54 protein-coding genes (2 of these 54 cut by a window edge) are annotated in these 54,933 nt (G+C 65.6%); 18 read left to right on the top strand and 36 right to left on the bottom strand.

Features of this window, described 5'->3' with window-relative positions; genetic code table 11:
- From EPO55_RS10410 to EPO55_RS10395, 4 genes are all read left to right on the top strand, one after another.
- On the top strand, nucleotides 1-195 hold the 3' portion of the coding sequence (locus EPO55_RS10410; RefSeq protein WP_296336672.1) for a J domain-containing protein. 360 nt of this gene lie to the left of the window's left edge; 195 of the gene's 555 nt are visible here — the last part of the coding sequence; the start codon falls outside the window, past its left edge; it ends in the stop codon at nucleotides 193-195.
- 112 nt (nucleotides 196-307) lie between these two features.
- Nucleotides 308-1,312, top strand: coding sequence for a cobaltochelatase subunit CobS (gene cobS, locus EPO55_RS10405; protein WP_296336671.1), 1,005 nt, complete (start codon nucleotides 308-310; stop codon nucleotides 1,310-1,312).
- A 12-nt stretch (nucleotides 1,313-1,324) separates the two neighbouring features.
- A complete protein-coding gene (cobT, locus tag EPO55_RS10400; protein ID WP_296336670.1) occupies nucleotides 1,325-3,286 on the top strand; it encodes a cobaltochelatase subunit CobT in 1,962 nt (653 codons plus the stop codon).
- A 51-nt stretch (nucleotides 3,287-3,337) separates the two neighbouring features.
- A complete protein-coding gene (locus tag EPO55_RS10395) occupies nucleotides 3,338-4,354 on the top strand; it encodes an esterase-like activity of phytase family protein (RefSeq protein ID WP_296336669.1) in 1,017 nt (338 codons plus the stop codon).
- Between the two features lie 24 nt (nucleotides 4,355-4,378).
- On the opposite strand, the gene rpmB is transcribed toward EPO55_RS10395, so the two are convergent.
- The 5 genes from rpmB to EPO55_RS10370 form a co-directional block, all read right to left on the bottom strand.
- Nucleotides 4,379-4,684 (bottom strand): 50S ribosomal protein L28, encoded by a 306-nt coding sequence (rpmB, locus tag EPO55_RS10390; RefSeq protein WP_296336668.1) that lies wholly within the window; start codon nucleotides 4,682-4,684, stop codon nucleotides 4,379-4,381.
- A gap of 75 nt (nucleotides 4,685-4,759) precedes the next feature.
- Complete coding sequence (locus EPO55_RS10385; protein WP_296336667.1) at nucleotides 4,760-5,242, bottom strand: YcgN family cysteine cluster protein; 483 nt, start codon at nucleotides 5,240-5,242, stop codon at nucleotides 4,760-4,762.
- On the bottom strand, nucleotides 5,232-6,230 hold the full coding sequence (gene meaB, locus EPO55_RS10380; RefSeq protein WP_296336666.1) for a methylmalonyl Co-A mutase-associated GTPase MeaB: 999 nt from the start codon (nucleotides 6,228-6,230) through the stop codon (nucleotides 5,232-5,234). Before meaB ends, EPO55_RS10385 begins: the two co-directional genes overlap by 11 nt.
- Nucleotides 6,231-6,244: 14 nt before the next feature.
- Nucleotides 6,245-7,399: an MFS transporter gene (locus EPO55_RS10375; protein WP_296336665.1), complete on the bottom strand. Its 1,155-nt coding sequence runs from the start codon at nucleotides 7,397-7,399 to the stop codon at nucleotides 6,245-6,247.
- The gene (locus EPO55_RS10370) at nucleotides 7,386-9,185 is read right to left on the bottom strand and encodes an ABC transporter ATP-binding protein/permease (RefSeq protein WP_296336664.1); all 1,800 of its coding nucleotides are present in this window, start codon (nucleotides 9,183-9,185) and stop codon (nucleotides 7,386-7,388) included. Before EPO55_RS10370 ends, EPO55_RS10375 begins: the two co-directional genes overlap by 14 nt.
- A 174-nt stretch (nucleotides 9,186-9,359) precedes the next feature.
- Between EPO55_RS10370 and EPO55_RS10365 the strand changes: the two genes are divergently transcribed.
- Nucleotides 9,360-10,184, top strand: coding sequence for a hypothetical protein (locus EPO55_RS10365; protein WP_296336663.1), 825 nt, complete (start codon nucleotides 9,360-9,362; stop codon nucleotides 10,182-10,184).
- A 1-nt stretch (nucleotide 10,185) separates the two neighbouring features.
- Here the strand turns inward: EPO55_RS10365 and scpA are convergent, their stop codons facing one another.
- Both scpA and phaZ read right to left on the bottom strand, forming a co-directional pair.
- Nucleotides 10,186-12,342, bottom strand: a complete 2,157-nt coding sequence (gene scpA, locus EPO55_RS10360; protein ID WP_296336662.1) for a methylmalonyl-CoA mutase — start codon at nucleotides 12,340-12,342, stop codon at nucleotides 10,186-10,188.
- A gap of 38 nt (nucleotides 12,343-12,380) precedes the next feature.
- Nucleotides 12,381-13,592 (bottom strand): polyhydroxyalkanoate depolymerase, encoded by a 1,212-nt coding sequence (gene phaZ / locus EPO55_RS10355; RefSeq protein WP_296336660.1) that lies wholly within the window; start codon nucleotides 13,590-13,592, stop codon nucleotides 12,381-12,383.
- 82 nt (nucleotides 13,593-13,674) lie between these two features.
- Between phaZ and EPO55_RS10350 the strand changes: the two genes are divergently transcribed.
- A complete protein-coding gene (locus EPO55_RS10350) occupies nucleotides 13,675-14,331 on the top strand; it encodes a glutathione S-transferase family protein (protein ID WP_296336654.1) in 657 nt (218 codons plus the stop codon).
- Here the strand turns inward: EPO55_RS10350 and EPO55_RS10345 are convergent.
- Nucleotides 14,328-14,855, bottom strand: coding sequence for a DUF3833 family protein (locus EPO55_RS10345; RefSeq protein WP_296336653.1), 528 nt, complete (start codon nucleotides 14,853-14,855; stop codon nucleotides 14,328-14,330). The genes EPO55_RS10350 and EPO55_RS10345 overlap by 4 nt on opposite strands.
- Nucleotides 14,856-14,945: 90 nt before the next feature.
- Between EPO55_RS10345 and EPO55_RS10340 the strand changes: the two genes are divergently transcribed.
- The 3 genes from EPO55_RS10340 to EPO55_RS10330 are packed head-to-tail and all read left to right on the top strand — an operon-like array spanning nucleotide 14,946 to nucleotide 17,690.
- On the top strand, nucleotides 14,946-15,917 hold the full coding sequence (locus EPO55_RS10340; RefSeq protein WP_296336652.1) for a tripartite tricarboxylate transporter substrate-binding protein: 972 nt from the start codon (nucleotides 14,946-14,948) through the stop codon (nucleotides 15,915-15,917).
- 3 nt (nucleotides 15,918-15,920) lie between these two features.
- Complete coding sequence (locus EPO55_RS10335; RefSeq protein ID WP_296336651.1) at nucleotides 15,921-16,724, top strand: alpha/beta hydrolase; 804 nt, start codon at nucleotides 15,921-15,923, stop codon at nucleotides 16,722-16,724.
- A gap of 15 nt (nucleotides 16,725-16,739) precedes the next feature.
- Entirely contained in the window at nucleotides 16,740-17,690 is a 951-nt protein-coding gene (locus EPO55_RS10330; protein WP_296336650.1) for an alpha/beta hydrolase, read from the top strand.
- On the opposite strand, the gene EPO55_RS10325 is transcribed toward EPO55_RS10330, so the two are convergent.
- The 8 genes from EPO55_RS10325 to EPO55_RS10290 all read right to left on the bottom strand — a co-directional run bounded on the left by EPO55_RS10325 (nucleotide 17,687) and on the right by EPO55_RS10290 (nucleotide 28,130).
- The gene (locus EPO55_RS10325) at nucleotides 17,687-19,477 is read right to left on the bottom strand and encodes an adenylate/guanylate cyclase domain-containing protein (protein ID WP_296336649.1); all 1,791 of its coding nucleotides are present in this window, start codon (nucleotides 19,475-19,477) and stop codon (nucleotides 17,687-17,689) included. The genes EPO55_RS10330 and EPO55_RS10325 overlap by 4 nt on opposite strands.
- A 1,065-nt stretch (nucleotides 19,478-20,542) precedes the next feature.
- Complete coding sequence (locus tag EPO55_RS10320) at nucleotides 20,543-20,863, bottom strand: hypothetical protein (RefSeq protein WP_296336647.1); 321 nt, start codon at nucleotides 20,861-20,863, stop codon at nucleotides 20,543-20,545.
- 6 nt (nucleotides 20,864-20,869) lie between these two features.
- Entirely contained in the window at nucleotides 20,870-21,277 is a 408-nt protein-coding gene (locus EPO55_RS10315; protein ID WP_296336731.1) for a very short patch repair endonuclease, read from the bottom strand.
- Between the two features lie 28 nt (nucleotides 21,278-21,305).
- Nucleotides 21,306-22,976 carry a response regulator receiver domain gene (locus tag EPO55_RS10310; RefSeq protein ID WP_296336646.1) on the bottom strand — a complete coding sequence of 557 codons (1,671 nt, stop codon included), beginning with the start codon at nucleotides 22,974-22,976 and terminating at the stop codon, nucleotides 21,306-21,308.
- The gene (locus EPO55_RS10305) at nucleotides 22,973-25,960 is read right to left on the bottom strand and encodes an ATP-binding protein (protein WP_296336645.1); all 2,988 of its coding nucleotides are present in this window, start codon (nucleotides 25,958-25,960) and stop codon (nucleotides 22,973-22,975) included. Before EPO55_RS10305 ends, EPO55_RS10310 begins: the two co-directional genes overlap by 4 nt.
- On the bottom strand, nucleotides 25,960-27,021 hold the full coding sequence (locus EPO55_RS10300; RefSeq protein ID WP_296336644.1) for a DNA cytosine methyltransferase: 1,062 nt from the start codon (nucleotides 27,019-27,021) through the stop codon (nucleotides 25,960-25,962). Before EPO55_RS10300 ends, EPO55_RS10305 begins: the two co-directional genes overlap by 1 nt.
- Before the next feature lie 243 nt (nucleotides 27,022-27,264).
- Complete coding sequence (locus tag EPO55_RS10295; protein ID WP_296336642.1) at nucleotides 27,265-27,780, bottom strand: cupin domain-containing protein; 516 nt, start codon at nucleotides 27,778-27,780, stop codon at nucleotides 27,265-27,267.
- The gene (locus EPO55_RS10290) at nucleotides 27,774-28,130 is read right to left on the bottom strand and encodes a hypothetical protein (RefSeq protein WP_296336641.1); all 357 of its coding nucleotides are present in this window, start codon (nucleotides 28,128-28,130) and stop codon (nucleotides 27,774-27,776) included. Before EPO55_RS10290 ends, EPO55_RS10295 begins: the two co-directional genes overlap by 7 nt.
- 345 nt (nucleotides 28,131-28,475) lie before the next feature.
- Between EPO55_RS10290 and EPO55_RS10285 the strand changes: the two genes are divergently transcribed.
- Nucleotides 28,476-29,045 carry a hypothetical protein gene (locus EPO55_RS10285; protein WP_296336640.1) on the top strand — a complete coding sequence of 190 codons (570 nt, stop codon included), beginning with the start codon at nucleotides 28,476-28,478 and terminating at the stop codon, nucleotides 29,043-29,045.
- A gap of 17 nt (nucleotides 29,046-29,062) precedes the next feature.
- Here EPO55_RS10285 and EPO55_RS10280 read toward each other — a convergent pair whose 3' ends face one another.
- Nucleotides 29,063-30,052 (bottom strand): tripartite tricarboxylate transporter substrate binding protein, encoded by a 990-nt coding sequence (locus EPO55_RS10280; RefSeq protein ID WP_296336639.1) that lies wholly within the window; start codon nucleotides 30,050-30,052, stop codon nucleotides 29,063-29,065.
- Between the two features lie 221 nt (nucleotides 30,053-30,273).
- Here EPO55_RS10280 and EPO55_RS10275 point away from each other — a divergent pair, with 221 nt between their 5' ends.
- Nucleotides 30,274-30,693: a RidA family protein gene (locus tag EPO55_RS10275; RefSeq protein WP_296336637.1), complete on the top strand. Its 420-nt coding sequence runs from the start codon at nucleotides 30,274-30,276 to the stop codon at nucleotides 30,691-30,693.
- Nucleotides 30,694-30,754: 61 nt separating this feature from the next.
- Complete coding sequence (locus EPO55_RS10270; protein ID WP_296336635.1) at nucleotides 30,755-31,078, top strand: hypothetical protein; 324 nt, start codon at nucleotides 30,755-30,757, stop codon at nucleotides 31,076-31,078.
- Nucleotides 31,079-31,185: 107 nt separating this feature from the next.
- Here the strand turns inward: EPO55_RS10270 and EPO55_RS10265 are convergent, their stop codons facing one another.
- Together EPO55_RS10265 and EPO55_RS26140 are read right to left on the bottom strand one after the other, a co-directional pair.
- Nucleotides 31,186-31,728, bottom strand: a complete 543-nt coding sequence (locus EPO55_RS10265; protein ID WP_296336633.1) for a hypothetical protein — start codon at nucleotides 31,726-31,728, stop codon at nucleotides 31,186-31,188.
- Between the two features lie 215 nt (nucleotides 31,729-31,943).
- Entirely contained in the window at nucleotides 31,944-32,483 is a 540-nt protein-coding gene (locus EPO55_RS26140; protein WP_363718867.1) for a hypothetical protein, read from the bottom strand.
- A gap of 177 nt (nucleotides 32,484-32,660) precedes the next feature.
- On the opposite strand from EPO55_RS26140, the gene EPO55_RS10255 reads away from it, so the two are divergent.
- Entirely contained in the window at nucleotides 32,661-33,407 is a 747-nt protein-coding gene (locus EPO55_RS10255; RefSeq protein ID WP_296336632.1) for an SDR family NAD(P)-dependent oxidoreductase, read from the top strand.
- Here the strand turns inward: EPO55_RS10255 and EPO55_RS10250 are convergent.
- The 11 genes from EPO55_RS10250 to EPO55_RS10200 form a co-directional block, all read right to left on the bottom strand.
- Nucleotides 33,404-34,225: a class II glutamine amidotransferase gene (locus tag EPO55_RS10250; protein WP_296336631.1), complete on the bottom strand. Its 822-nt coding sequence runs from the start codon at nucleotides 34,223-34,225 to the stop codon at nucleotides 33,404-33,406. The genes EPO55_RS10255 and EPO55_RS10250 overlap by 4 nt on opposite strands.
- A 66-nt stretch (nucleotides 34,226-34,291) precedes the next feature.
- The gene (locus EPO55_RS10245) at nucleotides 34,292-36,889 is read right to left on the bottom strand and encodes an AMP-binding protein (RefSeq protein WP_296336629.1); all 2,598 of its coding nucleotides are present in this window, start codon (nucleotides 36,887-36,889) and stop codon (nucleotides 34,292-34,294) included.
- Between the two features lie 518 nt (nucleotides 36,890-37,407).
- A complete protein-coding gene (locus EPO55_RS10240; protein ID WP_296336628.1) occupies nucleotides 37,408-38,397 on the bottom strand; it encodes a tripartite tricarboxylate transporter substrate binding protein in 990 nt (329 codons plus the stop codon).
- 150 nt (nucleotides 38,398-38,547) lie between these two features.
- The gene (locus tag EPO55_RS10235; protein ID WP_296336627.1) at nucleotides 38,548-39,186 is read right to left on the bottom strand and encodes a hypothetical protein; all 639 of its coding nucleotides are present in this window, start codon (nucleotides 39,184-39,186) and stop codon (nucleotides 38,548-38,550) included.
- Nucleotides 39,187-39,404: 218 nt separating this feature from the next.
- Nucleotides 39,405-40,316, bottom strand: coding sequence for an energy transducer TonB (locus tag EPO55_RS10230; RefSeq protein ID WP_296336626.1), 912 nt, complete (start codon nucleotides 40,314-40,316; stop codon nucleotides 39,405-39,407).
- Nucleotides 40,317-40,420: 104 nt separating this feature from the next.
- Nucleotides 40,421-41,653, bottom strand: a complete 1,233-nt coding sequence (locus tag EPO55_RS10225; protein WP_296336624.1) for a CaiB/BaiF CoA-transferase family protein — start codon at nucleotides 41,651-41,653, stop codon at nucleotides 40,421-40,423.
- A 12-nt stretch (nucleotides 41,654-41,665) separates the two neighbouring features.
- The gene (locus tag EPO55_RS10220; protein WP_296336623.1) at nucleotides 41,666-42,670 is read right to left on the bottom strand and encodes an oligopeptide/dipeptide ABC transporter ATP-binding protein; all 1,005 of its coding nucleotides are present in this window, start codon (nucleotides 42,668-42,670) and stop codon (nucleotides 41,666-41,668) included.
- Nucleotides 42,667-43,656 carry an ABC transporter ATP-binding protein gene (locus tag EPO55_RS10215; RefSeq protein WP_296336622.1) on the bottom strand — a complete coding sequence of 330 codons (990 nt, stop codon included), beginning with the start codon at nucleotides 43,654-43,656 and terminating at the stop codon, nucleotides 42,667-42,669. Before EPO55_RS10215 ends, EPO55_RS10220 begins: the two co-directional genes overlap by 4 nt.
- Nucleotides 43,653-44,468 carry an ABC transporter permease gene (locus tag EPO55_RS10210; RefSeq protein ID WP_296336621.1) on the bottom strand — a complete coding sequence of 272 codons (816 nt, stop codon included), beginning with the start codon at nucleotides 44,466-44,468 and terminating at the stop codon, nucleotides 43,653-43,655. Before EPO55_RS10210 ends, EPO55_RS10215 begins: the two co-directional genes overlap by 4 nt.
- A 113-nt stretch (nucleotides 44,469-44,581) precedes the next feature.
- On the bottom strand, nucleotides 44,582-45,499 hold the full coding sequence (locus EPO55_RS10205; RefSeq protein WP_296336620.1) for an ABC transporter permease: 918 nt from the start codon (nucleotides 45,497-45,499) through the stop codon (nucleotides 44,582-44,584).
- A gap of 25 nt (nucleotides 45,500-45,524) precedes the next feature.
- Nucleotides 45,525-47,165, bottom strand: coding sequence for an ABC transporter substrate-binding protein (locus tag EPO55_RS10200; RefSeq protein WP_296336619.1), 1,641 nt, complete (start codon nucleotides 47,163-47,165; stop codon nucleotides 45,525-45,527).
- A 392-nt stretch (nucleotides 47,166-47,557) separates the two neighbouring features.
- Between EPO55_RS10200 and EPO55_RS10195 the strand changes: the two genes are divergently transcribed.
- The gene (locus EPO55_RS10195; RefSeq protein WP_296336618.1) at nucleotides 47,558-47,716 is read left to right on the top strand and encodes a hypothetical protein; all 159 of its coding nucleotides are present in this window, start codon (nucleotides 47,558-47,560) and stop codon (nucleotides 47,714-47,716) included.
- A 7-nt stretch (nucleotides 47,717-47,723) separates the two neighbouring features.
- Here EPO55_RS10195 and EPO55_RS10190 read toward each other — a convergent pair whose 3' ends face one another.
- Together EPO55_RS10190 and EPO55_RS10185 are read right to left on the bottom strand one after the other, a co-directional pair.
- Nucleotides 47,724-48,704 (bottom strand): Tim44 domain-containing protein, encoded by a 981-nt coding sequence (locus EPO55_RS10190; protein ID WP_296336617.1) that lies wholly within the window; start codon nucleotides 48,702-48,704, stop codon nucleotides 47,724-47,726.
- 124 nt (nucleotides 48,705-48,828) lie between these two features.
- Nucleotides 48,829-49,698, bottom strand: coding sequence for a TauD/TfdA family dioxygenase (locus EPO55_RS10185; RefSeq protein ID WP_296336616.1), 870 nt, complete (start codon nucleotides 49,696-49,698; stop codon nucleotides 48,829-48,831).
- A gap of 50 nt (nucleotides 49,699-49,748) precedes the next feature.
- Between EPO55_RS10185 and EPO55_RS10180 the strand changes: the two genes are divergently transcribed.
- Genes EPO55_RS10180 through EPO55_RS10170 form a run of 3 tightly spaced genes read left to right on the top strand, consistent with a single transcriptional unit; the run spans nucleotide 49,749 to nucleotide 52,147 of the window.
- Nucleotides 49,749-50,552, top strand: coding sequence for a glucose 1-dehydrogenase (locus EPO55_RS10180; RefSeq protein WP_296336615.1), 804 nt, complete (start codon nucleotides 49,749-49,751; stop codon nucleotides 50,550-50,552).
- A gap of 52 nt (nucleotides 50,553-50,604) precedes the next feature.
- Nucleotides 50,605-51,129 carry a hypothetical protein gene (locus tag EPO55_RS10175; protein ID WP_296336614.1) on the top strand — a complete coding sequence of 175 codons (525 nt, stop codon included), beginning with the start codon at nucleotides 50,605-50,607 and terminating at the stop codon, nucleotides 51,127-51,129.
- Between the two features lie 34 nt (nucleotides 51,130-51,163).
- The gene (locus EPO55_RS10170) at nucleotides 51,164-52,147 is read left to right on the top strand and encodes an ABC transporter substrate-binding protein (RefSeq protein ID WP_296336613.1); all 984 of its coding nucleotides are present in this window, start codon (nucleotides 51,164-51,166) and stop codon (nucleotides 52,145-52,147) included.
- A gap of 70 nt (nucleotides 52,148-52,217) precedes the next feature.
- On the opposite strand, the gene EPO55_RS10165 is transcribed toward EPO55_RS10170, so the two are convergent.
- Entirely contained in the window at nucleotides 52,218-52,667 is a 450-nt protein-coding gene (locus tag EPO55_RS10165; RefSeq protein WP_296336729.1) for an ester cyclase, read from the bottom strand.
- Between the two features lie 134 nt (nucleotides 52,668-52,801).
- On the opposite strand from EPO55_RS10165, the gene EPO55_RS10160 reads away from it, so the two are divergent.
- Nucleotides 52,802-53,263: an OsmC family protein gene (locus tag EPO55_RS10160; protein WP_296336612.1), complete on the top strand. Its 462-nt coding sequence runs from the start codon at nucleotides 52,802-52,804 to the stop codon at nucleotides 53,261-53,263.
- Nucleotides 53,264-53,275: 12 nt separating this feature from the next.
- On the opposite strand, the gene EPO55_RS10155 is transcribed toward EPO55_RS10160, so the two are convergent.
- The 3 genes in view from EPO55_RS10155 to EPO55_RS10145 are tightly spaced (at most 8 nt apart) and all read right to left on the bottom strand, a layout consistent with a single transcriptional unit that may run on beyond the window.
- Entirely contained in the window at nucleotides 53,276-54,136 is an 861-nt protein-coding gene (locus EPO55_RS10155) for an SDR family oxidoreductase (RefSeq protein ID WP_296336611.1), read from the bottom strand.
- 8 nt (nucleotides 54,137-54,144) lie between these two features.
- Entirely contained in the window at nucleotides 54,145-54,783 is a 639-nt protein-coding gene (locus EPO55_RS10150) for a hypothetical protein (RefSeq protein ID WP_296336609.1), read from the bottom strand.
- Nucleotides 54,780-54,933, bottom strand: the 3' end of a protein-coding gene (locus tag EPO55_RS10145; protein ID WP_296336608.1) for a transporter substrate-binding domain-containing protein. The gene runs 1,523 nt beyond the window's last position; only the last 154 of its 1,677 coding nucleotides appear in the window; its start codon lies beyond the right edge, outside the window — the gene reads right to left on this strand; the stop codon is at nucleotides 54,780-54,782. Before EPO55_RS10145 ends, EPO55_RS10150 begins: the two co-directional genes overlap by 4 nt.

Below are 54,933 nucleotides of genomic sequence, written 5' to 3'. Positions count from 1 at the left end.
GAGCGCAACGCCCTGGGGGTTCTTGAACTTTCATGGCCGGTAACCCCGGCAGAAGTGAAATCTCGTTACAAGGAACTGGTGAAATTGCATCATCCCGATGCCAATGGCGGCGCCCGCGAGGCCGAGGAGAGGCTGAAGGAAATCAACGCCGCCTATTCCACTCTGCGGGCTTCGGAAAACCTTCCGGCATCGTGATTCGGGCCGCTTGCGGCCCCTCTGCCAATTGGCCGCTTGCGGTGCACAAAATGGCCTGCGAGACTGAGTTTGCCCGCACTTTGGCGGGTTTTGTTTTGTAGGAACTCGTGTGATGGCCTCTACGACGACCGCGGCCCAGCAGAATGTGTCGGGCGTGCCGGATATCAAGGTTTCCGCCCGCCAGCTCTTTGGCATCGACACCGACATGGAAGTGCCGGCGTTCAGCGTCCAGACCGAACACGTCCCCCAAGTCGATGATTCCTACCTGTTCGACCATGACACGACGATGGCGATCCTCGCCGGATTCGCCCACAACCGGCGCGTCATGGTCCAGGGCTATCACGGCACCGGCAAGTCGACCCACATCGAGCAGGTCGCGGCACGCCTCAACTGGCCGTGCATCCGCGTCAATCTCGACAGCCACATTTCCCGTATCGATCTGATCGGCAAGGATGCCATCGTGCTGCGCGACGGCAAGCAGGTCACCGAATTCCGCGAAGGCATCCTGCCGTGGGCGCTGCAGAACCCGACGGCGCTGGTGTTCGACGAATACGACGCCGGCCGCGCCGACGTGATGTTCGTGATCCAGCGCGTGCTCGAGGTCGAGGGCAAGCTCACCCTGCTCGACCAGAACAAGGTGATCCGGCCGCATCCGTCGTTCCGCCTGTTCTCGACCGCCAACACGGTCGGCCTCGGCGACACGACCGGCCTCTATCACGGCACCCAGCAGATCAACCAGGGCCAGATGGACCGCTGGTCGATCGTGACGACGCTGAACTACCTGGCGCACGATCAGGAAGTGAACATCGTCGTCGCCAAGACGCCGATGTACGACAACGACGAGGGCCGCAAGGTCGTTTCCGCCATGGTGGCGCTGGCCGACCTCACGCGTGCCGGCTTCATCGCCGGCGATATCTCGACCGTGATGTCGCCGCGTACGGTGATCACCTGGGCCGAGAATGCCCGCATCTTCGGCGGCGACATCGGCTTTGCCTTCCGTCTCACCTTCCTCAACAAGTGCGACGAGGTCGAGCGCACGACCTTGGCCGAGTACTACCAGCGCTGCTTCGGCAAGGAATTGCCGGCCAGCAGCGGCAAGGGCGGCAAGCTGCACTAGGAAGAGGGCCGGATGGCCAAGGATTCGACGCCAATCGAGGAATTCCGGCGCGTCACCGCCACCACCATGCGGGCGGTGTCGCGCAAGGAAGTGAACGTCTCGTTCGTGCCCGACGGCGGTTCGTTGCTGGGCAGCGAGGCGCGCATCACCGTGCCGGCACGCGACCTGCCGGTCGAGGATGTGAGCCGCGTCCGCGGCGAAGCCGACTCGATGGCGCTGAAGCTGCGCCACCACGACCGCAAGACGCATCTGCGCCGCGTGCCCCGCGGCGAAACCGCGCGCGCGATCTTCGAGGCGGTCGAGCAGGTTCGCGTCGAGGCCTTGGGCGCCCGCCGCATGGCCGGCGTCGCCGACAATCTCTCGGCGCTGTGGCGCCAGCGCTCCGATCAGCGCGGCCACGCTCGCATCAAGTCCAAGGAAGACGCCCCGATCGCCGACGTGATCGGCCTGATCGCCCGCGAGCAGCTGCTGGGCGCCCAGCCGCCCGAGTCGGCCAAGGCGATGGTCGATCTGTGGCGTGCCGACGTCGAATCCGCCGCCGGCCGCGACTTCCAGAAGCTCAAGGATCTGCTGGGCAACCAGGAAGCCTTCGCTCGCGCCGCGCGCCAGCTGATTCGCGACCTCAAGCTCGGCGACGAATCGGCCGACCTTCAGGACGACGATCCCGAGGACTCGCAGGACCAGGAGAACGCCGACGGTCAGTCGAACGAGACCGGCGATGACAACAGCGATTCGAGCGAGACCCAGGGCTACGGCGCCCAGGGCGAGGAGACCGAGGACGCTTCCGAGCAGGAGGACGCCTCCGAGACGGCGGCCGACCAGGCGCAGACCGAGATGCAGATGGGCTCGGGCGACGAGGAGGAGCCGGGCCGCGCCGAGCGTCCGTGGCTGCCCCCGGGCGCCCTCTCGAACGAGCCGCTGGGCCAGCAGTATCACGCCTATTCGACCAAGTTCGACGAGATCGTAGATGCCGATCAGCTGTGCGACGCCGAGGAACTGGGCCGCCTGCGCAACCATCTCGACCAGCAGCTCGCGCACCTTCAGGGCGTGATCGGCAAGCTCGCCAACCGCCTGCAGCGCCGTCTGATGGCGCAGCAGAACCGGTCGTGGGAGTTCGACCTCGACGAGGGCACGCTCGACGCGGCGCGACTGGCGCGCATCGTGGCCAACCCGATGCACTCGCTGTCCTTCAAGATGGAGAAGGACACCAATTTCCGCGACACCGTGGTGTCGCTGCTGATCGACAATTCGGGTTCCATGCGCGGACGCCCCATCACGGTCGCCGCGATGAGCGCCGACATTCTTGCCCGCACGCTCGAGCGCTGCGGCGTCAAGGTCGAAATCCTGGGATTCACGACACGCGCCTGGAAGGGCGGCCAGAGCCGCGAGCAGTGGCTCGCCGCCGGCAAGTCCGCCAATCCGGGCCGCCTCAACGACCTGCGCCACATCGTCTACAAACCGGCCGACGCCCCGTGGCGCCGGGCGCGCAAGAACCTCGGCCTGATGCTGCGCGAAGGCATCCTCAAGGAAAACATCGACGGCGAAGCGCTGCTGTGGGCGCACAACCGCCTGCTGCCGCGCCCCGAAGAACGCAAGATCATGATGGTGATCTCCGACGGCGCGCCGGTTGACGATTCGACCCTCTCGGTCAATCCCGGCAACTATCTCGAGCGTCACCTGCGCGACGTCATCGACTGGATCGAGACGCGCTCGCCGGTCGAGCTCGTCGCCATCGGTATCGGCCACGACGTCACGCGCTACTACCGCAAAGCCGTCACCATCGTCGACGCCGACCAGCTCGGCGGCACGATGATGGAACAGCTCGCCTCGCTGTTCGACGAGGACGACAAGAAGGACGTCAGGGCCAGCCGCGATCGCGGGCGCGGGGGCAAGGGATCCGGTGGCGCCGCCGCCAGCGGCAAGGCCAGTGGCGGCAAGACCGGCGGCGGCAAGACGGGTCGGCGCGCCGCCTGATCCGTCTCGGGTTCACACGTCCGCGGCCCCGGCCGTGCTAAAGGGGCCCGCATGCATCCCGTGATCCGTTCCCTCGCCGTCCGTTCCCTGGCCGGCCTCTGCCTGTTTGCCGCCGCCTGCGCCAGCGTGCCGCCACCGCCCGCCGGTGCCCAGGACCAGGCGATCGAGATCCGCAGTTCGTCGCTGCCGCTCAAGATCGACGAACCGGACGCCACCACAGTCGGCCGCCTGATCTGGCGCGGCGGTATCGCGATGACGGCCAACACCCCCCATTTCGGCAGCTGGTCGGATCTCCATGTAACGGCCGACGGCCGCAGCCTCACGTCGATCTCCGACGAGGGCGCCTGGCTCACCGCGACCATCGACTACGATTCGAGGGGCCATCTGGCGGGCCTCAGCGCCGGCCGGCTCGGCCAGCTGCGCGGCCTCGACGGCAAGCCGATCGCGGCCAAGGCCGACGCCGATGCCGAGGCCTTGGCGCGCCTGGCCGACGGCTCATGGCTGGTGGCCTTCGAGCGCCGCCACCGGCTGTGGCGCTACCCGACGCTCACCGACACGCCGGCGCCGGTCGAGGGGCCGGCCGAAATCGGCCGCCAGCCCGCCAACGGCGGCATCGAGGCGCTGACCGCACTGGCCGATGGCCGCGTCATCGCCATCAGCGAGGAATATGGCCAGCGGCCGAACACGGCGATGGGCTGGATCGGCGAGCCGACGGCGGGCGGCCGCTACCTCTGGCGCTCGTTCGACTACCCCACCATCGCCGATTTCCGGCCGACCGCGATCACGATGCTGCCGGACGGCTCGTTCGCCACGATCGAGCGGGCCTTCGACATGGTGCGTGGCGTGCGCTGCCGTGTCATGCGATTCGACGCCGGCCAGCTCAAGCCCGGCGCCACCGTGCGGGCCGAGGAGCTGGCGCGACTTGCCGCGCCCTATGCGGTCGACAATCTCGAGGGAATGGCCGCTACCAAGGGCGCGCGCGGCGAGACGCTGCTGTGGCTGATCTCCGACGACAACTTCAATCGGCTTCAGCGCAACATTCTGCTGCTGTTCGAACTGGCGCCGTAGCGCCAGGCGTGGACCCGGAGGCGGCTAGGCCGCCTTCTTCGCGTCCTTCTTGGCCTTGGCCGAAACGACGCGGCGCTTCAGCACCGTCATCTCCGGGCTGAGCTTGCTGTTGTTGGTGCCGAGCAGGTAGGCGTCGATGCCGCCGTTGTGCTCGATGGTCTTGACGCCACGCGGGGTCAGCCGCAGCCGCACCGTATGGCCCAGCACATCGGACAGGACCGAGGCGACCTGCAGGTTGGACATGAACCGGCGCCGGGTCTTGTTGTTGGCGTGGCTCACATTGTTGCCGTACTGCACGGACTTGCCCGAAAGGGCGCAACGACGGGGCATGGTGACTTCCGCTAAAAAACGATCCCGCCGGATGGGCGGGAAGGCCGGCTTTTTACGGGCCGGGAGGGCCCCCCGTCAAGCGAACCAATCGACCACCCGGTCGCTGATATCCTCGACCAAATCCTCCGAAATCACCCGTCCCCGGGCCGAAATCCCGGCCTGATGCACGGTTTCGGGGTCACCCGAGATCAGCGGGTGCCACCAATAGAGGTCCTGGCCCAGGTGAACCAGCCGGTAGCCACAGGTCTTGGGCAGCCAATCCATCTTGGCCACCACCTTTGGGGTGAGCTGGATGCAGTCCGGGACGATCTTCTTGCGGTTCTTGTAGTCCTTGCAGCGCGCCGTCTTGGGATCGAGCAGCTTGCAGCAGGTGTCGGTCTGGGCGAGTTCGCCCGTGCCCTCGTATTCGAGCTTGTTGACGCAGCACATGCCGCATCCGTCGCAGAGGGATTCCCACTCCTGCTTCGTCATCTGGGCCAACGATTTGCGCTTCCAGAACGGCAATTCGCTGGCGGCGGTGGCCCGCCGGGCCTGCTTGAGGAACGATTTAGCGCCCATGAAAGGCTTCTAGCATCCGCCGGGCCGCCACGGCAGGTGTCGCCCGGCCGGCCTCGACCTCGCGCTCCAGGCCCCCCACCAGGCGCCTCACCTCGGGGTGGCGGCGCAGTTCGGCCAGCAGGGTCTCTCCGACCTCGCTCCACATCCAGGCGCGCGCCTGTTCGGCACGGCGGCGGGCGATGCCCTTCTCGCCAACCGCCGCGACGAAGCGCTCGACGGTCTGCCAGATCTCGATCACGCCCTCGCCGGTCTGCGCCGAGCAGATTTGGACTTCAGGGGTCCAGCCGATGGTCGGCGAGCGCAACATGCGCAGCGCGTGCTGATAGTCGGCGGCCGACCGCTTCGCCGTCGTCTTGAGGTCGCCGTCGGCTTTGTTGACCACGATCAGGTCGGCCAGTTCGATGACGCCGCGCTTGATGCCCTGCAGGTCGTCACCGCCGCCCGGCAGCAGCAGGACGACGAACATGTCGACCATGTCGGACACGGCCGTCTCGGACTGGCCCACGCCCACCGTCTCGACGATCACGGTATCGAAGCCCGCCGCCTCGACCAGCAGCATCGCCTCGCGCGTGCGCCGCGCGACGCCGCCCAGGGTGGCGCCCGCCGGCGAGGGCCGGATGAAGGCCGAGGACCGACGCGACAGTTCTTCCATGCGTGTCTTGTCGCCCAGGATCGAACCGCCACCGCGCTTCGAAGACGGATCGATCGCCAGCACCGCCAGCGACCGGCCGCGCTCCAGCAGGGAAAGCCCGAAGCGCTCGATCAGGGTCGACTTGCCGACGCCTGGAACACCCGTGATGCCGAGCCGCACCGACTTGCCGCTGTGCGGCAGCACCGCCGCCAGGAGCGCGTCGGCACGCTCGCGATGGTCGCCGCGCGTCGATTCGATGAGGGTGATCGCCTGGGCCAGCGCGCGCCGGTCCCCGGCCAGCAGGGGCGCGAGGAGCGGATCGACTGACTTTTCCGTCTTGGCGGCCGTGGCGCTCATTGTCCGCAGAATTATCAGCCGCCGCGGCGGAGCGCCAGCAAGGCGGCCACGGTCGCGGCGAAATAGAAGACGGCGAGCGTCCAGCCGAGGCCGGGATCGCCGACCGCATCCATCGCCGCCCCCGCGAGCGGACGGCCGACGAGGCCGCCCAGGATATAGAGCATGCTGAAGGCGGTGTTGGCACGGGCGATGTCGCCGCCATTGAAGCGCTGACCGAGCAACGCCAACCCGACCGGATAGATGGCAAAGGAAATGCCGCCCCACAGCAGCACGACGCCGATCACCGCCGGCGACTGCGCCGGCACCATCGGCAGCAACCCGACGAGAACGGCACTGGCCAGGGTGCAGCCGGCCAGCACGGAGCGGCGGTCATAGTGGTCGGCCATCCAGCCGATCGGCCACTGCAGGATCACGTTGCCCAGCACGAAGGCCGAGAGCCAGAGCGCGCCGGTCTCGGCTGAAACGCCGGCGCCGACCGCGTAGACCGGCAGGAAGCTGAACGCGACCTGCTCGCCCAGGCCGCAGACGAAACCCGCGAACATGGCAAGCGGAACCGCCTTCACGACGATTGCGAATCCGCTGTCGGCCGTGTGCTCGATCACCGGTGCGGTCTTCCAGTAGGGCAGCAACGGCACCGCCACCAGCAAGGCCAGCGCCGCGCAGGTCAGGAACGGCGCCGGGCCATAAACGCCCGTCACCTGCAGCACCAATGGGCCCAGCGCCAGGCCGAGCGCCACCAGCATCGCGTAGAGGCCCATGACGCGGCCACGCCGTTTCTCCTCGACGACGACGTTCATCCAGATCTCGCTCACCACCCACGGCACGCCGCCGGTTATGCCGTGCAGGAGGCTGAGCACGAACCACACCACCGGGCTGCTGGTGAGCGTGTAGGCGACCGTGACGGCCGAGCCCGCCACGACGGAAACGACAATGAGCGGGACAGCACCGAAGCGCGCCGCCATCTGCGGAATGCGCGTGCCGAAGGCCAGCATGCCGATGCCCCAGGCGGCGGCAATGACCCCGATGGTGAACTTGTCCGCGCCCTGCTGTTCCAGCGCCAGCGGCACCAGCGGCAGGGCGACGCCCGCCTGCAGTCCGATGGCGGCACAGGCGAGGAAGACCGGCAGCAGCGCGCGCCAGGGATTTTCCGCGGCGCTACTCGGCGACACGCAGATGGCCCTCGGCGCGGAAGGACGGCGGCTCCTCGACCTTGTGCTCGGCCTCGGCTGCGGCTTCCTGCTGCCGGCTCCACATGTCGGCATAGAGGCCGCCCAGGGCCAGCAGATCGCCATGACGGCCACGTTCGACGACGCGGCCACGGTCGAGGACCACGATCTCGTCGGCATTGATGACAGTCGACAGCCGATGGGCGATCACCACCGTGGTGCGTCCCCGGCTCACCTCTTCCAGCGAGCGCTGGATCTCCTGCTCGGTGCGGGTGTCGAGCGCGCTGGTCGCCTCGTCGAACAGCAGGATCCGCGGGTTCTTGAGGATGGTGCGGGCGATCGCCACACGCTGCTTCTCGCCACCCGAGAGCTTGAGACCGCGCTCGCCGACGGTGGCTTCGTAGCCTTGCGGCAACGCCACGATGAAGTCATGGATCCGCGCCAGGCGGGCAGCCTGCTCGACCTCCTCGCGGCTGGCATCCGGACGGCCGTAGGCGATGTTGTAGTAGATGGTGTCGTTGAACAGGACGGTATCCTGCGGCACCACGCCGATCGCCGCCCGCAGACTGGCCTGCTGCACCTCGCGGATGTCCTGGCCGTCGATCTTCACGCTGCCGGATGCCACGTCGTAGAAGCGGAAGAGGATGCGCGAGACCGTCGATTTTCCGGCGCCGCTCGAGCCCACGATCGCCACGGTCTTGCCGGCCGGCACACGGAAACTCACGTCGTGCAGGATCGGCCGGGCCTTCTCGTAGTGAAAGTTGACATGGTCGAACACGATCTCGCCACCCGCAACGGCAAGCGCGGGCGCACCGGGCCGGTCGGCAATCTCGGCATCGACATCGAGCAGGCCGAACATCTTCTCCATGTTCACCAGCGCGCTCCTGATCTCGCGATAGGCGAAGCCCAGCATGTTGAGCGGCACATAGAGCTGGATCAGGAAGGCGTTCACCGCGACGAAATCGCCGAGTGTCATCGTCCCGTGAACCACGCCATGCCCGGCCATCGACATCACCGAAACGAGTCCGAGCGCGATGATGGTGCCCTGGCCGACGTTGAGCAGCGACAGGGTGCGGCTGGAGCGGATCGCCGCCGTCTCATAGCGCCGACGGCCGACGTCGAAGCGGTGCCCTTCGTGATCCTCGTTGCCGAAGTACTTCACGGTCTCGTAGTTCAGCAGGCTGTCGATCGCCTTGGCGTTGGCGTCGGTGTCGGCGGCGTTCATGCGGCGCACGAACTTGATGCGCCATTCCGAAAGCACGACGGAGAACACGATGTAGGCCGTGACGGCGCCCAGCGTGACGGCCATGAAGCGCCAGTCGTAGAGGCTCCACAGGATGCCGCCGACCAGGACGATCTCGAACAGGGTCGGCAGGATGTTGAAGGTGGTGAAGCGGATCAGGAACTCCATGCCCTGGGTGCCGCGCTCGATGACGCGGCTGAGCCCGCCGGTCTGGCGTTCGAGATGGTATCGCAGAGACAGTGCATGGAGATGCCGGAACACCTCCAGGGCGAGATTGCGAATCGCTCGCTGCGACACCGGCGCGAAAATGGCGTCGCGGACCTCACCGAAGGCCTGGGCGAGTACGCGGGCGGCGCCGTAGGCCACGATCAGGGCGATCGGCACCGCGACGGCCTGGGCTGCGGGTTCCCCCAGCGCGTCCACGGCGTGCTTGTAGAGGATCGGCACATAGACGTTGGTGACTTTGGCCAGGACAAGCAGCACCATGGCCACGACGACGCGGCTGCGCAGGCCAATTTCACCCTTTGGCCACAAATGCCGGGCCATGATGCCAACCACCGCCCAGGAGCGCGAGGCGCCTATCTTTGGAACGCGGTCGGAGTCGGGAGGTGACATTGAGGAAAAGTGCCTTTTCTGGCGCACGAGTTGTCTGGCGGAGAGGGCGTCGGCCTTCTATCGTGCCGGTGACCTTGAAGTAAGCCCCTTGTCGAGAGGGATTTCATGAGTTTTCGTAGGGCCTTGATCGCGTTTGCCTTGAGCGTGGGCGTACCGACGGCAGCATTCTCCCAGGAAGCGCGTCAGGTCGACATCGGCTACGAGATCACGTTCGCCGGCTTCGCCGGCTTTCGCATCGACGTCACCGCGCGCTTCGATGGTGCGAGCTACGATGTCGAGAGCCGGACCTTCAAGGAAGGGATGCTGCGGGCCGTCACGATGCACTACGACGGGCGCAACCGGGCATGGGGTGGCTTCTCACCCCAGGGCGCACAGCCGACGGCTGGTTCGCTGTCGATTGTCGTGGGTGACAAGCCGCGCACCTGGGTCGCGCAATACGGTAGCGGCGGCACCATGAGCGAGCAGCACAATCCGGCGTGGAAGCCGCCGCCGCAGCACGTGATCCCCGACGACCAGCGCACCGGCTCGCTCGACCCGCTGTCGGCAGCGCTCACTGTCGGCTTCGCCGGCGATGCCGCGTGCGACCGCACGGTGCCGACCAACGACGGCAAACGACGGATCGACATCCTGATTCACAAGGTCGGCACTACCTCTCCTGCCGCGGCAGGCGTGCCGAATGCGATAGGTGATCTGCTGGTGTGCGAGCTCTACACCAAGCGTGTTGCCGGCGAGTTCGAGGACGCGCCGAAGGAGGCCGAGACCAAGCGAGAGCAGCCGATGAAGGTATGGTTTGCGCGGTTCGACAATTCGCAGGTGCGCTACCCGGCGAGGCTCGAAGCTCATACCGGCTTCGGCACCATCCGCGGCAAGGTGCTGTGGTTCCGCGAGCGCCCACTAACGCCGCAGGAAAGCCAGGCGATGCGGCGCTAGGTCAGGCGGCCCGCTTCTGGCTGCGCTGGCGCAGGATGCCGAGGATTTCGGCGGCGGCCGCGGGAATGTTGGTGCCAGGACCGTAGATCGCCGCCACGCCGATCTTCTTCAGGAAGTCGTAGTCCTGGGCCGGGATGACGCCGCCCACAATCACCATCACTTCCGGGCCGCCCTGCTTGGCGAGCTCCTCGATCAGCTGAGGCACCAGCGTCTTGTGGCCCGCCGCCTGGCTCGAGACGCCGATGACATGGACGTCGTTCTCGATCGCCGCGCGCGCCGCTTCCTGCGGCGTCTGGAACAACGGGCCGATGTCGACGTCGAAGCCCAGATCGGCAAAGGCCGTGGCGATCACCTTGGCGCCGCGGTCGTGGCCATCCTGGCCCATCTTCACCACCATCAGACGCGGCCGGCGGCCTTCCTCCTCGGCGAATGCCGTAATGTCGGTGCGGATGCGGTCGAGTCCCTGATCGCCCTCCCATTCGCCGACATAGACGCCGGAGATCGAGCGCACCGTGGCCTGGTAGCGGCCATAGACGCCTTCGAGCGCCGACGAGATCTCGCCCACCGTGGCGCGCGCGCGCGTCGCTTCGATCGCCAGGCTGAGCAGATTGCCGGTGCCGGTGCGCGCCGCATCGCCCAATGCCTTGAGAGCCGCCACGCATTTGGCCTCATCGCGGCTCTTGCGGATATTGTCGAGCCGTGTGACCTGCGATTCGCGGACCACGTCGTTGTCGATGTCCATGACCTCGACCGTCGTGCCGTCCTTGGGCTGGAACTTGTTCACGCCCACGATCACTTCCTCGCCGCGGTCGATGCGGGCCTGGCGACGCGCCGAGGCTTCCTCGATGCGCATCTTGGGCATGCCGGCCTCGACCGCCTTGGTCATGCCGCCCAGCGCCTCGACCTCGGCGATCAGCTTGCGCGCCTCGGCGATCAGGCTCGCCGTCAGCGATTCGACGTAATAGCTGCCGGCCAGCGGGTCGATGACATTGGTGACGCCGGTCTCGTGCTGGAGGATGAGCTGGGTGTTGCGCGCGATGCGCGACGACGTCGGCGTCGGCAGCGCGATCGCCTCGTCGAAGGAATTGGTGTGCAGCGACTGCGTGCCGCCCAGCACCGCCGCCATCGCCTCATAGGCGGTGCGGATCACGTTGTTGTAGGGGTCCTGCTCGGTGAGCGACACGCCCGAGGTCTGGCAGTGGGTGCGCAGCGACAGCGAATCGGCCTTCTTGGGATCGAACGGTTTTACCAGCTCGGCCCACAGGAAGCGCGCGGCCCGGAGCTTGGCCACTTCCATGAAGAAGTTCATACCGATGCAAAAGAAGAACGAGAGCCGGGGCGCGAAGGCGTCGATGTCGAGACCCTTGGCCTTGGCGGCACGGACGTACTCGAGCCCATCGGCCAGCGTGAACGCCAGCTCCTGGACCAGCGTCGAGCCCGCCTCCTGCATGTGATAGCCGGAGATCGAGATCGAGTTGAACTTCGGCATGTACTTGGCCGTGTGCTCAATGATGTCGGCCACGATCCGCATCGAAGGTCCGGGCGGGTAGATGTAGGTGTTCCGGACCATAAACTCCTTGAGGATGTCGTTCTGGATCGTGCCGGAGAGCTTGTCCTGCGGCACGCCCTGCTCCTCGGCCGCCACGATGTAGCCCGCCAGCACCGGCAGAACGGCGCCGTTCATGGTCATCGACACGCTCATCTTGTCGAGCGGAATGCCGTCGAACAGGATCTTCATGTCCTCGACGGAATCGATTGCGACGCCCGCCTTGCCGACGTCGCCGACCACGCGCGGATGGTCCGAATCGTAGCCGCGGTGCGTCGCGAGATCGAACGCCACCGAGAGACCCATCTGGCCGGCCGCGAGATTGGCGCGATAGAACTTGTTGCTCTCCTCGGCGGTCGAGAAGCCGGCGTACTGGCGGACCGTCCACGGACGGCCGGCATACATCGTGGCCTTCGGGCCCCGGGTGAAGGGGGGGAAGCCCGGCAGCGAGCCCAGCGTCTCAAGCTGCTCCAGGTCGGCGGCCGTATAGAGCGGCTTCACCGGAATGCCTTCGGGCGTCATCCACGTGAGGTCGCTCAAGGGGCGGTCGCGCAGTTCCTTGGCAGCGAGCTTTTCCCACTCGGCGAGGGTCTTCTTCGGAAAGTCAGCCATACCCACAATGTACTGCGGATTTTGGTCGAGAAAAGACGCTATTCGTTGGCCAGGATCGTGTTTCGCACCAAGGGATAGATCTGGCTGGCCCAGCGCCGGCCGCTGAACACGCCGTAATGGCCGACGCCGGCCTGCATATAGTGCTTCTTGCGGTAGGGTCGCAGGCTGGAGCAGAGGTCGTGGGCGGCCACGGTCTGGCCGATGGCGCAGATGTCGTCGCGCTCGCCCTCGATCGTGAACAGGGCAGTGCGCCGGATCGCCTTGGGATTGACCCGCCGTCCCTTCCAGTCGAGTTCGCCCTTGGCCAGCCGGTGCTCCTGGAACACCCACTGCACGGTCTCAAGGTAGAACTCCGCCGCCATATCGAGCACCGCGAAGTATTCATCGTAGAAGGCTTTTATCGAGGCGGCCTGTTCGACCTCGCCCTTGGCCAGGTGCTTGTAGAGGTCGACCTGCGCCTTAATGTGCCGCTCGGCATTCATGCTCATGAAGGCGGTAAGCTGGACGAAGCCGGGATAGACGCGCCGCATCGCGCCGGGATAGCGCAGCGGCACGCGCGCGATCAGGTTCTGCTCGAACCAGCTGATCGGCTTGCCCATCGCCAGCTCGTTCACCTTGGTCGGGCTGACGCGGGTGTCGATCGGTCCCGCCATCAGGGTCATGCTGCGCGGCTGGGCCGGATTGTCGTCTTCGGCCATGATCGCCGCAGCCGCCAGCGTCTGCACGCAGGGCTGGCACACGGCGATGACATGGGCGCCCGGCCCCATCGCCTCGAGGAACTTGATCAGGTGCTCGACATATTCGTCGAAGCCGAAGCGGCCGTTCCACAGGCCGACGTCGCGGGCATTGGCCCAGTCGGTGATGTGAACGTCATGCTCGGGCAGCAGGACCCGCACCGTGTCGCGCAGAAGGGTCGCGAAATGGCCGGAAAGCGGTGCCACCAGCAGCACGCGCGGCTGCGGCGGGACGCCCGGCTTGGCGAAGCGCAGCAGGGTGCCGAAGGGAGTGGCGAGCACCTCTTCCTCCTGCACCGGCACGACTTTGTTGCCGACGGTGACTTCGTCGATGCCGAAGGAGGGGCGGCGGTGGCTGAGGGTGGCCCGGCTCACCATCTCGCAGAGCGCACCGGCGGCTCGCCAGCTTTCGCGGGCTCCCTCTCCGCCCCCCGCCAGAGTCTGCCCGGTGGCCGTGGCCCAGGCACGCATCGGCAGCATCATGTCGGCGGCAGACTGGTAGAGCGCATACAACATGGGCGACCGGCTCGGAAATTGCATTCCAACGAAACGCCTGTAGACACCGACAGAACCCGCCGAATCGAGAGGGTCAGCGCCAATGGCCGAGGCTTCGCTCACCGTCAGTAGCAAGAACTATTCCTCTTGGTCGCTGCGCGGATTTCTTCTCTGCCGGATGGCCGGCCTCGACTTCGCAGAGCGGCTGGCGCCGATCGACGATCCGGCGACCCGGGCCGAGCTTTTGCTGCTGTCGCCGTCCTTTCTGGTGCCCTGCCTAGAACATGGGCAGGTCAAGGTCTGGGATACTCTGGCGATCGGCGAATATCTGAACGAGATCAAACCCCAAGCCAACCTGCTGCCGGCCGATCCGGTGGCGCGCGCCCATTGCCGGGCAATCTGCGGCGAAATGCATTCAGGCTTCGCCAACCTCCGCTCGGCGTTGCCGATGAACCTCAAGGCGCGCCACGACGGCTTCAAGGTGTGGGCCGGCGCCCAGGCCGACATCGAGCGGGTCACCGCGATCTGGCGGGAGTGCCTGAAAACCTACGGCGGCCCCTATCTCTTCGGCACCAAGCCCACGACCGCCGACGCCATGTACGCCCCGGTCTGTTCGCGCTTCGCCACCTACGACGTGAAGCTCGACCCCGTCTCGGCCGCCTACCGTGACCTGATGCTCAGGTTTCCGGCCATGCTCGAATGGACGGCGGCGGCCAAGGCCGAACCGGAGGAAATGGAAGAGCTCGACGTCGAGTTCTAGGATCCAGCCACGCGACGCAGGACGAGTTCGACGCGGCCGACGCGGAGGCCCCACTTGCCGACGGTCGCGCGATTGATCAGCGAGCCGTCGTCGTTGAGCGCCAGCGCGTCGGAAAAATCGACGGTCCAGCCGCCCAGCATGACGGAATATTCCAGCCGCACGACCTTGCCCTCAGTCCAGGCCCGCGCCTTGCCGACGACGTCCTCGCGCGTGCCGGCGTAGAGGCCCGGGCTTGTGCGCTCCAGCCGCCAGGTCTTGCGGTCCGTTTCGCCGTCCGCATAAGCGAAATCCTCGGCCAGCGTCAGCGTGCGGCCGTCCCAGGAGCCCTCGATCACGACGCTGAAGCGCCGTTCCGAACCGGTCCAGCTATTGGTGAACACGCCCTCGCCGACCGTGCGGCCGGGAAAGAACTGTTCCAGCACCAGCGCTGGCGCCGCGGCGGCGGCCGGGACGTCGGGTGGTACTGCGCAGGCACCGAGCTGGGAAGCGAGAAGACCGAGGGCGGCGACATGTGATGTAGACATACGCCTTGTACGCAAGCGGCGGCGTCCGGATCATCCCTTGTCGCCAGCGCAAGCACCGCGCAAACTTCGGCAAAAGATCCGGAGGAAACAATGTCGATCACCCGCCGCGGCGCCGTCGCTGGCCTCGCAGCACTTCCAGCATTCAATGCCTGGGCACAGCCGGCCTTTCCCAGCAAGCCGCTCACCCTCGTCGTGCCGTTCCCGGCCGGCGGGCCGGCCGACATCTTCGGCCGCAATCTCGCACAGGCCATGTCGCCCCACCTCGGCCAACCGGTGCTGGTCGAGAACAAGAGCGGCGCCGCCGGCGTCACCGGTATCGACTTCGTTGCCAAGGCCGGCAGCGACGCCCATGTCATGGGCCTGATGAGCGCCAGCGCCGGCGCCATCATGCAGAGCCTGATGCCCAAGATGCCCTACGACCCGGCCAAGGACCTCGCGCCCATCGTCCTGGTGGTGCGGGTGCAGGAAGTGCTGGTGGTCAACGCCAAGACCGGCATCACCGACCTCAAGGGCCTGATCGCCTACGCCAAGGCCAACCCCGGGAAAGTCACCTGCGCCTCGGCCGGCACCGGCGGCATCACCCATCTCGCCATCGAACTCTTCAAGCGCGAGACCGGCACCGACATCCTGCATGTGCCCTACCGCGGCGCGGCGCCGGCGGTGAACGACCTGCTGGCCGGCACGGTGCAGATGACGATCCTCGACGTGCCCGCGCTGCTGTCGCACATCCGCTCCGGCGCGCTGACGGCGTTGGCCGTCACCTCCGACAGCCGCGCGCCGCTCCTGCCCGGTGTGCCGTCGATGAAGGAACTGGGCTTTCCCAAGGTCAATTCCGACAACTGGTACGCGCTCGTCTCGCCCGGGGCTGCGAGCCCGGAACACCGCAAGCGCATCTTTGACGCGGCGAGTGCGGCGCTCAAATCCAAGGAAGTGATCGAGGCCTATGCCAAGGTCGGTGGCATCGCAGGCGGCGGCACCTCGGCCGAGCTCGCGACCTTCCTGCAGGCCGAAGCCGTGAAATGGGCCGCCGTGATCAAGGCCGCCAACGTCAAGCTCGAGTAGCGCGTGGCCTTTCCGATCGAACGCGGCCTGGCGAAGACCTTCGCCGGGCATATTCACTGGCGGGCCTGCGGCAGCGGTCCTGTCGTGATGGTGAGCCACATCAACCAGCAGAGCTCGGCGGTGATGGTCGAACTCTTGCAGGCGCTCGCGCCCAATTTCAGGGCCATCGCCATCGACTATCCGAGCCACGGCAACTCCGACCACATCGACTGGCAGCCCACCATCGAGGACTACGCCCGCGCCGTGGTGGACACCATGAACGACCTCGGCGTTACCACCGCTTTTGCCCTGGGCGAGGCCGTGGGTGCCGCCGTCTCGATCGCGCTGGCCAAAGGCTGGCCCGACCGCATCAGGAAGGTGGTGGCGATCAACACGCCCTACTTCACGGACGCGGCGAACGCCAAGAACGACATCGCCGATATCGCCAAGGTGCGGCCCGCCGACCCCACCGGCTTTCCGCTGCCCAGGACCATCGAGTTCCTGCTGAAGAACGATCCCGAGCATGCGCCGATGCGGCCCACACAATCCTGGATGGACCGCATCAACACCGCCCAGCTGGAAATCGGCCGCGACCGCTGGCAGGCGATGCAGGCGCTGGCCAAATTCGATCCGCTCGCGGGACTGAGGGCCGTGAAATGCCCGGTCCTGATGCTCTATGGCGAGAACTTCATCTACGGCAGGCACCGCCCCTTGATGCAGGCCGCCTGCCCCGCGGCCCGGATCGAAACGATTCCCGGCGGGCGCTTCTGCATGACGTGGGAGCGCGCTACAGATATCGCCGCCCACGCCCGCGCCTTCCTGACCTGAGCGAGAGGACAAGAGATGCTGCTGCCCGAGACCCGCAACCTGCTCGACCTGATGGAGATGGCCACCAAGGGCGGCCGGCCCAAGCTGGAAACGCTGCCGCACGTCGTTGGCCGCAAGGCGGTCGACAAGATGTCGGAGGATGGCGAGGCCGATCCGCCACAGGTGGCGGAAGTAGCCGACGGCGGCTTTGCCGGCCCGGCGAGCGAGATCCGTTTTAGGCGCTATCGCCCGATGGGCGTGGCGGCCGGGCTGCTGCCGACCCTGATCTACTATCACGGCGGCGGGTTCGTGATCGGCAATATCGAAACGCATGATTCGACCTGTCGTCGGTTGGCCAACAAGAGCCGCTGCCAGGTGATCTCGATCGACTATCGCCTGGCGCCCGAGCATCCGTTCCCGGCGCCGATCGACGATGGCGTGGCGGCGTTCCGGCATATCCGGGACAACGCCGAGTCGTTCGGCGTCGATGCAGCCCGCATCGCGGTGGGCGGCGACTCGGCGGGCGGCGCGATGGCCGCCGTCGTGTGCCAGCTTTGCCGCGATGCCGGTGAAGTCGGGCCGGCGTTCCAGATGCTGATCTATCCCGCCACGGACTCCAGCAAGGAGAGCGCCTCGCGCAAGGAATTCGCCGAGGGCTATTTCCTCTCCGGGGCGCTGATGACGTGGTTCTGGGAGGCCTATGTACCGGACGAGGACACCGACCTCACCGACCTCAGGCTGTCGCCGCTGCTGGCCAAGGACTTCACCGGCCTGCCGCCGGCGTTCGTGCTGACGGCCGGCTACGATCCGTTGCGCGACGAGGGCCGGGCCTATGCCGACAAGCTCATCGATGCCGGCATCAAGACGACCTATGTGAATTATCCCGGCACCATCCACGGCTTCTTCTCGCTGACGCGATTCCTGAGCCAGGGGCTCAAGGCGAACGATGAGGCGGCCGCCGTGATGGCGGCGTTCTTCGGAACTTAAGGCCGAAGCCGCACGAAGCTGACGGGGCGGTCGAAGCCTTTTAGTTCCACGGACTCGTCTCGCCTGGGCAGGCCGGCCAGGACGGACTGGACCGCCGGGTCGTCGGCCACGGCGCGGGAGAGCACGATGTCGCCGCCGGCGCTCTGGCCCTGCAGGCGGGCGGCCATGTTCACGGTGGAGCCGAAATAGTCGAGGCGGTCGTTGAGCGTCACGACCACGCTGGGGCCGGCATGGACGCCGAGCTTCAGCACAAGATCGTGGTCGGCGATCCGGGTCTGCATGGCGAGCGCCGCCCGGACCGCGTGGGCGGGATCGGCGAACGAGGCCATGACGGCGTCGCCGATGGTTTTCACCACCGCGCCATCGTGGTCGCGCACGATGCCGGCCAGCAGGGCGAAGTGGTCGCGCACCATGTTGTAGGCCTGGGCATCGCCCACCCGCTCGTAGAGCGCGGTAGAACCCTGCAGGTCGGAGAAGAGCAGCGCCACCTGGCTCACCCCCGCCTCGTCGCCCGGCCGCAGGGTCGCGGCGGCAAAGAGATCGCGGAACACTTGTAGCGAGATCACCTCCGGCGCGGTCAAGGCCTCGCGCGTCCAGGTCCGGTCTTCTATGAGCGCCGCCAGCTCGAAGCCGGCATCGTTCACGAACTCCTGTCCGCCCACGCTCTCGACGCCCGACGCCGTGATGCGCGCGCCGGGGAAGACGCCGCCTTTATGCTCCACGTCCACGAAGGCGCCGGGATGGAGCGTGCGGACGCGATAGCTGCCGGCCGGCAGATCCACATCCACGCTCCGCCGCTCCCCCGCCTGAAGCAGCAACTGCACCGCCACATGCGGCGTCGCCATCGGGCCGGAGAGGCAAAAGCCGCCGGCCAGGATCGGCCGCACCTGAGGTGCCGGCGCAAACGAGAGCTCGACGTTCTTCTCGAAGTCGCGGTCGTAGTCGATGTTGCACGAGGGGCAATGGGCGCCGCGCGGCAGCTCGGCGAGCGACGCGGCACTCGCCTTGGCGCCGCGGCAGTTGGTGCAGAGCAGGTCCCATTTCATGGTCAAGAGCCCCGCCCGGACGGAGGCGAGGCAGGCTTCGACGGCGGCGCGCTGCGGCACACCGAGATCGCGCGCCAGCTTCTTGGGCTTGAGCGGCGCCAGATCGGACGCCATGCCGGTCAGCACCAGATCGGCGAGGCGGGCGCCCAGGCCATTGCCGTAGGGGCTGCGATCGACCTCGCCCGCCAGCGCGCCGGCCCGCTCGCGGGCCCCCTCGGGCAGCTCCGGCGCCGGCAGCTCGAAGAAGGTCGGGCGCTCGCCCTTGGCGAAGGCCACCGCCTCCAGGATGCGCTTGCCGACGGCGGCGCCCGCCTGCTCGGCCAGGCGCTTGCCGAACAGCCGGCCCATCAGGGTCAAAGGCTCCCATTCGAGGGCGTAGCTGACGCGCGACCCGCCCGCACCATCCGGCTCGAGATCGAACACCGGCCCGAAGCGGCGGAACGGCCCCTTGGTGAAGACGCGGGCCTGGCGGAAGTGGCGGCCATGGATCCACTCGTAGGGCTTCTCCTCCCATTCGAGGGTGAAGCCCGCGGCCTTGCCCTTGCCGCGGCGCAGCACCGTGCCGTTGGGCTGCGGCGTCTCCTCCAGCGCATAGGGCGGCAGCCCCATCGCCTCGTTGAACCGGCTGGTGTCGGCCAGCACCGGCCAGAGCTGGTCCGGCGGCAGGTCGAAGGTCCAGGACCAGGTGCGGCGCATGACCTTGGTACAGTAGCACCGGGCCGCGCGGATGAGGGCCTTCACGCTTGAGTGAAGGCCCGTGAGCGACAGGACTTTGCGTAGCAAAGTCCGAGAGCGTCGAAGGCTGCTGCAACGAACACCGGCACACGAAGTGTGCCACAACCAGGTGGCCAGCTGTGCCGGTGCGTGTGCCCGGCGCGCCGGATTTCCCAAGGACTGGAACGGCTTGCGCCAAACGGCCGGCACAGCGCCGCGGACGCCGGCGACATGGCTCCGAATCGCGGAGCTGTTCGCTATTCGAAGACTGGGCGCGGGCCGGTGGGGCGAGTGCCGGCAGCTCCTGCACGAGCAGCGCGGCCGCGCAGGCGGCCAGAAGCGCCCGCAGGAGAGCGAGTTGGAGAGGCATGAAATCTCCTTGAAAGTCCCCAGGGGGAAGACGTGTCCGCGACGCGCCGCAAAGCCACCACCAGCAGGCTTTCCGGCCGCTTCCCGGGAGACACCAAGACGTTACGCTTTTGTCTCCCGACCTCTGTCACACACCTGGCCCCTGGGTGCGTTCAGCCGCCCTTCTCTGGCGGAGGCCTTGTCGTTGGCGCAGGACATTGCCTGCAATGCTGTCATCGACAGCGGTCGGCCGGGATCGATCGGGCCAGCGGGGAGCTTGTGTGTCCCTCGTTCGATGCCGCGCTTTCAGCCGTTGGCGCGGCGGCCTCTGTGGTTGTGAGCGGCAGGTCAGGACCTGCCCTAGCCGATGAAGCCCGGCCTCCTGGGTGGATGGAGCGGCGGGGCGAACTGGTTTCAGGCTAGCGGATTTACCCTATCATTTCCTGCGGAACCTGCAACTTTTCCTATGCATGACGGGAATGCCGGGACGGAGGGGCTGCTGGCAGTGCTCGCACGGGGAGGGTGGCGACGCAGGCTGCCAGCAGCGCTTACAGGAGGGCGAGGTCGGAGGGCATGGAGGGACCCGGGGCTTGGACATGAAAAAGCCGGCGCGGCGGCCACCAAGCTATAGGAAATATAGGATGAAACCTGCGAAACTTGCAAGTTCAGGACTGCATACCTGCCGAGTTGTTAGTCTGTACCTTCCCGCCCCACGCAAGATACCTCGATCAAGTCGATTCCTCCCTATGGAGGAGGCGGCCGCGCAACATCGTCGCGAGCCCGGCGCCCCTTCGCCAATTCGGAACCTTCCTGCGTCAAAAAAACAACTCTGATGTCTTCCAAGTGTTCAATCGTCACGAAACCGCCGTTCGAAAGCCCTTCGAGGAGTTCGCGCAAGTGACCAATAGTTAGTTGATGGCCCGTAGAAGCGAGAAGATCGAGGAGAATCCGATCGTTTAATGCACCAGTACTTCGATCGAGAAAGCGAAGCGTCCACAAGCGAGCATGTCGATCGACTTCGCGAGTCAGCATCGCTTCTAGTGTTCTGTCATTCGGGTTCGACATATCGGCCTAAATGCTACTGCGTATGAAGTGCTTCTCTAATAATCCAATAGCGCCAGAGCGATGGAGGTCGCATTCCCATATGACAACGACGCGCCAGCCCTGTTCCTCTAGCAGCCTGTAGTTACGACGATCTCGCTCAACGTTTCGGGTAAGCTTAGTGCTCCAGAATTCCTTGTTGCCCTTCGGCAGTTTAGAGCGAGCACAATTAGCATGCTGATGCCAGAAGCACCCATTGACGAACAATACTGTCTGCCATTTCGGAAAGGTGAGGTCTGGCCGACCTAGGAGATCACTTCGATGAAGGCGAAATCGCAGCCCCAAGCTGTGCGCCGCCTTTCGTACTACTAGTTCTGGCTTCGTATTCTTGCCGCGGACCGCTTGCATATTCCGCGAGCGTGATTCACTGCTGCGCATCGATTTGGAATAAGTATGAAGGCGAACTTTAATCGTCGCGTGGTCGGAACGGTTCGAATTCATCGAAACCCATGCGTCCCATACTTTGGCCCAGTCGTTGGGCCGTGCGGAGTGCGCGTCTTTGCTTCAAGTCTGCTATCCAGCGATATGCTTTATTGTTTGCAGCAACAAAAAATAAGCCTCTTCGCCGCTTCAGTTTCCTAGCCACTACCGTTTGGCTTGTTTCATTGGGATCAAAGGGGATCGAAAACAATTCGGCGTAGGCTGTTCCAGGCGTGGATAGGCCAATGAATTCGACCTTTCTATCGTGCATCAATACGGGCACAAAATGTTCGGCGATTTCGTCATCTCGAGCCAGTGGAACAAAGAGAAATCCCGCTCTCTTCCTCCTAACGCGAACTGCATCACATGAGGCCTGAAGGCAAAGTAGATATCGATCCTTCTCATCCCGCAGGACAGTCCCTAAACCGAGCTGAGGAAGTTGCTTACCGCTCCTATAAAGATGACTCCCCGGGTGGGCCCGCACTCCAGTCAACGCTGCAAATTGGCGCATAACAACCTGTGCAGCCTTGGCGTCAGTGGTAAAGAGCGAACACATGCCACGTTCAAATGCCTTAATGCTGGGCTTAGTACCGCCCACGATCTTGGCATGCGTGGCAATGTTACCGTCCGTAATTAATCTTATTGTATCGTCCACGCTAACGTCGAAATCTTTCGCCTTCCCACCTGAATTGTAATGAAGGCGGAAGGTCGTTGCTCCTTGCGCCATTTCACGTATCCGCGCCGCTATCGCCTCTGGGCCAGCGTATCTTTGCGCCACGCCATGCTTGTCGATCTCACTCTTGAGATCACTTAAAACAACATCGACGCTGTACTCTTCGGCGTCACTGACCATCGGCAATATAGAACGATGGTGGAAGTATGGTGCATCGACTGCCTTTGTCATCTTGGCGAGGACGTGGTGCGTCGAATCCCTTATTGATGCGATAGTCGCCAAGGCGACGTTCGACAACAGCCCCCCGGCCAGCAGTGCAAATTCTCTCTGTAAGCGATCCGGAAGATCTCTCTCCTTCACCTGCCGTTCCTGCCGAGAGTCCGTGAGTTGAACCCCATGGGCCTTGAATAGACACACGATCCTAAGACCATGATTGCTTTCGATGCATACGTTGCTTTTCGTGAGATCATGGCGATCACGATAAGACTTTGGCAAAGCATTGAAGACCTTATCCAAAATCTGATTGTTATTCATATCACCTGTATAAATCGCAATGAGACGAAGCCGACCGCTTCTCTTCTCATCTGATCGCAGAATCTCTGCAATGATCTGTGTTGCCGACTCTCCACCGTCGCCATGCAGTTCCCAATCGAGACAGACAATGTCGGCGCGCGTCGCCGCTGATCCAACCTTTGCTTTGATGCTCTTTCCTTTTGGCGGCCGAACAACAGAGCATATCAATCCGAGATCCATTGCAGCATTGACGAGAACTTCAGTATCTAAAGCATGTCGAATCGCGAACATCTCTTGCTGAGTGCTCTCGGTGACAATCGCACTCCCTCGCCGAGGAGTACGCAAACCCGCCCGAGGAACTCGATCAGGCGGAGCAATTTTCCACGCTTCGTCGTCGACAACGATCATCGTATGGGCAAACTCGCGAGTTGCGGCCAAACGCTGCTCAACAACGGCGGTAGACGTACTCATTTGCGACCGCGCTTCTCGGAATTCGACATTCCCTTCTCCGGTGATATGCGAAAGATTGCGCCCTTAACGTCTTGCCTTTCATCAAGGCTCAGCTTCATCCCGATCCGTGCAAGCACCTGCCGGGAAATATGAAGACCCATTCCTCGCCCTCCAGGTTTCCTGGAGAAGTTCAACGCGAAAATATTCTCGCGGTCGCGAGTGCTAATTCCAGGCCCGTTATCGCGCACGAGAAGATCGAGACCGTCGACCTCGAGTTTAATCTCGCGTTCGCCACGATTGCGCTGCAGCCAATAGATTGCGTTGTCGACGAGGTTCACAAATGCCGGATAAACCGAAGATGGATAGCTATTCATGGCGCGCTGAGCGAATTGTCTGGATGCAGTAAGACGAATTCGATACCGCGCGAGCCTCAGAGAAAATAGCCTCTCAAGGAAGTCGAAAATCTGCTGGCCTGTGATACGAACTTTGGAAGAATGCGTCCGACTGTCGAGCTGTGTGAACAACGACAAATATTCGTCGAGGTGACCAAAGCTCATTTGGAGATCTCGATGGAGATCGCGCAGCTCTGGATTCTCGCCCGCCCATGCGCCCAGCCGTTGAATACCCACTCGAATATTGCCGACAGTCTTGTCGAATTCATGGCTCACCGTGTTCAATGCCAAGCCGATCTGAGCCAATTCCAGGTCGGCATCCCGACGCTCACGAAGTTCATCGAGTTCTTCTTCCATCGCCTCGGTCAATTCCGCCGTATCGTAACCATCCTTCTCCCAGATCCTGGCCACGGCATTGAGCTGGTCGCGCAAACGCTCAAGTTTCTCGCTTTCCGCCTTATGAATGCTGTTGATCTGCTGGGTCAGCCTTTCTCGCACAACCGACAAGTCTTCAATTCGGGAAGCCGAACGTTGCAATCTGCTCAACTCTGCCATCACCTCGTCGATCGCGTGAGTTACGATGTTGAAGCTTTCCCGAGTCGATTCCCTAACCTTTGTAGCTACGTCCGTCGTAAGTGTACCAACGTCAGAACGTAGCCCCCTCATTGACCGCAGTGCATTTTCGCCAGAATCTGAAATTGCTGCATTTAGACGGGCGGCATCATCGAGAGAAATTTTTGCCTTAGACGCGACACCAGAAATATATCGCTCAATCTCATGCTCCGCCGGTTCGAAGACTTCCCCGCTAACTCGCTCCCATTGCGTAGTATATGAACTCCACTCGTTAGAGAGGGCGCGAGAAAGTCCAACCCCACGTGGCTTAGTGACCGTCAGAGAACTCCGGATGTCTTCAATGCGGTCTCGTCCCGCCTTTTCAATGCGCATTAACGCCATTGCCTTTTGTTGCGCAGGTATTTTCAGCGCCACGACTTTTTCCGCTTCGCGCTTCGTTTCCTCCAACACAACCCTCGACGACCGCTCGGGTGCGCCTTCATCAAATGCAGTGAATGCTTTCCCCAGTGCATCTTGAAGAGAGGCTCGTCTCTTTCTCGTATTCGACGCCTGGCGTCGCCGAATGTCTTCGTTACGGTTCAGTTCGCCTTTCTTTTCAAGGTGCAAATCGGCGTACTTCCCAGTTTCCCGAAAGAAATCTCCTGCCGTTTGCTGGAAGAAGTTCATAAGGATGGATCTGAGCTGCCGATAGGCGGCATTGTCTCGAAATCCTTCTCGTCCGGCCTTTTCGGAAAGCGCGTCGTTCTTGCCTTGAGTCAACTCAATGAAGCCAAACATCCGCCGGTACGAATAAAAATAATACCCGGCGCCAAGCGTGCGGTTTCGTTCAATGTCCAGCCAATCGAAATCCGAATCGCCATAAGGTTGAACACGAATCCCATCTCGATAGATGTACAAGCCGCCAATGCGATCCAATTTCCTTCTTAAGCGTGCGTGCTCATCAGGTGGAACGAGCGAGTCTCTCGCAGTTCCCTGCATGTATGCGAAGGAAAAGGTAAAAGGCCCGCATTGCGTTTTCTTGCCGTCGGATTCGTTCCAGGCGAGGACGTATTCGTCGTCCTTCATTTGATAGATGCCTACCTTGCCGCGAAACTGACCGTACTCATCGAAGCGACCAGAAAAGTGATGGTCGACCTCCTTAAATTCATCCGGGGTAAAGAACGCTGCTTCGCCGATGAGCTCTGCAGGAGGACCTTCGGTCTTGTGATCTCGAAACCTAGCGACGATCGGTGGCGACCGGCTAGCGACCATCGTGTTTGTAAATCCGATCAAATTTCTCTCGAACCGAGTAGCTTTTCCTTCGTTCTGACGATTGTCGATATCGTCCTGTATGATCGGATCAGCTGGCTGGATAAAGAAGTGTGTTCCGCAGCCGCCACCCACGAGACGCGGGGCTTCGAGTACCCTGTCCCATTCGACCGGATCGATGTCGAACGCATCAAGCTGTGATTGAATCTCTCGATATCGCTCTGCTGTCGTCTTACCTCGAAGGCCGCGAAGGCCCTTCGATGCTTCGGCGATCATGCTCTGAACTTCTTTTGCCGTTAGCGGCTGATCACCGTTAATTTCGCGCAAAGGTATCGGGATCTCGGATATCTCGATGCCCGGTAGCTCGAACATGGTCCAATTGATATAGGCTGCAACAAGTGCCTTCGACGGTTTCCTCTCCCGCCGCGCTCGCGTCATGATTAAAACTTGCGGGCCAATAATTGCTACCGCAAGTCGGCCGATTCCCTTCTCGCCCAACGTCGTGCGCTTAGGCTGATCAGGATCTCGCGGCGGCATTGCGAGAGATGCCGTGCCTAACTTACTCTCGGTACCTAAGGTCAGCCATCGCTGCTCAAAGTCCTCTCTTGTCATCCCCAAGCCGTCGTCTCTAAGGACGAAAAGGTTCTCTCTCCGAAAATAATCGACCTCAACGCTGCGCGCGTATGCATCATGAGCGTTCTTAAAGAGTTCGCTAATGGCCGTAGGTATGCCAGCGATCTGTTGTCGGCCGAGCATGTCGACCGTTCTTGCTCTCACACGGAAGGTTGCCATCAACCCACCTTCTTTCGATGTGTTCGATAATGCCGCTGGATTGCCTTGCCAAAGACGCGCGCCATGGTGACAGGAACAGCATTGCCGACTTGGCGAGACATCGACGTAAGATTCCCAAAGAACTCGAAATCCATCGGGAAAGTCTGGAGACAAGCCGCCTCACGAACACTGATCGCGCGGTGCTGAGTCGGATGTCCAAAACGACCATTTGAAAGGCTAATGCATCGCGTGGTCAGGGCAGCGGACGGTGCGCCCTTAGCCATACGACCGTACACATCGGTATGCCCGGTATGATTTTCATGGCAGTCCAGCACCAGCTCGGATGGCCAAAGCTTTCGCGTCGTGCCAGGCTTTGTAGCCTTGATTCTCTTCAAGTTCAGGTCGGACAGACTCGCCGCACGGTGATTCAGAACCTTGGCGTGCGACTGGCCTGCTTTGATCCTGGGAAGATGTCCGATAGCTTGCCAAACAGTCGGGAGAGATTTCTCTCGCGCACCGGGGCCGTGCGTCGGCTTGGGAATAGTTATCGGCCCAAGACGGCTCGCAACGAGAACTAGCCGCTTTCGTCGCTGAGGGACGCCATAGTGACACGCCGAAACAACTTCATGGCAATGCCAATATTTAAGACGTTTGAGCAACCTTAGAAACTTCGCGAACGTACCGCGCTTGTCGTTGATCGATTGGATTCCTGGGACATTTTCAATGAAAATGTACTCTGGTAGATATGACCTGACGAACCGATGAAACTCCCTAAGCAAATCCTTTCTGCCGTCCTTACGCTTTTGCCCACGTCTCTGCTTTGAGAAGGGCTGACATGGTGCACAAGCGCCAAACACCACCGGCCGCTTCTTCTGGGTGTCCACGTAAGTAGCAAGATCTCTGGATCTTACTTTGCGAATGTCGCGCCGGATGAAGTCCGCTTCGGGGAAGTTTTTCTGAAAACTTTTCGCGGCATCCAAGTCCAGATCAATGCCAAGCCGCACTCGCAGTCCAGCTTCGCGCATCCCTTGGCTCGTACCGCCACATCCGCTGAAAAAATCGTAGAAATCCATGGCCTTCATTGCCGGCATATCCCAGCCCCAAGCCGGAGCCAAACATCATAGCGACCGGGTTGAGGAACTCAAACGGGTCTAAAACCGGCTTCTACCCGTCCAAAATCCGCACACCTACCCTTTGCGTGGACGCTTCGGACGCGGCCGCGGCGCGCTCACGAAGTCATGCCGGGCGGGGAGCTTCTCGCCGAATAGGGTTGAGAGATCTTTCGACGCTCCCGAACATTGCTGCGCAAGGTCCTGCCGCTCGGCCTATGCCCCATTCAGCACAAAACACACCTGCGCCGGCGTGTCCGAGCGGTTGCTCCACGCATGGTTGGTGCCGCGCTGGATCAGCACGTCGCCCGCCTTCATCAGGGTCTCGCCGACGTCCATCAGCGCCCAGATCTCGCCCTCGACCACGATGGCGTAGTCGACGCTCTGGGTCTTGTGGAAGCCGGGATGGCGCGCCTTGGCGTCGTGCGCCTGGGCGGCGCCATACTGGCGGAAGACCTCGGCCTGGTTGCCGTAGTTGCGCTCCTTGTCGGGCGGAAACTCGACGATGCGCACGACGTTGCCCCGGGCCGGCGGCTCCAGCCGGAACGGCTGCGATGTCTGATCGGGGCCGTCGGCGTTCGCGGGCAGCGCGTCCACCAGCCAGAGGTTGGTGAGGCCGACATTGGGCGAATGGGAGGGCCGGAAGACGCTGGGCGCCGGGCCGTCTTCGAGGAAGATCGAGCGGCCCTCGGCGTCGTGGCCCGTCACGATCCGGCGCACCGGTTTTACCATTGGCGGTCTCCGTGTTGTCTGACTGGGGGCCGCACCGATCGACGCTCCCGGACATTGCTACGCTTAGCGGCTTGTAAACAAGCCGCGGCCTGACGCTCACCGGCCGAGCGTAGCTCGGCCTCCTCCAGCCGGGAGGCGATCATGAGGGCGCTCCTGCTTTGGAACGCCGACCATGCGGCCAGGACTCCCGGAAGCAAGGCCCAGGGCCAGCCCGCGAGATAGAAGACAACAGCGGCGAGGAGGAGAAGGAGGAACGTCGCCTTGGCTTTGCGCCGGGCGCCGGCGCGGAAGTCGGCGGAGGTCTTGCCTTGCTCGGCGGATTTTGCGGCCAGGGCATCGTGCCAGCCCATGGGTGGGGTCTCCGAAACTGAGATGGTGAGGCGAGACCGGTCGACGCTCCCGGACATTGCTTCGCAATGTCCTGCCGCTCAAGCGGCTGAGCTTCGCTCAGCCGGACATTGCTATGCTTGGCGGCTTGATTACAAGCCGCGGCCTGACGCTCAAGCGGCCGGGCTCCGCCCGGCCTGTGCTTCGCTCAGCCGACGGGCGAAAGCCTCCTGAGGGATTCCGCCCAGGGTGAGCAGGCTTCACTGGCCCAGAGGCGACGGGAGACGCATGCTCCGGAACCAGCGACGCGTTCATGGCTATCTAGTCTGCTCCAGCTTCACGAAATGAGAGGGGACGTGGGTCGGGGATTGGCGCATATCGCCGCGTTGGCAACGCTGGTGGCTGGTCCCGTGGGCGCCCACGCGGCCGATGTCGTGCCGACATCCCAGGCGGCATTCCGCGCCGAAATCCAGCGCCATTTCGAACTGGCCAAGGAGGAAACGCAAAGCCTCCGGTTCGTGGAGCTGGAGCGCGCGCGCGATGCCGCCCTTGCGCAAGCCCTGGGAGAAGGCCTCGCTTTCCAAGGATGGATCTTCGAATTGAGGGGGATCGAACCGACACCGGGAGGCGGCTACTTCGTGCGCTTCCTGGATCCCGCGTTTGCCGACCACAGGCTTGCGCGGCCGACATTCTGGAATGGAGGTCCCGGCCGGATCGCCAGCCAGGCGGCCATCCGGCCGGGCTCGGCCCTGTACGACGTGCTGAAGGGCCTGAAACCCGGCAACAGAATTGCCGTGTCGGGGTATTTCTACCCGAACGCCAACGGCGGCCCTGTCTTCGAAGCGGCCCAGCTGAACTACCGCGAGAACGCGGCGGCCCTCGCGAAATTCCGGGCCCCCTACTTCGCGGTGCGGGTCACCGAGATCCGGCCTCCGTGATCGTCGGACGCCGCTCCCTATTCCGGCTTGAGACCGATCTCCTTCAGCACTTTCAGCATCACCTCGGTGTCCCGCTTGAAGACCGCATTGGTCTGCTCGAAGTTGAGCGGACCCTTGATCAGGTAGTTGGTCATGAGCTGCTGCACCTTGGGGTCGGTGCCCGCTTCGAACAGCGCGTCGGCGAGCTTCTTCACGATGTCGGGCGGCGTCGCCGACGGCACGGCGAAGGCCGCGAACGCTCTGGTGTCGTAGAAGCCGCCGACGGCGCCCTGCTCCTGCATCGTCGGCACGTCGGGCAGGGACGCGAGGCGATCGCCGGTGATGGCGATCGCGCGGCCCTTGCCGGAGGCGATCACGGCCGCCGAGGCGGCCGGGCTGCCCGATCCGCCGTCGAGCTGCTGTGCGGTCACGTCGGCCCACATCGCCGCCTCGCCGCGATACTGCACCACCTCGACCTTGAAGCCGTATTGCTTGGCCATGGTCTCGATCAGCACGTGCGGGGTCGAGCCGGGGCCGTAGGCGCCCCAGTTCACCTTGTCGACCTTCCTGGCGTAGGCGACGAACTCGGCGAGATTTTTGGCGCCGGTCTTCTCGGCCACCACCACCGGCCCGCCGGTGCTGGTCGTCATGGCGAGGTAGGTAAAATCCTTCTCGGGATCGTAGGGCAGGTCCTTCATCGTGACGCGGTTCTGGATCAGCGACGAGGAGATGGTGCAGAGGATGGTGTAGCCGTCGGGCGGCGCGCGCTTGACCTCGACCGCGCCGATGGCGCCGCCGGCGCCGCCCTTGTTCTCGACGATGACCGTCGTGCCGAGCTTGCGCCCGAGGAAGTCGCCGAAGGAGCGCGCGATACCGTCGGTCTGGCCGCCGGCCGGATAGGGCACGATTATGCGGATCGGCTTGGAGGGGAAGGTGGCGGCGGTCTGGGCGCGTGAAGCTGTGACGAGGGCGGGCGCCGCCAGGACGCCGGCGCTGGCCGCGAGGATGCGGCGACGGGTTGGATTCAAGATTGTCTCTCCCTATGAGTCGCGAGGCCTTTGGTGGCCTTCGTCTTCGGGCGGGAGTCTAGGCGAGGGCGCGCGAAAGCGGCAAGCGGTGGCGGTGGCACGGGCTCGCGGAGCGGACTACGGTTGGGGCGGGCACCGATCGGCGCTCCCGGACATTGCTTCGCAATGTCCTGACGCTAACTGGCCGAGCCTGCGGCTCGGCCTCAGAGGAAACCCATGCCATGCCCGCATCCGACATCGCCTACACGCCGATCCTGCCCGAGGGCTGGCCGCGTCCACGCGGCTTCTCCCATGCCGTCGTGGCCACCGGCACCAGGAGCGTGCGCATCGCGGGCCAGATCGGCCGCGCGCCCGGCGAGGCGCACATCGCGGCCGGCACCGACGCCGGCGCGCAGTGGCGCGTGGCGCTTGCCAATGTCGTGGCGGTGCTGAAGGCGGCGGGTGGCGAGCCCGGCCACCTGGTGGCGCTCCGCGCCTACGTGACCGACATCGCCGAATTCAACGCCGCGGGGGCCGCCATCGGCGCCGCCTGGGGCGCGACGCTCGGAAAGCACTTCCCGGCGATGACGCTGGTCCAGGTCTCGGCGCTCATCGATCCCCACGCCAAGGTCGAGATCGAGGCGGACGCCGTCCTGCCGTGAGGCGAACCAACTGTCGCCTCCTGCCCTGAAACCGTGAGAAGATGGGTTCGGGGAGGGGCCCATGCTCAGCAGACTTCACAGGAAGGCCGAGGCGCTCGACCAGGCATGCCTGCGCGCCCAGGGCCATCCGCACGACTACGCGATCCGGCAGGAGCTGCTGAACGCCCTGGAGTGGGACGCCTCGTTCCATCCCGAGCACGCGAGTCCCGTGATCCGGGAGGTGTTCAGGGAGGTGCACGACCATTCCACCGACCTGTTGATCCGCATCCGCTCAGTGGACGATCCCGCGGTGGCGCCGCTGCCGATCGCCGAGATCCCCAGCCTGCGCCAGAGGCTGGCGAAGCTGGTCCATGTCCTGGCGACGCGTGAGCGCAAACCGTCGTGAACCGGCTCAGGGCAGCATCTCGCAGTCGCTCTCAGACATTGCTGCGCTTGGCGGCTTGTAACCAAGCCGCGGCTTGTCGCTCACTGGCCGAGCCTGCGGCTCGGCCGTCAGGGCAGCGTCACCTTCACCAGCCGGCCGCCGCGCACGTCGAGGCGCTGCATCATCGAGCCGCCTCCGGCCGCTGCGCCCTGTGAGTCGCCCCACTTGACGCTCGAGGTGACGTACCAGATGCCGTCGGGCACGCGCGGGAAGGCGAAGCTGCCGGAGGCGTCGCAGCGCGTGGTGCGGAGCGTCGAGACATAGAGCGGATCGTCCTGCCCGAACTTCACCGGGCCGAGGCTGGCGGCGCGCGTGCCCCTGGTGTCGTTGCCGAAGATCGCCGTCATGCGCGCCCGCGCATAGGCGGTGTCGGGGATCAGGTTGGCCGACTGGCCGGCGCAGGTGTGGGTGCTGCTGCCGGCCTTCAGGGTCGCGGTGCCGGCGACGGTATTGGCACCGCTCTTGCGCGCCCATTCGACCTCGGACGGGGCGATGGGCGTGGAGAGGGCGGCGCCCTGAAGCCCGAAGGTCGGCAGCCCGAGCTGGGCACAGCCGGCGAGGACCAGGCCCAGGGCGAGGAACAGGGCCGTGGGAAACGCAGCGGACTTCATGCGGCTTTCCTCCTGTGCGGCGGGGCAGGAAGTTCCGCGTAACGCGGGCCTGTGTTCATTTTGTGGTTCGGGCCCGCCAACCAGGCCCTCGGCAAGGTCAAGGACTCCCGCAAGAAGGCAGCCGACCTCTAGTGGATCGAAGACCTGCCGGCACGACGCGACGGGCGCCCGTGGGCGCCTGTTGTTCGTTTCAGGGTTCGCTTCAGGTCCGATTTCTACAGATCGCGGCGATAGCCCTGGTCGCGTACCGCCACGGCCACGCCGTTGCGGTCCTGGACGATTCTGACGCGGTCGCCCATCTGCACGTCGCCATTGTCGGCCTGGGCGATGGTGACGGTCTGGCCGTCGTCCTTCTGCACCGTGACCTCGATGCCGCGCTGGCTCGATCCGTTGCGGCCGACGATGTTGCCGGCGATGGCGCCGCCCACGGCGCCCAGCAGGCCGCCGACCACCGCGCCGCCGACCGAGTTGGTCGTGGCCGCACCGATCGCCGCACCGCCCGCCGCTCCCAGGCCGCCGCCGACCAGCGTGCCGTCGTTCATGCCCGAGCTGCTGCGCAACGGGACTTCGCGAATCGACATCACGCGGCCCTGCTCGCCGCCATAGGCGCCGTTGTAGCTGCCGGAGGCCGACGTGTTGACATAGCCCGGCTGCGTCGCACCGCCAGTCTGGGTGCAGGCGCCCAGGCCCGCCACGAGACTGGCCGCGAGGGCGGCCGACACGATCAGGCTCACAAGTCGCTTGTTTGCAGACATCGTATGTTCTCTTTCTGGTGCAAGCCGCGCCGATTTGGGGGCATGGGAGGAACGCGCGGGCCGCATGTTGGTTCCCCCGATCCCGTTCCCCCCGATCCCGTTCCAGGCCCCGGCTTGCCTAAAAGCGCGGTGGCGGCCACGGTGGCGGCCGTTCCAAGACGAGAGGGAGACGTGGTGATGAAAATCGATTTCGCGGGCAAGAAGGCCATCGTGTGCGGCGGCTCCAAGGGCATCGGCCGCGCCATTGCGCTGGGCTTCGCGGCCTGCGGCGGCGACGTCTCGATCTGCGCCCGCGAGCCCAAGTCGCTCGAGGAGACGCGGGGCGAAATCGCCCGGCTCGGCCACAAGGCCCATGCCGCCAGCGCCGATCTCTCCAAAGGAGATGCCGTGCGCGGCTACGTACGCGACGCCGTGGCGGCGCTGGGCGGGTGCGACCTGCTCGTCAACAACGCCTCGGCCTTCGGCTCGACGGACGACGACAAGGGTTGGACCAGCAGCCTCGCGGTCGACATGCTCTCCATCGTACATGCGACGCAGGAAGCCCTGCCGGCGCTCAGGCAAAGCCAGGGCAGCGTCGTCAACATCTCCTCGATCTCCGCGCTGCATCCCGCGGCGCGCCAGCCGCCCTACGGCGCCATCAAGGCGGCGGTGATCCACTACACCGTCACGCAGGCGGCGATGTACGCCAAGGACCGCATCCGGGTGAACTGCATCGCGCCGGGCTCGATCGAGTTTCCCGGCGGCGTGTGGGACCGGCGCAAGACCGACAATCCCGCGCTCTACAACGGCACGCTGGCCTCGATCCCGTTCGGCCGCATGGGCCTGCCCGAGGAGGTTGCCAATGTGGCGCTGTTCCTCGCCTCGCCGCTCGCCTCGTGGGTGACCGGCCAGGCCATCGCCGTGGCGGGCGCGCAGGGACTCTAAGAGGGCACGAGCTCGCCGGCGGCCACGACCACGATCTCGCCTTCGGCGAGTGGCCGCCAGTGTCCCGCGGTCACGGGGACGCTGGCCAGCAGCGCCATTTCCTGGGCCTCGTGATGGGCCTCGTGATGGTCCGCCGAATGAATCGTGACACCGGATTCCGCCGGCGCATCTGCCGTGTGGCCGCGATGGCGGTGGCGGAACCACAGACCCGGCGGCGCCACGATGCCGTCGGCCTGCGTCCGGCGATGGCCGTGACCGAAGATGAATTCGCCGTCGCTGTAGAGAAAGTTGGCGATCCCCAGAGGACGCATCCCGGCCGCGAATTCCGTCACGGCGGCCAGCCGCGCCGCGAGCGGCGGAGCGGCGGCGCCTTTCCATAGCGGGGCGAGGCGCTCCAGCAGCAGGCAGAAGGCCATCTCCGAATCGGTCTCGCCGAGGGGATGGAAGCGATGCGTCGCGGCATCGAACCTGGCCGCGATCCCGTCGAAGCCGCCATTGTGCGCGAAGAGGTGCATGCGCCCGCCCAGCTCGCGGGCGAAGGGCTGGGTGTTGGCGTGGCTGTTGGCGCCCATGGTGGCGCGGCGGATGTGCGAGATCAGCAGCCGCGTCGCGAGCGCGCGCTCTTCGATGAAGGCGACCCACGGGCTGTCGCCCGCCGGCTCCGGCTCCTTGTAGAGGCGGATGTCGCGGCCTTCGTGGAAGGCCACGCCCCAGCCGTCGACGTTGCGGCCGTCCGGCGCGCCGTGGGCGGCAAAGCGTTTCAGTGAAAAGCTGGCGCGGGTCGGACGACGGCTGGAGAGGCAGAAGAGCTCGCACATGGCGGAGACGGTAGCATGGCGCGGCGGCGGCGGGGCGCGGCGGCGGGGGGCGCGGCGGCCGGGGGCTCACCGCCCGGGCGGCTCATTGATGTGGCGATGCCAGGCGCCGAGCTTCGCTGCCAGGTCGCCGACATGCCGCGTGATGCAGGTCGCGTGATCGCCCCTGATGCCGTCGTGATGGAGGCTGCGGGCCAGCGGCCGCCACGCGTCGGGCGAGAACTCCGCCCGGTCGGCCATTTCCTCGCTGAGGAGACACTGCACGCGGGCATCGATCCGCGGCGGCAGGTACTTCGACATGGCATCGAAATAGAGGGTGCGCAGGGTGGACACCGATCCCGGTCCGTGGACGGTGAAGTGCCGGTTGCCGATCCGGCGCATCACCCGCCGCAGGATGGCGCCGTCGCTGTTCAGGACGCGGCGCGCCAGCACCCATGTCAGCGGCATGCCGCCCGCCCACAGCCACTCGCCCGCCGCCCCGGGCACGATCCGGCGCACCGCCATCAACGCGCCGTGGACCGCGCGCACCGGGGGCCGGGCATTGAGGGAGAAGCTGTCGATCAGGGTCACGCTTTTCACCTCGCGGCCGCTGGCCTGCAGCTCGTGGGCCACCGCCCAGGCGGTGAGGCCGCCATGGCAGAAGCCGGCCAGGCAAAAGGGACCCTCCGGCCATGCCTCCAGCAGGTGCGGCAGGCAGGCGCGCGCCATCTGCTCGATCGTCGACACGCCTGCCGCCCGGTCGAGGTTGGAATGGACGACGAAGACCGGCGCGTCGCTGCCCAGCCGCTCGGCCAGCTGCGGCGCATAGAGGCCGAGACCGTCGAAGTCGCCGTGGAAGAGGAACAAAGGCGTTCCCCTGCCCTCGCGGATCCGGTCGACCAGCCGGCCCTCGGCCCTGACGCCGCGGACCAGCGCCTGGGCGAGGCGGCGGATGGTGAAGCCGGCATCGAGGTCGGCGAAGGAGACGGGCCGGCCGGTGACGGCATCGAGCTCGAGCATCATCTCGGTCGCTAGCAGGGAATCGCCACCGATCTCGAAGAAGTCGTCGTCGATGCCGATGTCGTCGCGCTGCAGCCACTTGCGCCAGAGGTCGGCGATCAGGAACTGCAGCGGCTCGACCGGCGGCGCGAGGCGGCGCGGCCGCTCTGCCCAGGCGGCGGAGAGCTGCGACCGCGAAATCTTGCCCGTCGCGCCACGCGGCAGATCCGGCACCACCGCGACCTGCCTCGGCATCTGGACGGGCGCGAGCCCGTCGTGGAGGAAGGCCAGCAGGTCCGAGGAGGTCGCCTCCGCCTCCGGCTTCAAGGTCACGGCGGCGGCGACGATTTCGCCCAGCCGCTGATGGGGCACGGCAAAGGCCGCGGCCTCGCGCACCGCCGGATGGCGCAGCAGCGCCTTTTCCACGTCGTAGGGCGATATCTTCTCGCCGCCGCGGTTGATGATCTCGCGGCTGCGGCCGGCGATGGTGAGGAAGCCTTCGGCATCGACGACGCCGAGATCGCCGGTGGCGAGCCAGCCGTCCTCGAGGCCGCCTGGCCGGCCGTCGATGTCGTCGAGGTAGCCCGGCGTCACGCTGGGACCGTGCACCATCACCTGCCCGACCTCGCCCGGCGGCAGGAAGGCACCGCCGTCGTCGCGGATCGCGAGTTCGCCCGCGGGAACGCGGCCGACCGTCCCGGGATGCGCGTCGCCCGGCGCGAGCGCGGGCGCGGTCATCATGCCGGCCTCGGCAAGCCCGTAGAATTCCCGGACCGGCACGGCGAGCAGGTCTTCCAGCTCGCGGCGCACCGGTTCGGCGAGATACGAGGCGGTCGACAGCACGAAGCGCAGGGAATGCCGAAGCTGCCCGGCCGGCAGGGTTCGCACTTTTTCGAGCACGGCCGTCAGGAAGGCCGGCGCCGCCGTGATCCAGGTCGGCCGGAACGCGGCGACCCATCGATCGAAGTCGTGCGGATTGGTCGTGGCCGGCATCACAACGCTGCAGCCGATCAACAGCGGCGCCAGCAAGGTCGCCTTGAAGCCGGCGTTGTAATAGATCGGCAGGATGCAGAGCGAGCGGTCGGCCGGCGTCAGGCCGAGCCATCGTTCCATCTTCTCCGCCATCTCGATCAGGTTGCCGTGGGTCACGGGAACGCGCTTGGCGACACCAGTCGTGCCGGAGGTCCTGAAAATGACGGCCACGGCGTCGCCGTTCACCGGCCCGGGGCGTCGCGGCCGACGAGCTGGACGGAGTCGGCGCAGCTCGATGTCATCGAAAGACGAGACGGTCCCGGAGGCCGGCGCGGAGACCTGGAAGAGCGCGCAGCCGTCCCCGGCCTTGGTTACCCACGCCGGCAGCTCCGTCCCACCCGCGACGATCAGGGCATCGGGCCGCAGCCGCGACACCTCCACCTCGAGATCGGCCGCGGAGAGATTGGGATTGATCGGCAGCATCGTCGCGTTGCAGCAGACGGCAAGGCTCAGCAGAGCAGCCTCCGGACTGCGCGGCAGGGCAATGCCGACCCGCGACGACGGGCCGATGCCGGCAGCCTGCAGCTGCTCGCCGATCCGCCGGACATGGCGATCGAGCGCGGCAAAGGTGAGAGGTTCAATTCCCTCGCACAGCAGCGCGATCGCATTCGGATCGCGCCTGCCATGACGGGCAAGGACTTCACTGACGAACGGCATCTGTCATCCAGAACGAGGCGGCGCCCCGGCACCGCCCGCGGTGACGAGGGTTGCAATCTTCAGTCGTCCCATGGCTCGACACGGAGCCCTTGATCTCACGACAACCTCGCTTGGCCGGCTCGAGCCGGTTCCGAACGACTGGTCAAATTCCCATCCAGAGCGAAACGAAGCTACGCGCGATCCTGCTTATAGCAAAAAGAACAGAGGGCGATTGCATCGATCGACATGCCCTGTCTTTGCCGTCGGCAAAGCCCATGCAAAAGGCTCTCACTGCGAAGGGTTCGCTTCACATCGGACGCGAACCACGCACCCGCTCCTGCGGACCGACCCGCCGCCCATCGAACGGCTACCTGACAGGTTGTACCGCCTCCATCGATCATCGCAGACCAAGGTTGCGGCGGCACTGCAAGCTGCAAATTAAACGCGCCGCGAAAAGGATCGAGACGACAGCAATTTTGCATTGCCCCGGTATCCGGAAGATTTTCCGGTGAATCCGGGCGCCCGGCGGCGCGCCCCACCTATGCCGGCAACAGCTTCAGACGACGCAAGAGTTCGCGCTCCTGCTCCTGGGCCTTCACCATCGCCTCGCGATAGGCGGGGCCGTCGAGCAGGAGGAGCGGCTGGTCCATGTTGTCGAGGAACGCCAGGTGCTTGGGCTCCTGCGCGGCGGCGCGGAAGGCATCTGCCAGGATCTTGACCACGGCGGGATCCATGCCGCGCGGACCGACCAGGCCGCCCGGGCTGTCGACGACAATGCCGAGACCGAGCTCACGCACGGTCGGCACGTCGGGGAAGCGCTTGGCGCGCTGGGCGGTGAAGACCGCGAGCAGCCGCAGCTTGCCCGCCATCACCATCGGCGCCCAGCCCGAGGATTCCGAGGCGAAGTCGATCTCGCCGCCCAGCAGCGCACGCATCGTGTCGGCGGTGCCGCGATAGGGCGCATGCGTCCAGCTGAGGCCCTGGGCCATGCCGAGCCCCTCCATGGCGAGGTGCTGGGTCGAGCCCGCGCCCAAGGTCCCCCAGTTGAGCTTGCCGGGATTGGCCTTGGCGTAGGCCAGGAGCTCGGGCAGCGTCTTCCACGGCGCCTCGGTGCGCACCACCACGCCCATGACGAAGCCGGTGATCTGCAGGATGTAGGTGAGATCCTTGATCGGATCGTACTTGAGCGCCGGGTTGAGCATGGGCTGGCGCAGCATGCTCATGTGCATCTGGCAGATCGTGTAGCCGTCGGGCTTGGCGTCCTGTAGGGCGAGCGCCCCCAGCACGCCTGCGGCGCCGCCCTTGTTCTCGACGACGACCGGCTGGCCGAGCTTCTGACTGACCGATTCGGCCAGGATGCGAAAGCCGGCATCGGCCGGCCCGCCGGCGGCCCACGGGATGATCAGCTTGATCGGCCGGTCCGGAAATTTCGTCTGGGCCTGGGAGGGGCCCGCGCCGGCAAGCGGCAGGAGGGAAGCGCCGATGAGGGCGGATCGTCTAGTGAGATGGTGCCTGGTGAGATGATGCACGGCTGTCGGGCCCTCCGTTTCGTCAAACCTGACCATGGGCAGACAGAAGGGGCAAGCAGCGTGCCACTCGAGGGGCGACCCCTAAAAAGACCCGTCAAAACGAACTCCGGGGCCCTGCGGCCCCGGAGTCGTCTCGAAAGTCGGCCGCAACTAGCGGATGATCGTGACCTTGATGGCGGTCTGCCGGCTCCACACGGTGACGAGCTGCTGGCCCGGTCCGAGGGCGGCCAAGGCCGCCTTGCCCTGCGCCGTGACGACCGGCGGCATCTGGATGACTTCGCCGCTGTCGGGCGAGGGCTTGTCGGGCTCGCCGCCGGAGGCGTTGATCAGGAAGATCGTATTGGTCGCCTTGTCGATCTTCGTGGTCATGCCGTCCATTTCCCACAGGATGATCCGCTCCTGGGCGCCGGGAATGCCCACGAGACGCGCATTCTGCTTCTTCATCTCGGCGGCGCGGGCCACGCTCGCGGGCGTCTTCGGCGCGATCAGGAAGTCCATGTAGTCGTACCAGTGGACGTCGACGATCTGGCCGACCTTGAGCGACCCGAAGTTGGTGACGAGATCGGCGGCCTTCATCTTCACCCGGCCGAGATCTTCCCAGATGATGGTGAAGCTGCGCTGCTCCGGATGCATGCTGTGGATCGTGCCACGCTTGAAGTTCTGCAGGCTGTTCGGCACGACGAGATCGTCCTGCGCAGCGACCGAATGCGACAGGACGGGCAGAGCCGCCACCGTGAGCGCGGCGCCTCCCAACAGCTTCAAGGTCGAACGGCGATTGGCTTGGAACATGACAGCTCCCCCTCTTCAATGCAGATGATCAATCTCGACACGGGACGCACGATGAGCGAACGCACCCGCACCCACTCCGCGGCAAGGCACGGCGGGTATTGCCAACCCTACGTCCAACACGCGTGAATTTCCAGTAGGTCTGAGACGACCCCGGCGCCTTGCGCTGGATCAAGCTCCGGCGCATGGGCAAAGAGAACACAAGGGGATCAACGGCGGGATCAGCGGCCCGTTATGGAGACCAGCGGCAGGTCGAAACTGGCGCTCTCGCCCTTGATGTCGGGCGGCAGTGGCGCGTAGGGCGAGCCCGAGCGCACGCCGGCCAGGACGCCGCGATCGAATTCCGGCACGCCGCTCGAGCGGGCGATGCTGACGTTGAGCAGCCTGCCGTCGCGGGCGATGACGACGCGGACCACGGTGACGCCGCGGCTTACGTTGACGTTGGCGTTGTAGCGGTAGCCCTCGAGCTTGCGCGCGACCTGCCAGAGATAATTGTCGGCGACGCGGGCACGGCTGAAGGCGTCGGCGGGATTGACGAAGGGATGAGGCGATGGCTCCTCCTTCGACTCGGCGGCGGGTGGCCGCCGCTGCGGCGCCGGGGTGAGCGGCGAGGGTCGCAGGTCGGGGCGCGGTGCGGGCGGCGGCGGCGTGGGTGGTGCCAGCAGCGACTGCATGGTCGGCGCCGGAACCGGTGCCGGTTCGGGCAGCGCCGGCGTCTCGAACGGCCTCGGCAACGGCGGTGGAGGCAGGGACGGCTGGGGTGGCGCCAGCTGGGATTGCGGCAGACGCGCCGCGTCACGCGGCGACGGCAGCGGTGGCGGCGGCGTGGGCACCACCTTCGACAGCGGCTCGGCCGGCAGCGCCTGGGTCGGCCGGTCGGACGTGATGGCCGCCGGCGGTCGCAGGCCCAATTCGACGGGCGGCGCCGGAGGTGTCTTCTCCAGAGGCGGCGGCGGCTTCGGCGGCTCGAACGAGACTTCGATGACCTCGTCGGGCGGCAGCGGCCGGGGCTGGTAGATCGACAGGCCCCACAGCGCCAGCAGCACCAGCGCATGCAGCAGCACCGCCAGCGCCACCGCGACGGGCGACAGGCGGTCGGACCGCGAGGACAGGGTGCTGATGGCGTGGGCCATGACGGGAAAAGCTAGGATGGAACCTCATGCCGCGCCATCGTGGCGACCCTGCGGCAAAGACGGTGCCGAGACGTGCCGGGAGAAGACGGACAGCAGAAGAGCGGTCAGATGATCTTTCTGGCCTTCAGGTCCGCCACGTCGGCCGCACTGTAGCCAAGCTCGCCCAGCACGGTGGCGTTGTGCTCGCCAAGTTCGGGCGCGATGCCGGGTTTGGCCGGCGTCTCGGAGAATTGCCAGGGCGTGCCGTGCACCTTGAGCTTCCTGCCGAACTTCGGGTAGTCGACATGGGTGACGTAGCCGTTGGCCAGCACGTCGGGATCGTTCGAGGCTTCCAGGAGCGTGTTGATCGGCGCCGAGACGATGTCGGCGCCGCGCAGCTTCGCCACCCATTCATCGCGCGTGCCGGTGGCGAACAGCGCGTCGAGCAGCGCCAGGAGCTCGATGCGCTTTTCGTCGTTGTCGATGATGACGCCGAGATTCTCGAAGCCCGCCGCCTTGATGCGTTCGGCAAAGCCCAGGCCCGCCATGGCGTCGTGCCAGTTCTCCGGCCCGGTGAGCTGGAACACCAGGGGCTTGCCGTGGCGGTCGTTGAAGCTGGCACTGATGCCGGGACGCTGCGCCGTGCCGGTGATGCGCGCCTGGCCCGTCACTGGATTCTTGTCGCGCCACATCGTCGTGGTGAAGGTCCAGCCCATCAGCCGGATCACCGCACCGAGCAGCGACAGTTCGATCTTCTGGCCCTGGCCCGTGGTGCGCGCGTGGGTGAGTGCCGCAAGCGCGCCGCCAAAGGCCAGCATGGCGCAGCTCTCGTCGGCCACCGAGGCGATGCCGGTGCGCATCGGCAGGCCGGGATTGGAATAGGCCTCGGCGATGCCGCCCAGCGCCTGCGCCATCGAGTCGGTGCCCGGCAGATGTCCGTTCGGCCCCTTGGTGCCGTAGCCCGAGATCGACACATAGACGAGCCTGGGATTGATCTTGCGCAGTTCCTCGTAGCCGAAGCCGTTCTTTTCGGCAGCACCTGGCCGGAAGTTCTGGCCGAAGATGTCGGCTTTGGCGACCAGCTTGTGCAGGATGGCGCGGCCTTCCGGCGATTTTAGATTGAGCGTCACGCTCTTCACGCCGCGATTGTTGGTCTCGAAGAACGTCGAGGGCATGCCGGGCAACACGGTCATTTGGCGCGAGCCGTCGCCACCTTCCGGCACCTCGATCTTGATGACGTCGGCGCCGAGATCGGCCATCAGCATGTAAGGCACGGTACCGGCCTGCGCCGTCGAGCAGGAAACGACCTTTACGCCCTGCAGCGGGCCCCATGATGAAGAGCTGGGCGGTGCGGACATTGACGCTCTCTCCTATTCGAACAGATGACAGGCGACGAAGTGGCCGGGCGAGACCTCGCGCAGCGCCGGTTCCCGCTGCGAGCAGTGCGGCATGACATAGGGACAGCGCGTGTGGAAGCGGCAACCGGACGGTGGATCGAGCGGCGACGGCACCTCGCCCCTGAGTTCGATCTCCTCAGCCGCCTGCCCCGGCCATGCCACCAGAACGGCCGAGAACAGGGCCTTGGTATAGGGATGGCGAACGTCGTCGAACAGGGAGGCGGTCGGCGCCTGCTCGACGATCTTGCCGAGGTACATCACCACCGTGTGGTCGGCCATGTGGCGCACGGTGGCGAGGTCGTGAGCCACCAGCAGGTATGCCACGTCGTCCTGGGCCTGGATGTCCTTCAGGAGGTTCATCATCTGGGCCCGGATCGACACGTCGAGCGCCGAGACCGGCTCATCGAGCACGATCAGCTTGGGCCGCGAGGCGAGTGCTGCCGCAAGCGCCACGCGCTGGCGCTGGCCGCCGCTGAACTCGTGCGGATACTGCTGCGCCTGCTCGGGACGCAGGCCGACCTGAAGCAGGAGTTCGCGCACCCGCGCGTCGATCTGTGCCCGGTCGCCCCTCCCCCGATTCCTGGAGGCGTTGACGATCAGCGATTCGGCGATGGTGCGCCCCACCTTCATGCGCGGGTTGAGCGACGACCAGGGATCCTGGAACACCGCCTGGACCCTGGCGCGGTAGGCGCTGAGCGCCTCTCCCCGCAGGCCGTGGATCGGCTCGCCGTCGAGCAGGATCCGGCCCTCGGTCGGATCCTCGAGATTGAGGATCATGCGCGACGTCGTGGTCTTGCCGCATCCCGACTCGCCCACCAGGCCCAGTGTCTCACCGGCCCTTATGTCGAAGGATACGTCGTCCACCGCCTTGATGTGGCCGAGCGTCTTGGCGAACAGGATGCCCTTGGTGAGCGCGAAATGCTTGCGCAGCCCTTCGACGCGCAGAAGTGGCGCTGCATCCCGGGTATTGGCGCTCACGAGGGCATCACTTTCCAGCAATCCGCGGTGTGTTCCTCGCCGACCCGGACGGTGCCGGGATAGGCGTCGAGGCAGCGCTGCTCGACATGGGCGCAGCGCGAGGCGAAGCGGCAGCCCACCGGCAGGTCCATTAGCGACGGTGGCTGGCCCTCGATCGTGGCCAGCCGGCCGACAGAGCCCGTCATCTTGGGCACCGAGGCGATCAGCGCCCGGGTATAGGGATGCTGCGGCGCCTCGAAGATCCGCTGTACTGGACCACATTCGACGATGCGGCCGGCGTACATCACCGCCACACGGTCGCACATGCGCCCGACGACGCCGAAATCGTGGGTAATGAACAGGATCGCCATGCCGGTTTCGGCCTGCAGGCGTTTCAGCAGCTTCAGGTACTGCAACTGGATCGTGACATCGAGCGCGGTGGTGGGCTCGTCGGCGATCAGCACCCCGGGCTCGCCGCTGATGGCGATGGCGCCCACGACGCGCTGCTTCATGCCGCCGCTCATCTGGTGCGGATACTGGCCGATGCGCTGCTCGGGCGCGGCGATCTCGACGCGGCGCAGTGCCGCCACCGCCTCCTCCATCACCGGAACACCGGAGGCGCGCCGGCGGCGCACGATCGCCTCGCGCAGCTGGTCGCCGATCGTGAACACCGGATTGAGCGAGGTCTGCGGGTCCTGCAGCACCATCGAGATCCGCCGCCCGCGGATCTCGCGCATTTCCGCCGGCGTGCACTCCAGGATGTTCCGACCGCCCAGCCGCACCTCGCCCTTGATGGTGCGGGCGCCGCCCTTCGGCAGCAGCCGCATCAGCGACAGCGCCGTGAGGCTCTTGCCGCAGCCCGATTCGCCCACCAGGCCCAGCACTTCCCCGCGCCGGAGCGAGAAGCTCACGCCGTCGACTGCCTTCACCACGCCGCGGCGCAGGAAGAAGTGGGTGTGCAGGTCGCGGACCTCGAGAACGGTTTCGCCGCTCGTATCAGGCGTCATAGCTGGCGCAGCCTCGGATCGAGCCGGTCGCGCAGCCAGTCGCCGAACAGGTTGACCGAGAGCACCATCAGCGTGATGGCGATGCCGGGGATCAGCGCCACCCACCAGGCATCGGCGATGCGCCCCCGCCCCTCGGAGATCATCAGGCCCCAGGTCGGTGTCGGCGGCGGTATGCCGGCGCCGAGGAAGCTCAGCGTCGCCTCGGCGATGATCACGACACCGATGTTGAGCGTCACCAGGACCATGAAGGTGTTGAGCACGTTGGGCAGGATGTGGGTCAGCATGATGCGCGGGGCCGAGCAGCCGCGCACCCGCGCGAGGGCCACGAAGTCGCGCTGCCGGAGCGACAGCACCTCGCCCCTGATGACGCGCGCGAAGCTCGCCCACAGAAGCAGGCTGATGGCGGTCACCAGCGTGCCCAGGCCCTGGCCCATGGTGACGGCGAGCAGCAACGCGAACAGGATGGCTGGAAAGGTGAAGGCGGCGTCGACCAGGCGCATCAGCACGCTGTCGACCGCGCCGCCGACGTAACCCGCGACGATGCCGACAGCCAGGCCGACACCGCCGCCGGCGGTCAGCGCCAGCAGCGCCACCATCAGGCTGACCCGCGCGCCGTAGATGAGGCGGCTCAGGATGTCTCGACCGAAGGCGTCGGTGCCGAGGAAGTACTTGTCGCTGCCGCCCGCCATCCAGGCCGGCGGCAACAGCTTGTCGCGCAGCGTCTGGTCGATCGGCGAATAGGGCGCCAGCAGCGGTGCGAAAAGCGCCATGACGACGATCGCCGAGATGATGGCGATCGGTATCCAGGGCACGCGCGACGTACGCCGAAATCCCCCGGGAATCCTCGCCGGCCAGACAAGACGCCACAACGACAGCCGGGGCGCGACCGGGTCGGTGGAACTCGGACGTTCAACAACGGCCATGGTCAGGTGACCCGGATGCGCGGGTCGACATAGGCATAGAGAATGTCGACGCCGAGGTTGATCGAGAGGATCAGGATCGATTTCAGGATGATCACCGCCTGCAGCAGCGGAAAGTCGCGGTAGATCACGGCCTCGTAGGTGAGGCGCCCAATGCCGGGCCAGGCGAACACCGTCTCGGTCACGATGGCGCCGGTGATCAGGTTGCCGACGAACACACCCCACAGGGTGAGCACCGGGATCAGGGCATTGCGCAGGCAATGCTTCCAGATCACCACGGCCTCGCTCAGCCCCTTGATGCGCGCGAGCTTGACGAACTCGCTCTCCATCACTTCCAGCATGGCCGAGCGCGTGATGCGCATGAAACCGGCCACGAGGAACGTCGCCAGCGTGATGACCGGCAGGACATAGTGCGCCGGGCCGCCCATGCGTCCGGACGGCAGCCAGCCCAGCTCGACGCTGAAGACGAAGATCAGCAGGATGCCGAGCCAGAAACTCGGCATCGCGATGCCCAGCACCGCGACCGTCCCCGCCGCGCGGTCGAGGAAGCTGCCGCGGTGAAGCGCCGCCACCACGCCGAGCGGGATGCCGAGCAGCATGCCCAGCAGGATCGCCCAGGGAATGAGCACGAGCGTGTTGGGCAGGCGGTCGAAGAAGGCCTCGACCGCCGGCTGCTTCATGCGGATCGACATGCCGAGATCGCCGTGGATCGCCTTGCCGACGAAGATCGCGAACTGGTCGAGGACCGGACCGTCGAGGCCGAGCGTCTGGGTGAGCGCGGCGCGGTCCTCGGGTGTGGCGTCCTCGGGCAGCATCAGATCGACCGGATTGCCGGTCAGCCGGCCGAGGAAGAACACGATCGTCGCCACCATGCAGAGCAGGACCGCACCCTGCATCAGGCGGCGCGCGATGTAGCGTTTCATGGCGCGCCCGAACCCGCGCGCTCCGTCACTTCTTCCAGGGCTTCTGCTCCGGGCGCGGGATGCGCTCGAACACGTCGCCCAGCTCGTGACGGCCGGGGATCGGAGCGAACTGCCCGACCTTCTTGGTGTTGATCGCGTAGTAGCCCATGCCCTCGAGGATCGGAATCACCGTCCAGGTATTGGCCGTCACCTCGACCATGTGGTCGGTCAGCGCCGTGCGCTTGGCCCTGTCGAGTTCGGAGCCCAGGGCGCGGTAGGTCTTCTCGAACTCCTGGCACGCCTCCTGGCAGTTGCCCTTGTCGCCCAGCAGGCGCTGGATGCTGTCGGGCGAGAAAGCACCGTTGTAGCGCCAGGGCGCATCGGGCCGGCCGGCGGTGCGGTACATCGAGGCCCAGCCGGTGAGCGGCGCCTGGTCGCCGCGTTCGAGCGGCGCGAACGAGCCCCACTCGTAGTGCTTGAGCGTCACCTTGACGCCGACCTTGGTCCACATGTCGGCGATGGCGGTGCCGATATCGACCATGAACTGCGTGCCCGGCAACGCCGTGTTGGCGAACTTAAGCTCGAAACCGTTGGGATAGCCCTCCTCGGCCAGGATCTTCTTGGCCAGCGCCGGATCGTAGCGATAGGCCTCATCCGCCCATTTCTTCCAACGGTCGGCGCTGAAGAAGTCGGTGTAGCCGAAGGTGGCGAAGGGATACGGCATCCGTGCCTTGCCGTTCATGACGTGCTCGATCACCTGCTTGCGGTCGATCGCCAGCGACAGCGCCTGGCGCACCCGCACCTTGGCGATCGGCGAATCCTTCACTTCCGGCCGCCAGGTCCCCCAGAACTGGAAGATCGCCTGCATCGTGCCGGGCACCGACAGCACCTCCAACCCGGCGCGCGTGGCGCCGAGCATGGTTTCGGGCCCGATCGAGGCGATCGCCGCCTCGCCGGTGCGCACCATGGCCACGCGCGTGCTTTCCTCCGGCACCAGCAGCATGACCAGTTCCTTGAAGTGCGGGCGGCCACGCCAGTGCGGCGTGGTGACGGCGGTGAACTCGATGCGATCGCCCGGCACGTTGCGCACGAACTTCCAGGGGCCGCTGCCGACCGGCTTCTTGCGGAACTCCTCCTCGCCGACCTTTTCGATATAGGCCTTGGGCATGATGGCGCCCTCCGGTGCCACCGCGCGCGACAGCGAGGCCGGCAGGCCGATCTGGGGGCTGGTGGTCTGCACCTTCACCGTCAGGTCGCCCGCCACCTCGATGCTCTTGATCGTACGCCGCATGCTCGCCGCGGCGGATGCGAGCGAGCCCGGACCCATCTGGCGCTCGAGGCTGAACTTGACGTCGTGCGCCGTGAGCTTGTCGCCATTGTGGAAGGTCTGGCCGGGCCGGATATGGAAGGTCCACGTCAGGCCATCGGGCGAGAGTTCCCAGCGCTCGGCGACACCGGGACCGACGCCGCCCTTTTCGAGATCGAAGCCGACCAGCGAGTCGTACATGACGGCCTGGTAGACCGCGTTGCCCGGTCGCCCTTCGAGGATCGGATCGAGCGTCTGGGCACCCAGCGATTCGACGGCGAAGACGAGCGTGCCCTTCTGGTCCTGGGCGCGAACCGGCGCCGCGGCGGCGACTGCCAAGGCGACAACAAGAGCCGTCGTTCTCACGAGATGCCGGAACATGGAGACCTCCCTAAGGTCGACCGAGCGTTGTTGGTTCTTGGGACTCAACTAACCGCGCAGCGACTATCGGTTGCGTCTCGAAAACTTGTCAATAGCAGCTGGTTCCTCGTCCAACGCGAGTCGCGAGAAGGCGAAGCATCCAGAATGGATGCGATTGCGCGAAGTCCGCCTCCCGAATGTCGTATCCTGCCTGAGCAACCCCGCAGCTGCCGCCATTAGGAGGACGTCGCCATGTCCGATAAAATCGTCAGGATGCTGCCAGCCGCCAAGCGGAAGCGCAGTCCCAGCGGAGGTCTTTGCGAGCTTGCGAGCGCCGCCGCGCCGTTCGTCTATTTCGACCGCGCGCCAATCTTCGGGTTCAACGGCGCGGTCGCGAACATACCCTCGAAGCGGTGCGCTTTGCGGCACCGGTCGAAGGTCAGGCGGTCGTGGCCGACCGGGTGACCGTGGCACACCTGCGCATGACGCTGGATGCCCTGCGGTCTCTCGAGGCGGCGATCGAAGGCGTCGAACGCATGGCCGAGGCGGCACTGGCCCGCCCCAAGGATTAGCCGACCGTCAGCTCTGCTGGATGGCCGACAGGATCCACTCGCCGCCGCGGCTGCGCAGGAAGGTCCAGATCTCCGTCGCCTCGGTACGCACCGTGTCGCTGCCGGCGACGATCCTGCCATCGGCGAGCGAGCGGGTGACATCGATCATGCTGAAGCGCATGGCGACGGTGGCGTAGTCGATACCGGCCTCGCTCCAGGCCTCTGACAGGTCACCCTGCTCGAGCTTCACCGCCTCGACCTTGTTCTCGACACCCCGGCTTGCGTCGGCCGACAGCTCTTCCGAGAAGTAGCCCAGCATCTCCGGCGTCGCGAGGCCGCGCAGCTTCGCGAGATCGCCTTTGCTGTAGGCGGCCTGGACGTCGGCCAACAGGGTCTCGAAGGCGGTGTAGTCCTCGGTGGTGATGGCAAGCTGCGCCGACACGGTGCCTGCCAGAGCGGCCATACCGGCGCCGGCCCCGGGACCGGCACCGAGACCTTGGCGCGCCATCGGCGGCTCGGCCATCCGGGGCGTCGCGGCGGAATAGGCATGGGCGGGCTGGGCCTGGGCGCCGCTCCTGGCGCGCCACAGCCGGACGGCGAGGTAGGCGAGTCCGCCGATCAGCAGCAGCTGCACGAGCAGGCCCAGCATGCCGGCCGCGCCGCCGAGGCCGCCGGCAAAGCCACCACCGAACATCATGCCGATCAGGCCAGCGCCCAGCATCCCGCCCATCAGGCCGGAGAGGAACGGGTTGCGTGCCATGAAGCCGCCGGGCTGCGCCGCGGCCGAGGCCGGGGCAGCCGTCGCGGGCTTCTGCGCCGGCGTCGCGCTGCGTTCTATCGGCTTCGCGCTGGGCGCGGTCTGGGTCGGCGCGGGCGCCTGGCCGGTCTTGCCGCCGCGGCTGCCGGAACTCCCGCCCGCGCCAGCGCGGGCGTCAGCCGGGGACGATGCCAATGATGGCGCCACGATGATGAGGGCGGCGATGACCGCGAGCCAGCGAGTGGTCTTCATTTTTCGAGCATCCCTGTGCCGGGCCTGGCCAAGTCGGGCCAACGAGTGATATTTCGGGCCAACGGCCGCTATGTTAGGGCGAATGGCCCACCGTTCAAGGCGTCGGCGGCACTATTGTGTCTGCTCAGACCAGGACGGGTTCGGTGCCGACGATGGTCGTCCGGTGCATGACGCGGCGTTCGCCAGGGTCGTGCGGGGTGACGGCGTGAACGGTGCAGCGGTTGTCCCACATCAGCACGTCGTCGGGCTCCCAGACATGCCGGTACATGTATTGCGGCTGGGCCGCGAATTCCGACAGCTCCTCGATCAACTTGCGCGCCGCGGCCTCGGCGAGGCCCTCGACCGCATCGTTGTAGATCGAGCTGATGTAGAGCGACCTGGCGCCGGTGACGGGATGGCGCCGCACCATCGGGTGCCAGACGGGCGGCATCGCCGCCTGCTCCTCCGGCGTCGGCGGCGGCGATCCCACCAGCCGGTGCAGCATGCTGAAGTCGTGCCGTGCCCGGCGGCCTTCGACCTGGCGGCGCAGGCTGTCGGGCAGATCGTCGTAGACCCGGTACATGTTGATGAACTGGGTGATGCCGCCGGTCCGGCTGATTTCGATGCCGTGCAGCAGCGAGCCGACGCTGGGTGTCGGCCGGTAGCTCGAATCGGTGTGCCACATCCGCGACGAGGAGAGCTGCTTCTGCGACGGCGCCGAGGGCGCCATCAGGCGGTTCTGGTCATCGACATTCGAGACGAGGAAGATTTCCTTTACCCGGTCCGAGCGGAGATGAAGCGACGTCTGGTGGAAGATCTCGGGCTCGCCGAAATGGCGGGTGAAGGCCACGTGCTCCTGGTCTGTAATGCGCTGGTCGGGAAACACCAGGACCAGATGCTTCATCCAGGCATCGCCGATCGCCTGCACTGTCGCATCGTCTAGCGGCTCGCGCATGTCGACACCGCGGACTTCCGCACCGAGGGCGGGGTGACGAGCTGTGACGGTGATGGCCATGACGGTTGCCGATGGTAAACTTCCCCAAACATTGGACAAGGGGCAGGAACATGGATTTCACCGGCAAGGTTGCCTTGATCACCGGCGGCGGCAACGGCATCGGCCGGGCCGCCTCGATAGGCTTCGCGCGGCACGGCGCCAAGGTCGTGGTGGTCGACCGCGACGCGTCGGCAGCGGAGGCGACGGCGGGCATCATCCGCCAGAACGGCGGCGAGGCCGCAGCGGTCACCGCCGACGTCACCAAATCCGACGACGTCAAAGCCTACGTGAAGGCGGCGATCGACAAATTCGGGCGGATCGACTGCTTCTTCAACAACGCCGGCATCGAGGGGAAACTGGCACCGACGGCGGAATATGACGAGGCGATGTTCGATGCCGTGATCGGCGTCAATGTGAAGGGCGTGTTCCTGGGGCTGCGTCACGTCCTGCCGGAGATGATCCGCCAGGGCAGCGGCGCCGTGGTCAACACCGCCTCGGTCGCCGGCCTGGTCGGCTCGCCCGGCATGCCCGCCTATGTCGCATCCAAGCATGCCGTGATCGGCCTCACCAAAGTCGCCGCCGGCGATGTCGGGCGCCAGGGCATACGGGTGAACGCGGTGTGCCCCGGGCCGGTCGACACGCGCATGATCCATGCGCTGGAGAAGCAGATCGATCCCGCCAACCCCGACGCGGTCGGTGCACGCTACCAGGCGGCGCTGCCGAGCGGGCGCTACTCGACGGTGGAGGAAATCGCCAACATGGTGCTGTTCCTGTGCTCGGACCTCGCCGCCAACACGACCGGCGGCCAGTTCGTCGTCGATGGCGGGCGGACGGCGACGGGCGGGGCGGTGACCAACCAGATCACGCGCCCTTGACGCTGGCGGGAGGCCCGGCCCAAATAACGCATCCCTTCGCTGGAGAAACATCATGGCCACGACGCTCGAGCAACTCGGCACCGACATCCGCGCCGCCCTGAAGGCGGATGCCGGACCCGCCGGCAAACAGGCGATCTGCGCGATCGTCTCGAAGGTCCTGCGCGACGAGGCGTTCATCGCCAAGCATCTGACCGCCGAACAGTGCAAGCCGCGCAAGGTGCTCTACGAGGATCCCGAGCTGGGCTTCTGCATCTGCGGCCATGTCTACGAGAAGCCGGCGCACGGCGCGCCGCACGATCACGGCCCGAGCTGGGCGATCTATGGCCTGGCGGTCGGCGACACCGAGATGACCGACTGGCGCATCGTGAAGAAGGGCGACGGCGAGGCCCCTACCCTGGTGACGGCGGAGAAGTCCTACGTGATGCGGCCGGGCGATGCCCATTTCTACGACGTCGGCGTCGTCCACTCGCCCAAGCGCGACGGACTCACCAAGCTGGTGCGCATCGAGGGTTCCAACCTCGACCACATCAAGCGTTCCAACATCAAGGCCGCCGAGACGGAGACGCAGGCCGCCTGAAACGCCCGCGAAGGGCGGAAAGCGGACAGGATCGATGGCCAGGCTCACCCTGTCCGTCGCGGTCGGCGACTACGACCGCACCCGGCCGCTGATTGACGGAACGGTCCGGATCGACGGCGTCGATCCGATCGTCATGATGCTCAGCCCCGAAGAGATCTTCTTCCGCGCCTTTCGCGATGCACCCTTCGATATCTGCGAGCTCTCCCTCTCGAGCTTCGCCGTCAAGACCGCCGCGGGCGATTGCCCCTATGTCGGCGTCCCGGCCTTTCTGTCGCGCGCGTTCCGCCACACCTCGATCTATGTCGCCAAGGACCGGATCGCCCGGCCGCAGGACCTGAAAGGACGGCGGATCGGCGTTGCCGAATACCAGCTGACCGCCAATGTATGGGCGCGGGCCCTTCTCACCGATCACGGCGTGCTGCCATCCGACGTGATCTGGGTCCGCGGCGGCCTCGAGGAGCCCGGACGCCTCGAGAAGGTGGCCGTGGCCCTGCCGCCGGCCGTTCGGCTCGAAAGCGCGCCCGAGGGCATGACGCTCTCGCGCCTGCTCGCCGACAGCGGGATCGACGGCGTGATCTCGCCGCGCGCACCCTCGGCATTCGAAAACGATCCCAATGTCGGATGGCTGTTCGACAACCCGGTCGCAGCGGCCAAGGACTACTACAAGCGAACCCGGATCTTCCCGATCATGCATCTGGTGGGAGTGCGGCGCGAGCTCGCCGAACGCCACCCCTGGCTGCCGGCGGCCGCCCTGAAAGCCTTCACCGCGGCGAAGGCCGCCGCACTCAGGCATTTGGGCGACACAGCGGCAACGAAGGCGACGCTGCCGTTCGTCGAGGAGCAGTTGCGTGACGCGCGCCAGCTGATGGGGACGGATTTCTGGTCCTATGGTCTCGCCGCCAATCGGCACGTGCTCGATGCCTTTCTCGGCCACCACCACGACCAGGGCCTGTCGTCGCGCCTGCTGCGTGCCGAGGAGTTGTTCCACGCTTCGACGCACGAGACGGTCAAGGTCTGACGCCGGGGCCGCTCGTGGTTTCTGGACAGGCAGGCCGGACGGGACCAACAGTCCCGTCCGGCTCGTCGGATCAGACTGCGCGGATGAGGCCGAGCTGCGTAAGCGCCGTCACACCGTCGTCGAGGCCGATCTCCTCGGCAACGCGGCCGTTCTCGACACGGAGCACAGTGGTTCCCGTGAAACGCATCTTGCGGCCCGACCCCGCCGGCAGCGCGCCTACGAGAAAGTCGTCGAAGGCAGGGCCGGTGTGCGTGCCGCCGCCGATCCAGCGGCCGACGACATGATCGCCCTCGGCGATGAGATCGGCGGCACCGCCGAAGCTCAGATCGGGAAAGGCCGCGCGGAAGCCGGTCATGAAATTCCGCACATCGTCATGGCCGCGACGCGGCGCATGCAGCGAATATTGCAGAAACATGTCGGGCGCCGCGAGTTCCTCGATCACCTTGGGATTCCAGGGATTGCCCCAGAACTCCGCGAACCATCGTCCGACGATTTGCTTGTTTTCCTGTTCCCTGGACATGACGAACTCCTTCGCATCGTTGTTGCCGTCGACGGCGGTGTAGGCCACGAAGGTTGCGGGGAATATCCGCCTGCGGCCCCGAATTTGAGTAGACTGGCGCCGCAGACGAACCTGACGCGTGATGGGAGAACGTCATGAGCGATGTCGCCGAACTTCCTCCTCCCGGTGTTGTGCTCGTCGAGGACAACGAGGCCGGGCCGTTCGCCGAGACCGTGCGCAGCGGCGCGCACGTGCTGCCGGCCGACGAGCCGGCCGCGAATGGCGGCAACGACACGGGCCCCGACCCCTACGGCTATCTGCTCGCGGCACTGGGCGCTTGCACGGCGATGACGCTGCGCATGTACGCGCGTCAGAAGAAGTGGCCACTGCAGAAGGTCAGGGTGGTGCTGAAGCACGACAAAATCTACGCGACCGACTGTGCGGCCTGCGAGACCAAGGAAGGCAAGGTCGACCGGATCGAACGGTGGATCGAGCTCGACGGCCCGCTCGGCGACGAACAGAAAAAGCGACTTCTGGAGATCGCCGATCGTTGCCCGGTGCACCGCACCCTGACCTCGGAGATCGTGATCACGACGCGGCTCGAAGGCGCGAACTGACGCCCGGGTGCCCTACTCCAGCACCTTGGGCGGCTTGTAGAGCGGGAAGCCGTTGAATGGCTTCGACCGGTCGTGGTCGGGCACCTCGTAGAAGCTCGACTTGCCATAATTGTGCAGGCCACCGTCGACGCGAAGCGAGATGCCGGTCACATAGGCCGCGGCATCGCTCAGCAGATAGACGATGGCGCCGGCGATCTCCGATTCGGTGCCGTGGCGCTTCATCGGGATGCGGCCCTTGACGTTGCGCAGCACGTCGTGCGCGCGCTCCGGGTAGCGATCCAGGCCCGAGGAGGCGATGAAGCCCGGGATGACGGAATTGATTCGCACGCCCGCATGCGCCCATTCGACAGAGGCGGTGTAGGTGAAGTTGGTCTGGCCGGCGCGCGCCGCGCCGTTGTGGCCCATGCCGGGATTGCCGAGCTCGAAGTCGGCGCCGACGTTCACGATGGCGCCACCGTTCTTCTCCATCCAGCCAAGATAGACGGCCTTGGACACCAGGAAAGTGGCGGTCATGTTGTTGGCGACGACGGCATTCCAGCCATTGAGCGAGATATCCTTGAGCTGGGCAGGAAATTGCCCACCGGCGTTGTTCACCAGCCCGTCGATGCGACCACCCCAGGCCAGCACGCCCGCGATCGCGGCTTTCACCTGGGCCTCGTCACGCAGATCGGCCGAGAAGGTGAAGGTGTCGGGATCGCCGAGCTCTTCCTTCACCTGGTCGAGTTTCTCCTGGGTGCGCCCGATCAGCGCCAGACGTGCGCCGAGCGATCTCAGTTCGTGCGCCGTGCAGCGGCCAAGCCCCGAGCCGCCGCCGGTGACGATGATGGTCTGGCCGGCGAACAGATTGGGGCGAAAGATGGAATTGTAGGGCATTTGACGTGCTAGACGCCCGGTTCGTCGCGCACGGTGCGGCGGCCAAGGTAGCGCTGCAGCAGGCGCATGAGGGCGAAGCCAGCCTGCAGGGTGATGCCGAAAAAAAGGATGCCGACGGCGAACAGGACGAGCTTGTCACCGAGCGAGGGAAGCAGCACGGCCTCGCGCAGGATCACCGCAATGCCCTCGGTAACGCCGATCGCGGCGCCGGCGCTGGACGACATCACCAGCACGAAGAAGGCGCGCGTGATGTTGGGCAGGAATTGCAGCGCGCCCAGCGGCGAGCCGGCGCGCAACTGCTTCAGCGCCTCGGCGCCGTTATCGGCCACGTAGGACGCCGAATAGGGCACCAGCGACAGCGCCACCGTCATGATGCCGGAGGGCGCAACGCCCACGCCAAAGAGAGCGGCGTCCCTCGGGATGATGTTCAGCAGGAAGAACATGACGACGAAGGTGGGTGCCGCGCGCATCAGGCCGATCAGCGACGTGGCAACGGCGCCCAGGGCGCCGCCACTCAGCCGCATCAGGCCCAGCAATGCCCCCAGCGCCAGACCGACCACCAATGCGATGGCCGCGATCTCGAAATTGACCACCATGCCCGCGAGGAGATCGGGGAAGAAGTCGGCGGAGAACTGCTTGCCGATCATGTCACGGCCTGCCGGCGCTCGAGCCAAAACCTCAACTTGCCGCAGAACCAGACGACGATCACAACCACGACAACGTAAAAGATGAGGAGCAGCGAATAGGTCGTGGCGCGACCGCTGGCAAAGGAGGTGATGTCGGTGAGCGCGCTCAGG

The organism is Reyranella sp., from assembly GCF_004296935.1.
In the GTDB taxonomy this organism is placed as follows: Bacteria; Pseudomonadota; Alphaproteobacteria; order Reyranellales; family Reyranellaceae; genus Reyranella.
This window is presented reverse-complemented; position numbering and strand designations above follow the sequence as displayed.

What these genes read in the sequence shown, in the direction of transcription:
- cobS (WP_296336671.1), top strand. Translation starts at nt 308, where the DNA reads ATGGCCTCTACGACGACCGCGGCCCAGCAGAATGTGTCGGGCGTGCCG.
- cobT (WP_296336670.1), top strand. Translation starts at nt 1,325, where the DNA reads ATGGCCAAGGATTCGACGCCAATCGAGGAATTCCGGCGCGTCACCGCC.
- EPO55_RS10395 (WP_296336669.1), top strand. Translation starts at nt 3,338, where the DNA reads ATGCATCCCGTGATCCGTTCCCTCGCCGTCCGTTCCCTGGCCGGCCTC.
- rpmB (WP_296336668.1), bottom strand. Translation starts at nt 4,684, where the DNA reads ATGCCCCGTCGTTGCGCCCTTTCGGGCAAGTCCGTGCAGTACGGCAAC.
- EPO55_RS10385 (WP_296336667.1), bottom strand. Translation starts at nt 5,242, where the DNA reads ATGGGCGCTAAATCGTTCCTCAAGCAGGCCCGGCGGGCCACCGCCGCC.
- meaB (WP_296336666.1), bottom strand. Translation starts at nt 6,230, where the DNA reads ATGAGCGCCACGGCCGCCAAGACGGAAAAGTCAGTCGATCCGCTCCTC.
- EPO55_RS10370 (WP_296336664.1), bottom strand. Translation starts at nt 9,185, where the DNA reads ATGGCCCGGCATTTGTGGCCAAAGGGTGAAATTGGCCTGCGCAGCCGC.
- EPO55_RS10365 (WP_296336663.1), top strand. Translation starts at nt 9,360, where the DNA reads ATGAGTTTTCGTAGGGCCTTGATCGCGTTTGCCTTGAGCGTGGGCGTA.
- scpA (WP_296336662.1), bottom strand. Translation starts at nt 12,342, where the DNA reads ATGGCTGACTTTCCGAAGAAGACCCTCGCCGAGTGGGAAAAGCTCGCT.
- phaZ (WP_296336660.1), bottom strand. Translation starts at nt 13,592, where the DNA reads ATGTTGTATGCGCTCTACCAGTCTGCCGCCGACATGATGCTGCCGATG.
- EPO55_RS10350 (WP_296336654.1), top strand. Translation starts at nt 13,675, where the DNA reads ATGGCCGAGGCTTCGCTCACCGTCAGTAGCAAGAACTATTCCTCTTGG.
- EPO55_RS10345 (WP_296336653.1), bottom strand. Translation starts at nt 14,855, where the DNA reads ATGTCTACATCACATGTCGCCGCCCTCGGTCTTCTCGCTTCCCAGCTC.
- EPO55_RS10340 (WP_296336652.1), top strand. Translation starts at nt 14,946, where the DNA reads ATGTCGATCACCCGCCGCGGCGCCGTCGCTGGCCTCGCAGCACTTCCA.
- EPO55_RS10330 (WP_296336650.1), top strand. Translation starts at nt 16,740, where the DNA reads ATGCTGCTGCCCGAGACCCGCAACCTGCTCGACCTGATGGAGATGGCC.
- EPO55_RS10320 (WP_296336647.1), bottom strand. Translation starts at nt 20,863, where the DNA reads ATGTCGAACCCGAATGACAGAACACTAGAAGCGATGCTGACTCGCGAA.
- EPO55_RS10315 (WP_296336731.1), bottom strand. Translation starts at nt 21,277, where the DNA reads ATGCGCAGCAGTGAATCACGCTCGCGGAATATGCAAGCGGTCCGCGGC.
- EPO55_RS10310 (WP_296336646.1), bottom strand. Translation starts at nt 22,976, where the DNA reads ATGAGTACGTCTACCGCCGTTGTTGAGCAGCGTTTGGCCGCAACTCGC.
- EPO55_RS10305 (WP_296336645.1), bottom strand. Translation starts at nt 25,960, where the DNA reads ATGGCAACCTTCCGTGTGAGAGCAAGAACGGTCGACATGCTCGGCCGA.
- EPO55_RS10300 (WP_296336644.1), bottom strand. Translation starts at nt 27,021, where the DNA reads ATGAAGGCCATGGATTTCTACGATTTTTTCAGCGGATGTGGCGGTACG.
- EPO55_RS10295 (WP_296336642.1), bottom strand. Translation starts at nt 27,780, where the DNA reads ATGGTAAAACCGGTGCGCCGGATCGTGACGGGCCACGACGCCGAGGGC.
- EPO55_RS10290 (WP_296336641.1), bottom strand. Translation starts at nt 28,130, where the DNA reads ATGGGCTGGCACGATGCCCTGGCCGCAAAATCCGCCGAGCAAGGCAAG.
- EPO55_RS10275 (WP_296336637.1), top strand. Translation starts at nt 30,274, where the DNA reads ATGCCCGCATCCGACATCGCCTACACGCCGATCCTGCCCGAGGGCTGG.
- EPO55_RS10270 (WP_296336635.1), top strand. Translation starts at nt 30,755, where the DNA reads ATGCTCAGCAGACTTCACAGGAAGGCCGAGGCGCTCGACCAGGCATGC.
- EPO55_RS10265 (WP_296336633.1), bottom strand. Translation starts at nt 31,728, where the DNA reads ATGAAGTCCGCTGCGTTTCCCACGGCCCTGTTCCTCGCCCTGGGCCTG.
- EPO55_RS26140 (WP_363718867.1), bottom strand. Translation starts at nt 32,483, where the DNA reads ATGTCTGCAAACAAGCGACTTGTGAGCCTGATCGTGTCGGCCGCCCTC.
- EPO55_RS10255 (WP_296336632.1), top strand. Translation starts at nt 32,661, where the DNA reads ATGAAAATCGATTTCGCGGGCAAGAAGGCCATCGTGTGCGGCGGCTCC.
- EPO55_RS10250 (WP_296336631.1), bottom strand. Translation starts at nt 34,225, where the DNA reads ATGTGCGAGCTCTTCTGCCTCTCCAGCCGTCGTCCGACCCGCGCCAGC.
- EPO55_RS10245 (WP_296336629.1), bottom strand. Translation starts at nt 36,889, where the DNA reads ATGCCGTTCGTCAGTGAAGTCCTTGCCCGTCATGGCAGGCGCGATCCG.
- EPO55_RS10235 (WP_296336627.1), bottom strand. Translation starts at nt 39,186, where the DNA reads ATGTTCCAAGCCAATCGCCGTTCGACCTTGAAGCTGTTGGGAGGCGCC.
- EPO55_RS10230 (WP_296336626.1), bottom strand. Translation starts at nt 40,316, where the DNA reads ATGGCCCACGCCATCAGCACCCTGTCCTCGCGGTCCGACCGCCTGTCG.
- EPO55_RS10225 (WP_296336624.1), bottom strand. Translation starts at nt 41,653, where the DNA reads ATGTCCGCACCGCCCAGCTCTTCATCATGGGGCCCGCTGCAGGGCGTA.
- EPO55_RS10215 (WP_296336622.1), bottom strand. Translation starts at nt 43,656, where the DNA reads ATGACGCCTGATACGAGCGGCGAAACCGTTCTCGAGGTCCGCGACCTG.
- EPO55_RS10205 (WP_296336620.1), bottom strand. Translation starts at nt 45,499, where the DNA reads ATGAAACGCTACATCGCGCGCCGCCTGATGCAGGGTGCGGTCCTGCTC.
- EPO55_RS10200 (WP_296336619.1), bottom strand. Translation starts at nt 47,165, where the DNA reads ATGTTCCGGCATCTCGTGAGAACGACGGCTCTTGTTGTCGCCTTGGCA.
- EPO55_RS10190 (WP_296336617.1), bottom strand. Translation starts at nt 48,704, where the DNA reads ATGAAGACCACTCGCTGGCTCGCGGTCATCGCCGCCCTCATCATCGTG.
- EPO55_RS10185 (WP_296336616.1), bottom strand. Translation starts at nt 49,698, where the DNA reads ATGGCCATCACCGTCACAGCTCGTCACCCCGCCCTCGGTGCGGAAGTC.
- EPO55_RS10180 (WP_296336615.1), top strand. Translation starts at nt 49,749, where the DNA reads ATGGATTTCACCGGCAAGGTTGCCTTGATCACCGGCGGCGGCAACGGC.
- EPO55_RS10175 (WP_296336614.1), top strand. Translation starts at nt 50,605, where the DNA reads ATGGCCACGACGCTCGAGCAACTCGGCACCGACATCCGCGCCGCCCTG.
- EPO55_RS10170 (WP_296336613.1), top strand. Translation starts at nt 51,164, where the DNA reads ATGGCCAGGCTCACCCTGTCCGTCGCGGTCGGCGACTACGACCGCACC.
- EPO55_RS10165 (WP_296336729.1), bottom strand. Translation starts at nt 52,667, where the DNA reads ATGTCCAGGGAACAGGAAAACAAGCAAATCGTCGGACGATGGTTCGCG.
- EPO55_RS10160 (WP_296336612.1), top strand. Translation starts at nt 52,802, where the DNA reads ATGAGCGATGTCGCCGAACTTCCTCCTCCCGGTGTTGTGCTCGTCGAG.
- EPO55_RS10155 (WP_296336611.1), bottom strand. Translation starts at nt 54,136, where the DNA reads ATGCCCTACAATTCCATCTTTCGCCCCAATCTGTTCGCCGGCCAGACC.
- EPO55_RS10150 (WP_296336609.1), bottom strand. Translation starts at nt 54,783, where the DNA reads ATGATCGGCAAGCAGTTCTCCGCCGACTTCTTCCCCGATCTCCTCGCG.